This window comes from Mongoliitalea lutea, from assembly GCF_014652135.1.
Taxonomy (GTDB): domain Bacteria; phylum Bacteroidota; class Bacteroidia; order Cytophagales; family Cyclobacteriaceae; genus Mongoliitalea; species Mongoliitalea lutea.
On record NZ_BMYF01000016.1, the window covers coordinates 1 to 57,671 of the forward strand.

The 57,671-nt window shown below is 39.2% G+C and carries 53 protein-coding genes and 1 other RNA gene (1 of these 54 running past the window's edge); 35 read left to right on the forward strand and 19 right to left on the reverse strand.

Annotation, left to right across the window (positions count from 1 at the left end; all coding sequences use genetic code 11):
• Nucleotides 1–212, forward strand: a 212-nt coding sequence (locus IE080_RS19510) for a hypothetical protein (RefSeq protein WP_229800626.1), incomplete at its 5' end; no start/stop codon positions are given.
• Here the strand turns inward: IE080_RS19510 and IE080_RS12770 are convergent.
• Nucleotides 205–513: a hypothetical protein gene (locus IE080_RS12770; RefSeq protein WP_229800627.1), complete on the reverse strand. Its 309-nt coding sequence runs from the start codon at nt 511–513 to the stop codon at nt 205–207. The genes IE080_RS19510 and IE080_RS12770 overlap by 8 nt on opposite strands.
• A 667-nt stretch (nt 514–1,180) precedes the next feature.
• Here IE080_RS12770 and IE080_RS12775 point away from each other — a divergent pair.
• The 7 genes from IE080_RS12775 (at nt 1,181) to IE080_RS12805 (ending at nt 5,988) form a co-directional block, all read left to right on the forward strand.
• Nucleotides 1,181–1,351 (forward strand): hypothetical protein, encoded by a 171-nt coding sequence (locus tag IE080_RS12775; protein WP_189583127.1) that lies wholly within the window; start codon nt 1,181–1,183, stop codon nt 1,349–1,351.
• A 173-nt stretch (nt 1,352–1,524) separates the two neighbouring features.
• On the forward strand, nt 1,525–1,860 hold the full coding sequence (locus IE080_RS12780) for a hypothetical protein (protein ID WP_229800628.1): 336 nt from the start codon (nt 1,525–1,527) through the stop codon (nt 1,858–1,860).
• Nucleotides 1,861–2,035: 175 nt separating this feature from the next.
• Complete coding sequence (locus IE080_RS12785) at nt 2,036–2,308, forward strand: hypothetical protein (protein WP_189583133.1); 273 nt, start codon at nt 2,036–2,038, stop codon at nt 2,306–2,308.
• A 182-nt stretch (nt 2,309–2,490) separates the two neighbouring features.
• Complete coding sequence (locus IE080_RS12790) at nt 2,491–2,937, forward strand: hypothetical protein (protein WP_189583137.1); 447 nt, start codon at nt 2,491–2,493, stop codon at nt 2,935–2,937.
• A 161-nt stretch (nt 2,938–3,098) separates the two neighbouring features.
• On the forward strand, nt 3,099–4,115 hold the full coding sequence (locus IE080_RS12795) for a DUF4934 domain-containing protein (protein ID WP_229800629.1): 1,017 nt from the start codon (nt 3,099–3,101) through the stop codon (nt 4,113–4,115).
• A gap of 465 nt (nt 4,116–4,580) precedes the next feature.
• Nucleotides 4,581–4,802, forward strand: a complete 222-nt coding sequence (locus IE080_RS12800) for a hypothetical protein (RefSeq protein ID WP_189583143.1) — start codon at nt 4,581–4,583, stop codon at nt 4,800–4,802.
• Between the two features lie 25 nt (nt 4,803–4,827).
• Nucleotides 4,828–5,988, forward strand: a complete 1,161-nt coding sequence (locus IE080_RS12805; RefSeq protein WP_189583146.1) for a 6-bladed beta-propeller — start codon at nt 4,828–4,830, stop codon at nt 5,986–5,988.
• A gap of 95 nt (nt 5,989–6,083) precedes the next feature.
• Here IE080_RS12805 and hutH read toward each other — a convergent pair whose 3' ends face one another.
• The gene (hutH, locus tag IE080_RS12810; RefSeq protein ID WP_189583149.1) at nt 6,084–7,655 is read right to left on the reverse strand and encodes a histidine ammonia-lyase; all 1,572 of its coding nucleotides are present in this window, start codon (nt 7,653–7,655) and stop codon (nt 6,084–6,086) included.
• A 329-nt stretch (nt 7,656–7,984) separates the two neighbouring features.
• Between hutH and IE080_RS12815 the strand changes: the two genes are divergently transcribed.
• The 8 genes from IE080_RS12815 (at nt 7,985) to IE080_RS12850 (ending at nt 15,166) form a co-directional block, all read left to right on the forward strand.
• The gene (locus IE080_RS12815; RefSeq protein WP_189583152.1) at nt 7,985–8,554 is read left to right on the forward strand and encodes an ORF6N domain-containing protein; all 570 of its coding nucleotides are present in this window, start codon (nt 7,985–7,987) and stop codon (nt 8,552–8,554) included.
• Nucleotides 8,555–8,645: 91 nt separating this feature from the next.
• Nucleotides 8,646–9,527 (forward strand): LysR family transcriptional regulator, encoded by an 882-nt coding sequence (locus tag IE080_RS12820; RefSeq protein ID WP_189583155.1) that lies wholly within the window; start codon nt 8,646–8,648, stop codon nt 9,525–9,527.
• 283 nt (nt 9,528–9,810) lie between these two features.
• Entirely contained in the window at nt 9,811–10,098 is a 288-nt protein-coding gene (locus IE080_RS12825; RefSeq protein ID WP_189583158.1) for an AbrB/MazE/SpoVT family DNA-binding domain-containing protein, read from the forward strand.
• Entirely contained in the window at nt 10,098–10,433 is a 336-nt protein-coding gene (locus IE080_RS12830; RefSeq protein WP_189583161.1) for a type II toxin-antitoxin system PemK/MazF family toxin, read from the forward strand. Before IE080_RS12825 ends, IE080_RS12830 begins: the two co-directional genes overlap by 1 nt.
• A gap of 110 nt (nt 10,434–10,543) precedes the next feature.
• On the forward strand, nt 10,544–11,656 hold the full coding sequence (locus IE080_RS12835) for a 6-bladed beta-propeller (protein ID WP_189583164.1): 1,113 nt from the start codon (nt 10,544–10,546) through the stop codon (nt 11,654–11,656).
• Nucleotides 11,657–11,757: 101 nt separating this feature from the next.
• Entirely contained in the window at nt 11,758–11,964 is a 207-nt protein-coding gene (locus IE080_RS12840; RefSeq protein ID WP_189583167.1) for a type II toxin-antitoxin system VapB family antitoxin, read from the forward strand.
• An 871-nt stretch (nt 11,965–12,835) separates the two neighbouring features.
• Nucleotides 12,836–13,648 (forward strand): helix-turn-helix domain-containing protein, encoded by an 813-nt coding sequence (locus tag IE080_RS12845; protein ID WP_229800630.1) that lies wholly within the window; start codon nt 12,836–12,838, stop codon nt 13,646–13,648.
• Nucleotides 13,649–14,239: 591 nt separating this feature from the next.
• The gene (locus IE080_RS12850; protein ID WP_189583170.1) at nt 14,240–15,166 is read left to right on the forward strand and encodes a ribose-phosphate pyrophosphokinase; all 927 of its coding nucleotides are present in this window, start codon (nt 14,240–14,242) and stop codon (nt 15,164–15,166) included.
• Nucleotides 15,167–15,229: 63 nt separating this feature from the next.
• On the opposite strand, the gene IE080_RS12855 is transcribed toward IE080_RS12850, so the two are convergent.
• The 3 genes from IE080_RS12855 to IE080_RS12865 all read right to left on the reverse strand — a co-directional run bounded on the left by IE080_RS12855 (nt 15,230) and on the right by IE080_RS12865 (nt 20,287).
• On the reverse strand, nt 15,230–16,576 hold the full coding sequence (locus tag IE080_RS12855) for a RagB/SusD family nutrient uptake outer membrane protein (RefSeq protein WP_189583173.1): 1,347 nt from the start codon (nt 16,574–16,576) through the stop codon (nt 15,230–15,232).
• Between the two features lie 11 nt (nt 16,577–16,587).
• Nucleotides 16,588–19,635, reverse strand: coding sequence for a SusC/RagA family TonB-linked outer membrane protein (locus tag IE080_RS12860; RefSeq protein ID WP_189583175.1), 3,048 nt, complete (start codon nt 19,633–19,635; stop codon nt 16,588–16,590).
• A gap of 325 nt (nt 19,636–19,960) precedes the next feature.
• Nucleotides 19,961–20,287, reverse strand: coding sequence for a HesB/IscA family protein (locus IE080_RS12865; RefSeq protein ID WP_189583178.1), 327 nt, complete (start codon nt 20,285–20,287; stop codon nt 19,961–19,963).
• A gap of 82 nt (nt 20,288–20,369) precedes the next feature.
• Between IE080_RS12865 and mce the strand changes: the two genes are divergently transcribed.
• The 3 genes from mce (at nt 20,370) to IE080_RS12880 (ending at nt 22,291) form a co-directional block, all read left to right on the forward strand.
• Complete coding sequence (gene mce, locus IE080_RS12870; protein WP_189583182.1) at nt 20,370–20,774, forward strand: methylmalonyl-CoA epimerase; 405 nt, start codon at nt 20,370–20,372, stop codon at nt 20,772–20,774.
• Nucleotides 20,774–21,808: a thiamine-phosphate kinase gene (gene thiL / locus IE080_RS12875; RefSeq protein ID WP_189583184.1), complete on the forward strand. Its 1,035-nt coding sequence runs from the start codon at nt 20,774–20,776 to the stop codon at nt 21,806–21,808. Before mce ends, thiL begins: the two co-directional genes overlap by 1 nt.
• A gap of 168 nt (nt 21,809–21,976) precedes the next feature.
• Nucleotides 21,977–22,291 (forward strand): hypothetical protein, encoded by a 315-nt coding sequence (locus IE080_RS12880; protein WP_189583187.1) that lies wholly within the window; start codon nt 21,977–21,979, stop codon nt 22,289–22,291.
• A gap of 102 nt (nt 22,292–22,393) precedes the next feature.
• Here the strand turns inward: IE080_RS12880 and IE080_RS12885 are convergent, their stop codons facing one another.
• From IE080_RS12885 to rlmD, 4 genes are all read right to left on the reverse strand, one after another.
• The gene (locus tag IE080_RS12885) at nt 22,394–23,134 is read right to left on the reverse strand and encodes a LytR/AlgR family response regulator transcription factor (RefSeq protein WP_189583189.1); all 741 of its coding nucleotides are present in this window, start codon (nt 23,132–23,134) and stop codon (nt 22,394–22,396) included.
• The gene (locus tag IE080_RS12890) at nt 23,112–25,397 is read right to left on the reverse strand and encodes a sensor histidine kinase (RefSeq protein WP_189583193.1); all 2,286 of its coding nucleotides are present in this window, start codon (nt 25,395–25,397) and stop codon (nt 23,112–23,114) included. The genes IE080_RS12885 and IE080_RS12890 overlap by 23 nt, the downstream gene beginning before the upstream one ends.
• 709 nt (nt 25,398–26,106) lie before the next feature.
• Nucleotides 26,107–26,484 carry a hypothetical protein gene (locus IE080_RS12895; protein WP_189583196.1) on the reverse strand — a complete coding sequence of 126 codons (378 nt, stop codon included), beginning with the start codon at nt 26,482–26,484 and terminating at the stop codon, nt 26,107–26,109.
• Entirely contained in the window at nt 26,481–27,887 is a 1,407-nt protein-coding gene (gene rlmD, locus IE080_RS12900) for a 23S rRNA (uracil(1939)-C(5))-methyltransferase RlmD (protein WP_189583199.1), read from the reverse strand. The genes IE080_RS12895 and rlmD overlap by 4 nt, the downstream gene beginning before the upstream one ends.
• An 88-nt stretch (nt 27,888–27,975) precedes the next feature.
• Here rlmD and IE080_RS12905 point away from each other — a divergent pair, with 88 nt between their 5' ends.
• Both IE080_RS12905 and IE080_RS12910 read left to right on the forward strand, forming a co-directional pair.
• On the forward strand, nt 27,976–28,788 hold the full coding sequence (locus IE080_RS12905) for an SDR family oxidoreductase (protein ID WP_189583399.1): 813 nt from the start codon (nt 27,976–27,978) through the stop codon (nt 28,786–28,788).
• A 5-nt stretch (nt 28,789–28,793) separates the two neighbouring features.
• On the forward strand, nt 28,794–32,729 hold the full coding sequence (locus tag IE080_RS12910) for an AAA domain-containing protein (RefSeq protein WP_189583202.1): 3,936 nt from the start codon (nt 28,794–28,796) through the stop codon (nt 32,727–32,729).
• Nucleotides 32,730–32,830: 101 nt separating this feature from the next.
• On the opposite strand, the gene IE080_RS12915 is transcribed toward IE080_RS12910, so the two are convergent.
• The 4 genes from IE080_RS12915 to recQ all read right to left on the reverse strand — a co-directional run bounded on the left by IE080_RS12915 (nt 32,831) and on the right by recQ (nt 38,263).
• Nucleotides 32,831–33,307, reverse strand: coding sequence for a gliding motility lipoprotein GldH (locus IE080_RS12915; protein ID WP_189583205.1), 477 nt, complete (start codon nt 33,305–33,307; stop codon nt 32,831–32,833).
• Nucleotides 33,294–34,643 carry a PSP1 domain-containing protein gene (locus IE080_RS12920; RefSeq protein ID WP_229800631.1) on the reverse strand — a complete coding sequence of 450 codons (1,350 nt, stop codon included), beginning with the start codon at nt 34,641–34,643 and terminating at the stop codon, nt 33,294–33,296. Before IE080_RS12920 ends, IE080_RS12915 begins: the two co-directional genes overlap by 14 nt.
• A gap of 132 nt (nt 34,644–34,775) precedes the next feature.
• Nucleotides 34,776–36,071: a phosphoribosylamine--glycine ligase gene (gene purD, locus IE080_RS12925; protein ID WP_189583212.1), complete on the reverse strand. Its 1,296-nt coding sequence runs from the start codon at nt 36,069–36,071 to the stop codon at nt 34,776–34,778.
• Between the two features lie 14 nt (nt 36,072–36,085).
• Nucleotides 36,086–38,263, reverse strand: a complete 2,178-nt coding sequence (gene recQ / locus IE080_RS12930) for a DNA helicase RecQ (protein ID WP_189583214.1) — start codon at nt 38,261–38,263, stop codon at nt 36,086–36,088.
• 308 nt (nt 38,264–38,571) lie between these two features.
• On the opposite strand from recQ, the gene IE080_RS12935 reads away from it, so the two are divergent.
• The 5 genes from IE080_RS12935 to IE080_RS12955 all read left to right on the forward strand — a co-directional run bounded on the left by IE080_RS12935 (nt 38,572) and on the right by IE080_RS12955 (nt 42,051).
• Nucleotides 38,572–39,645 carry a mannose-1-phosphate guanylyltransferase gene (locus IE080_RS12935; protein WP_189583217.1) on the forward strand — a complete coding sequence of 358 codons (1,074 nt, stop codon included), beginning with the start codon at nt 38,572–38,574 and terminating at the stop codon, nt 39,643–39,645.
• A complete protein-coding gene (locus IE080_RS12940) occupies nt 39,614–39,988 on the forward strand; it encodes a nucleotide pyrophosphohydrolase (RefSeq protein ID WP_229800632.1) in 375 nt (124 codons plus the stop codon). Before IE080_RS12935 ends, IE080_RS12940 begins: the two co-directional genes overlap by 32 nt.
• 47 nt (nt 39,989–40,035) lie before the next feature.
• Nucleotides 40,036–40,584: a hypothetical protein gene (locus tag IE080_RS12945; protein ID WP_189583220.1), complete on the forward strand. Its 549-nt coding sequence runs from the start codon at nt 40,036–40,038 to the stop codon at nt 40,582–40,584.
• Nucleotides 40,581–40,724 (forward strand): DUF2256 domain-containing protein, encoded by a 144-nt coding sequence (locus IE080_RS12950; RefSeq protein WP_189583223.1) that lies wholly within the window; start codon nt 40,581–40,583, stop codon nt 40,722–40,724. The genes IE080_RS12945 and IE080_RS12950 overlap by 4 nt, the downstream gene beginning before the upstream one ends.
• Before the next feature lie 172 nt (nt 40,725–40,896).
• Nucleotides 40,897–42,051 carry a methionine aminotransferase gene (locus tag IE080_RS12955; RefSeq protein ID WP_189583225.1) on the forward strand — a complete coding sequence of 385 codons (1,155 nt, stop codon included), beginning with the start codon at nt 40,897–40,899 and terminating at the stop codon, nt 42,049–42,051.
• A gap of 7 nt (nt 42,052–42,058) precedes the next feature.
• On the opposite strand, the gene IE080_RS12960 is transcribed toward IE080_RS12955, so the two are convergent.
• A complete protein-coding gene (locus IE080_RS12960) occupies nt 42,059–42,733 on the reverse strand; it encodes a hypothetical protein (RefSeq protein ID WP_189583228.1) in 675 nt (224 codons plus the stop codon).
• A gap of 70 nt (nt 42,734–42,803) precedes the next feature.
• Here IE080_RS12960 and IE080_RS12965 point away from each other — a divergent pair, with 70 nt between their 5' ends.
• Nucleotides 42,804–43,799 carry a long-chain-fatty-acid--protein ligase gene (locus IE080_RS12965; RefSeq protein WP_189583231.1) on the forward strand — a complete coding sequence of 332 codons (996 nt, stop codon included), beginning with the start codon at nt 42,804–42,806 and terminating at the stop codon, nt 43,797–43,799.
• 188 nt (nt 43,800–43,987) lie between these two features.
• Here IE080_RS12965 and IE080_RS12970 read toward each other — a convergent pair whose 3' ends face one another.
• Together IE080_RS12970 and rnpB are read right to left on the reverse strand one after the other, a co-directional pair.
• A complete protein-coding gene (locus IE080_RS12970; RefSeq protein ID WP_189583234.1) occupies nt 43,988–45,145 on the reverse strand; it encodes a sigma-54-dependent transcriptional regulator in 1,158 nt (385 codons plus the stop codon).
• Between the two features lie 23 nt (nt 45,146–45,168).
• Nucleotides 45,169–45,558, reverse strand: an RNA gene (rnpB, locus tag IE080_RS12975) — RNase P RNA component class A.
• A gap of 343 nt (nt 45,559–45,901) precedes the next feature.
• Here rnpB and IE080_RS12980 point away from each other — a divergent pair.
• The 3 genes from IE080_RS12980 (at nt 45,902) to IE080_RS12990 (ending at nt 49,595) form a co-directional block, all read left to right on the forward strand.
• On the forward strand, nt 45,902–48,325 hold the full coding sequence (locus IE080_RS12980; protein ID WP_189583237.1) for a TonB-dependent receptor: 2,424 nt from the start codon (nt 45,902–45,904) through the stop codon (nt 48,323–48,325).
• Between the two features lie 186 nt (nt 48,326–48,511).
• The gene (locus tag IE080_RS12985; RefSeq protein WP_189583240.1) at nt 48,512–48,970 is read left to right on the forward strand and encodes a DUF4442 domain-containing protein; all 459 of its coding nucleotides are present in this window, start codon (nt 48,512–48,514) and stop codon (nt 48,968–48,970) included.
• 61 nt (nt 48,971–49,031) lie between these two features.
• Nucleotides 49,032–49,595, forward strand: coding sequence for a DUF3109 family protein (locus IE080_RS12990; protein ID WP_189583243.1), 564 nt, complete (start codon nt 49,032–49,034; stop codon nt 49,593–49,595).
• Nucleotides 49,596–49,662: 67 nt separating this feature from the next.
• Here IE080_RS12990 and IE080_RS12995 read toward each other — a convergent pair whose 3' ends face one another.
• On the reverse strand, nt 49,663–49,950 hold the full coding sequence (locus IE080_RS12995; RefSeq protein WP_189583254.1) for a TIGR03643 family protein: 288 nt from the start codon (nt 49,948–49,950) through the stop codon (nt 49,663–49,665).
• A gap of 40 nt (nt 49,951–49,990) precedes the next feature.
• On the opposite strand from IE080_RS12995, the gene IE080_RS13000 reads away from it, so the two are divergent.
• Together IE080_RS13000 and IE080_RS13005 are read left to right on the forward strand one after the other, a co-directional pair.
• A complete protein-coding gene (locus IE080_RS13000) occupies nt 49,991–51,460 on the forward strand; it encodes an FAD-binding domain-containing protein (protein ID WP_189583257.1) in 1,470 nt (489 codons plus the stop codon).
• Nucleotides 51,461–51,812: 352 nt separating this feature from the next.
• Nucleotides 51,813–52,028 (forward strand): AAA family ATPase, encoded by a 216-nt coding sequence (locus IE080_RS13005; RefSeq protein WP_229800633.1) that lies wholly within the window; start codon nt 51,813–51,815, stop codon nt 52,026–52,028.
• A gap of 145 nt (nt 52,029–52,173) precedes the next feature.
• On the opposite strand, the gene IE080_RS13010 is transcribed toward IE080_RS13005, so the two are convergent.
• Nucleotides 52,174–54,078 (reverse strand): M14 family metallopeptidase, encoded by a 1,905-nt coding sequence (locus IE080_RS13010; protein ID WP_189583260.1) that lies wholly within the window; start codon nt 54,076–54,078, stop codon nt 52,174–52,176.
• A gap of 111 nt (nt 54,079–54,189) precedes the next feature.
• Complete coding sequence (locus tag IE080_RS13015; protein WP_189583262.1) at nt 54,190–54,630, reverse strand: hypothetical protein; 441 nt, start codon at nt 54,628–54,630, stop codon at nt 54,190–54,192.
• 382 nt (nt 54,631–55,012) lie between these two features.
• Between IE080_RS13015 and IE080_RS13020 the strand changes: the two genes are divergently transcribed.
• From IE080_RS13020 to sufC, 3 genes are all read left to right on the forward strand, one after another.
• A complete protein-coding gene (locus tag IE080_RS13020) occupies nt 55,013–55,480 on the forward strand; it encodes an Lrp/AsnC ligand binding domain-containing protein (protein ID WP_189583264.1) in 468 nt (155 codons plus the stop codon).
• A gap of 249 nt (nt 55,481–55,729) precedes the next feature.
• Nucleotides 55,730–57,175: a Fe-S cluster assembly protein SufB gene (sufB, locus tag IE080_RS13025; protein WP_189583266.1), complete on the forward strand. Its 1,446-nt coding sequence runs from the start codon at nt 55,730–55,732 to the stop codon at nt 57,173–57,175.
• A 31-nt stretch (nt 57,176–57,206) separates the two neighbouring features.
• Nucleotides 57,207–57,671, forward strand: the 5' portion of a protein-coding gene (gene sufC / locus IE080_RS13030) for a Fe-S cluster assembly ATPase SufC (RefSeq protein ID WP_189583268.1). The gene runs 297 nt beyond the window's last position; 465 of the gene's 762 nt are visible here — the first part of the coding sequence; the start codon lies at nt 57,207–57,209; its stop codon lies beyond the right edge, outside the window.

Sequence of the window (57,671 nt, forward strand, 5' to 3'; positions counted from 1 at the left end):
CCAACATAGGGGCTTACTTTTCATTCATAACAGAAAGAGTAGCTATATTTATTCCTTTCAAACAATTTTCACTAATGGCCGACTTTAGTCGGACACTAGTGATTTATATTTTGAAAGATGGAAAAATAATAGAAAAAGGAACCCCAATGGATCTTTTAAAGTCAGAAAATTTGTTATCCAATTCTGTAAAGGAAATTTCAGGTTTTAGTTGAGATTAATGGCATAGTCTTGGGCACGGCTACCGCCGAAACAGATATGCGTATGGCAATCAATGAGGCCGGGCAATGCGACAAAGTCCCCTTTTAAACTAACCATTTCAGCCCCTATAGACTGTGCTTCGGGATATAATTCCCAATAGTTACCGACCTGATGGATGCGGTCATTTTTGATCAGGATGCCTGCTTCGCTGATGACTTCCAGCTGTTCATCTTTAAGCGCTCCTTTCAAGGGAAGTCCTGTCATAGTAACTGCTTGGCGAATGGGTCCGATAAGGGTATGTTTGATGGTTTGCATATTCATATGTTAAATTGCCACAAACCTGCCTGTCAGCAGACAGGGGCACGAAGACACAAAGGTTTGGTTTTTGGCTCGCAAACCTGCCTGTCGGCAGACAGGGGCGCAAAGGCTTTTATAAGGTAACGAAAACAGTCTTGTCTCTTGCCTCTTTGTTCTTGTTTCTCGTCTTTCGCATCTTACTTCAATGTAATATTTCCTTGGTTTCTTAGCGTCTTTGTGTCTTTATTACAAAAGTACCCAAATCCCTTTATAATTTTCCATACCAATTTATTCAATAAGTAATAGCCTGAAGTAATTTTTAGAAATCAGTGACAGCAAGTAAATGGTTATTTTGATTTGGAATTTTACGCTATCGGATAATTGGGATGGATGTCGGGGTTTTTGAAAAAAATATAGTTTAGCCGAATTGCACGCTAATTTTTTTTCAAAAACTATAAAAAAAGTTTATTCTTTTGGAAAATCAATGTATAATTACTAATTATTTGGTTTTTCGGGGGGGGAGGTAAACTAATTTTTAAAAGATTATTCTGAAATTGACTATTAGAATAGTACAAAATTATCTAAGTGTTTGTTATTCAGCTGTTAGGTAATTTGGGAAAGTGGTATGTATAATGTAGTTTCAATCATTGTAAATTATTTCTAACAGTTTTAACCATTATAAATTATGGAACAACTTAATATGGATCAGATGGAAAATCTGGTCGGAGGATCTGATTATTGTGACCATGCTTGGCTGTTGCTAAGTGGCGGTGGATTTCAAGGTGATAGTGAATTGTATTTACTTCTCGTGAGGTCCTATGAAGCTAACTGTTCTGGTCACGATCAACAGTTATAAATTATGATTAGGCTGACCTATGAGTCAGCCAATCTGATACTTCTACAAATAATTATACTATTCTCAATTTAAGATTTCTTATGTTTATTCTTCAACTAGTCTATATATTAAATTTAATCAATTGTAATGATAACCTTCTAATTGGTCGATGGGAAATGTCTAGAGATGAGTCCATGGAAAATATTTTAACTTCTCAAAGATTTCAAATGGAAGATGAAGAAACAAAAAACGCACTTGCTGAAACCTTTTCTAAAGTTCTTAATGGTTCATTTTATCATTTTGAAAAAGATACTGTAACCTTTACTGATTATAAAAATAATGAGATTATTGAATTAAAAGGCTTATGGTGGACTAAAGGAGATACCTTAGTCATTGGTCAATTACAAAAAATGAGTGTTCAAAAATATTTAATTACTAATTTGGACGAATCTGAACTCCATATGAAAATGATTAATCCTCGTGATGGAGTTCCCTTCAAAAGTAGGATGATTTTTAAAAGGGAAGAATAACTTGGTTTTGATATATACAAATGTTACAATGAGTTGAATTTGTAAATGGTTTTTTCTGTATTCTCAGATTCGATTCAGGAGGGGCGTTGGGTAATTAAAAGTTTTGCTTCTTTTGAGAGGGTTCTCGATTCACAGGTTTTTCAATCATTGGATACTAATGAACAATTAAGAGTCTATGATGTATAGCTTGGCAATGAAAGAATTTGAGCTCGTTTTTAAAGGAGATACTATTTTCTTTAAAGATTTAAGAAATGAAGCAATTATTGATAAAAAAGGAATTTGGCATCTTGATAAAGACACATTGATTATCAATGACCTAGAAATTATGGCTTCGTACAAATATTTTATTGACCAGTCAGATAGCTGTAGATTAATTTTAAAGCCAATCTTTCCTGGAGGAAAGGCTGCAAAATATGGGAGTACCTACAAGTTCATTGATTGTTATTAGAATTAGTTCTAAATAGAAGTATTCATAAAATTTTTAAATAATGTTTTGGAAAAATGAATAAATTACTGTTTTTAATTATAATTATTATTGTTATATCTATTTATATTGACTTTATAATTCTCACAGATGATGTTTTTTATTCACACTTTTCAGAGCAATATTCTTATACCAGAATAGGACAGATGCTTGAGTTTCGAGGAAGATGGCTTTGGTTGACTTACCTGATTGCTCCTATTATAACTTTCTTTAAGATTCTGATCCCTGCCAGTTTGGTATATATGGGGCTTTACCTTTCTAATTTGAAGTATCCCTTTTCTGACGTTTTTAAGGCATGTGTTATTGTAGAGTTTGTATTTTTGCTTCCTGTTTTATCCAAGATCTTATGGTTTGAATTTGTAGAGCCAAGCTTCACTTTGGAGGAGTTTAATTCGTTCTATCCTTTATCTCTTTTCAGTCTTTTTGATTCAAGTTTGTTAGAGAAATGGTTTCATTACCCATTCAAGGCACTAAATGTTTTTGAAATAGGGTATTGGTTTGCATTGGCAGGAAGTCTGGCTTTTGGGCTAGGTCAAGAATTCAAGCAAATGCTTGATTGGTCCGGGGATTTAGATGCCATGAGGACTGATTAATAACCTTAGGGTAACGTTCGGATTCATTTAAAGTCATAATTATCATGCGTAAGGGTTTATTTATTTCCATAATTTTCATTTTGACCTATTGTTCCCAGAAAAATAATGATCAAAAATATTTATCGGTAAATCTCGATCAAATAAGGTTTTCAACTTTTGAAATGGAGGAGTTTAGTGGCTTGCTGCCGGATGAATTGGTTGAAGAGAGAAGCTTTGTACTATTGGAAAATGACCAAGCTGGAAGTGAAATTTTCAATCTTGATAAATTGATCAAAAGGAATGGTAATTACTATGTGTTGGATTGGGCTTACAAAAGTATCCTAATATTTGATGATTCTGGAAAATTCATCAAACGATTTAATTTGAGCGGAGAGGGACCGGGGAAATATAGTAGGATAAGTGATTTTGATGTGGATATTTCCGGTAAGCTATATGTTTTGGATGCTACTTTGAAGAAACTGTTTGTGTACGATGGGGATTTTAGGTTCCAAAAAGACTTTAGATTAGGTTTTGACGCAGAAAAAATCATACACTTGGAAGAAGGAGGATTTCTTTTTGCTTTGTCTCCTTGGAATGGTTTGGGTTATGAAGGGTATAGATTTGTTAAAACTGACCTTGAACTGAAAGTACAAGAGACACGAATGAAATTTGATGATCATGTGGATCAGAATTTTGTTTTTGATTTTGGATTTACCCTATCTGATATCATCGTATTTAATAGACCTATAGAAAATGACATCTTTATTTTTTCCCGTGATGGAAACTTTCAGCGAATAGTTAAGATGGATTTTGAGCAATTTAATGTACCCGATAATGTCAGGAGAGATTTGGAAACGTTTATGCCAAAGCTTTCGGATTTTCGTTTCCTCAATAAGTTTGCTGCAAAGACACAAAACAATTTTATTCTTACCGTTGGGTATGGCCTTACATCCAATAGAATCCTTATCTTGGATACCCAATCCAACAAGGGATTTATAGAAAAACCACTAGCACTGTCAGATGACATTGGTAACTTAAGGAGTATGTTTCTTACATTTTCATTTATAGACAACAATGATCTTGTGAGTTATATCCACCCCGACCGAGTAGATGCAGCGGAGAACATTGGTCTGCCTGATCACGTTATAGCGCATTTGAAGAAGGAAGGTTATGTGCTTTGCGTGGATAGGTTGCGATGAACGGCTGGATTTAATAAGTTGATTCGAAATGGGAAATCATATAAAACCTTTCGAGGGTGTAAATCGATTCGCTGATTTCTGCTTAAAGAAAGGAACATAGTGAGTAGTTATAAGCAAAAATGATAGGGGTTTTTTACGTCCTTTGTTTAGGTTGTCTAAACATCCCTTGTTCATTGTGAAATTTGAGCTTTACGCTTTTTTCACAAATTGCACGCTAATTTTTTTTTCAAAAACTATAAAAAAAGTTTATTCTTTTGGAAAATCAATGTATAATTACTAATTATTTGGTTTTTAGGAGGGGGGGTAAACTAATTTTTAAAAGATTATTCTGAAATTGACTATTGGAATAGTATAAATTTATCTAAGTGTTTGTTCATCAAAGGGTATTGGATTTGGCAAGGTTATATCAATCATTTAGATTCGGGTGTATTTAGTTTATTTTAATAATTTAAACCATTTTCAATTATGAGAAAATCGATTCTGATTTGTATTGCTTTAATTGCTTCACTTTTTTTTACAAGCCCATTTACAGGGGCACAAAATGTTGCGTCAGGATATTATGAAAAGCCTGAGAACTGTGATTCTCCGGCAGGTGTAGTTGTCATGAAATGTCGATTAGCTGTTGATAGCAGTTGCAATGTAAGTGGACAAGTACCATGTTCGCTTTGGGCAGAAATTCTTGATTAGTCTTCTTTTAAAAACTCTTCTAAAAGTGAAAAAAAGTTTTCTTTCTATACTTTTCCTTTTTCCGTTGCTTTTTAGTTGTCTATCGGAGCCAAAAGAAAATCATTCCAATACAGTTTTTCTTGATTTTGACAAAAACTCCCCGGTGAAGGCCTTAGAGATATTTTCTGAGGCTCATTATGTATTTTTAGAAGAAGACCTATCGCTTCCGCTTGTTCGACCCTACAAAACTGTGGTTCAGGATTCTTTAATTTTTGTAGAGGACAAAGAACTCAATAATTTATTTGTTTTCGATATTTCAGGAAAAATAAAAGCTATCATCAAGTCGTCAGGAGTAGGTCCTTATGAGTTTGTCCAAATTGATGAGTTTTCAGTAAGTGAGAATAAAATTTATATTCAGGATGATTATTTGAAAAAGACTTTGGTATTCGACTATGAGGGGCGATTTATCTTGGAAAAAAAGCATACTTATTTTGGGTTTAATAAATTTTATTGGCTAGGGTATGAACTGACCTATTTTGATGACTATAATTTACATGGTACAGATTTTCATTTTTCAAAAAATGATCAGGTTTTACATACTTTCAATATCGATAGGTTGGATAAAAGTCTTCCTCCAGTAAGTCATATGTATGGATTCGTACCTGATTTTTCCAAAAGGTTGGTTTCGTTTGTAGTTCCCTTTTCTTACAAGGCCGCATTTTTTGACTTAGATGGTTTTAATAAGTATTATGTTAGTTTTGATTTTGGTAAGTTTAATTTTCCCAAAGATCAACATATCAATTTCATTAAAGATCAATGGAATAATAAGGAGGCTTTTATCGAAAATAAGTATGTTTCCATGCTTGGATATTATGGCCCATTGAAAAATGGGTCTATTTTATCTGTATCTCATGGACTTGGAGATCCGCATTGGTTTATTTTTGATGGGGATTTGAATGTTGAAAAACAATTTAGATTACGGGATATTGAGAATGACTTGGATAGTTGGAATTTGAACCTCCCAATTGCTTGGTCTATGGAGGATTTTGTAATAATGAAAATCAATTCCAACGAATTTTATAACCGTATAGTGAAAGTCAAAGAATCTGGAAAATCAATCGAAGGGAATTTGGAGGAATTTTGGATTAAACACCAAGAGGAATTGTTGGACGATAGGCTAGTTTTGGTGTTTTTGAAAGTAAGATAGTATTAGAAAAATTGAACTTTTAATGAATTCAAACAAGAAACCTTTGAGGTCTGGAAGCCCTCAAAGGTCTTTAGAACATATAAAATTCATTTGACCTAAAATCTATCAAAATCCTCTGACCATTGCGTCTCCAATTCTAATCCTTCTTTTTCTGCCACTTCTCTTGCCAAGCTAAGTAATTCTCCGCTCTGAATGATAGAGATAGCAGTTTCCATGTCTTCATACATGAGCTGATCTTCGGTGACATGTTTGATTTTGGTGCGGACATGTTCGTAAAGTGCAGTCATGATCTTTCCTGATTTCAAAGGAGCATGGAAATCCACCGCTTGGGCTGCACAGAAGAGTTCTACTCCTAGGATTTTCTCAACGTTTTCAATGACTTGCAATGCTTTTCTGGCACCAATACTTCCCATGCTCACATGGTCTTCCTGACCCAGGGAGGTAGGAATACTATCAGCAGAGGAAGGGAAGCAAAGGCCTTTGTTTTCGCTAGCCAAAGCTGCCGTAGTGTATTGGGGGATCATAAAACCAGAGTTCAAGCCGGTTTCTTTGAGAAGCAATTTGGGCACTCCAGGCGTGTCGCCTTCCAAGGAAAGGTAAATCCTACGGTCGGAGATATTTCCGATTTCAGATGCGGCCAAACAAGCATAATCCAATGGCATAGCAATGGGTTGACCATGGAAGTTGCCTCCGCTGATGGTATGGGTTTCATCAAAGACCACTGGGTTGTCGGTAACAGAGTTGATTTCGGTCTCCAGCATGTGCTTCAAATGCAGCCATGCATTGCGGGAGGCTCCATGGACTTGGGGCATGCAGCGCAAGGAATAAGGATCCTGCACCCGTGCACAGGTCGCATGGGAATGTACAATCTCAGATTCATGTAAGAGGTTGAGGATGGTCTGCGCTACGTGTTGATTACCTGCATAGGGTCGGAGTTGATGGAGTTCGGTAGAAAATGGCTTGATAGAGCCCAATAGCCCTTCTAGCATCATGGCCCCTGTAATGTCTGCATGGGCGAGGATATTGTGAAAACCCTCTATAACTTTCACTCCAAAGGCTGCAATAAACTGCGTGCCGTTGATCAATCCTAGTCCTTCTTTGGGGCCAAGGTGGATGGGGGACAGCTGATGCTCTTCGAGGACTTCGGCTGCCGATAATATTTTCCCACCTACATGCACTTTTCCCAATCCGATCAGCGGTAAAAATAAGTGGGAGAGGGGAGCGAGGTCACCCGATGCGCCTACCGAACCTTGTTTGGGCACTACAGGAATGACATCATTTTCAATATGCCAAAGTATCCTATCCAAGGTTTGTTCTTGTATGCCCGAGAAGCCCTTGGCTAGCGCATGAAGCTTCAGGATCAGCATCAGTTTGGAAATTTCCACAGGAATAGGCTCACCTACACCTACAGCATGACTTTTGAGCAGGTTTTCTTGGAGTTTACGGGTCTGATCTGGAGAGATCAGCGTAGTGCACAATGGCCCAAAGCCTGTATTGATACCATAGACCGGTAGGCCATTGGCTACGATTTTTTCGACTGCAGCAGCACTGTCCCTGACTTTTTCTCTGGTTTCAGGGCTGAGGATGCCTTTTATGTTTCTATTGGCGATGCCGAGGGTGATGGAGGCGGTGAGGTGGTCTTGACCATATTCAAATATCTCTAACATAACTTTTGTATCAATTGCTATTTTACATCAAAAATGAACCAATAACGTTGTTAGCGTTCAACTTTGCAGCCGTTGCATGAACTCTTTTTTCACGCCACGATCGCAACGGCTTAACGAAATGCTCACAACGAGGATAAGTCAATTCAAAATTACAAAACTATTATGATAATTATAAATACCAATATTTTCAATTATTGATTACTTAAAGTTATTAAAATAAACGTTTATTTTGATAAGTCTAATTGGCTGGTATTCTTCTTAAGATTAAATTGCAGTGTCATTTTTTGTAAATGATACTGAATGTTTTTCTATCCTAATCCTGTATCTATATGAACAAATCAAAAGATTTAATCATTCAAGAGAGAATTGCTCAAGCAATCTATGTAGTCAGAAATCAAAAAGTGATGATGGATAGTGATCTTGCTGAGATGTACGGAGTTGAAACTAAGGTGCTTAATCAAGCTGTTAAAAGAAATTTGGATCGCTTTCCGGAAGATTTCATGTTTCAAATTTCCAATGAGGAGTGGGAGGATTTAAGGGCAGTAATAGAGGAAGGAAAAGAAGGTGATTCTTTAAGGTCACAATTTGTGACCTTAAAGAATGATCGTGGACGGCATAGAAAATACCTTCCATATGTATTTACCGAACAGGGGGTAGCTATGTTATCTTCTGTACTCAACAGTAAAACAGCCATTCAAGTAAATATTTCCATTATGAGGGTTTTTGTGAAAATGCGTGAATGGGCTGCGAATTATGAAGGACTAATCAGAAAAATTGATGAACTCAGTCAAAACCAAAGAGATCATAGTGAGCATATTAGGAATATTTATCAGATTATTGAAGAGCTAGTTAGGCCATCTATGACAGAACGAAAAACAATCGGTTTTAAGAAACCTTAGTTTATTCAAATCTAAATATCTGTCAATATCATACTATCTATCAATAGCTATTGAAATTTACTAGGCATCAAAGATTAATAGGTGCAAAAATATGAACATAGAATTCCGTCACCTCGAATACTTCCGTGCCGTTGCCGAAGAACTCAACTTCGGCCGGGCAGCAGAGCGATTATTTATCTCCCAACCGGGGCTTAGCCGTCAGGTCAAGCAGATGGAGGAGATCCTTGAAGTTCAGTTGTTTGAGCGGACGAAGCGGAAGGTAGTCCTTACACCTGCGGGTCATTTCCTCAAAGCTGAGGTAGATTATATCTTCAATCACCTGGAACTCACCAAAACCCAACTCAAGGAAATAGCTTCGGGTAACATCGGGGAATTGAGGGTTGGATTTCTAGGCTCTGCGGCCCATACAGTAATTCCCGAACTTTTGGTCAAAATTTCCCAAACCTTTCCCGGTATCAAAACTTCCCTGGAGGAACTCAGCAATGCCATACAAATCGAAATGTTGGAAAAAGATAAATTAGACTTGGGATTTGTACGATTGGCGCGGGTTCCGGAGTCCTTGGAGATGAAGATGGTCCATCAGGATACTTTTTCGGTGGTTTTGCCGATTGGACATCCTTTGATAGAGGAAGGTTTTAAGCATGTAGGGCAATTGAAGGAAGAAAATTTCATCCTCTTTTCTCAGGACTATTCCTCCATTTACTATGATAAGATTATGTCTATCTGTGAGGATAAGGGATTTTCACCACGTATCACCCATAAGTCTGTGCATGCCCTGACCATTTTCAAACTGGTAGAGGCGGGATTGGGTGTGGCCATAGTGCCCACATCCTTGAAACAAGGGTATGATTTAAAGGTGAAGTTTATCGAATTGGATAAGATCAAGCAAAAAACGGAGCTATATGCCGTTTGGAAAAAGGGGAATAGGAATGCGGCTTTATCAAAGGTTCTCCAATTGATTCAAGACTCTTGATAAATTTAGCTTTCCCTTATGCTATGAAAGTATCATAGAAATATAATTGAAATAAGGTGGAAATAGAGTTGGGCGGGAAAACAATTCAAATCGAAACGTCTCGAAGTTAACTTATAAGATAGAAAAGGGATAGAAGTATGAGCTTTTGCAGGGATATGTAAGAAAAAGTTATTAATAAAGAATAGAGAGTTGGTTGAACTAGTTACTTAAAGCGAAAAGTTAAACTTTTGAAAAACAGGAACTTTTGTTATAACATGTTATTACTTTTTTTGTAAATTTGGGTATGGAAACCAAAATTCGAAAAATAGGCAATAGTAGTGGGGTTATTTTGCCTAAAGCATTGATTGACAAATATGAGCTTGCCGAGGTGGTAATTGAAGATCATGGAGATGGTATCATGATCAGACCTGCTACTAAATCCATATTTCAATTGAAAATGGAGGAAGCCCGAAAAAACAAAAAGACAATCTACACAACCATGGAAAAAGAGGCCTCTGATCCTGAGACTAGATCATATTATGAGCAAGAAGTTGAGGATTGGGGTGATATTGATACTGAAATCATTGAATGATGAAAAATGGAGAAGTGTGGCTGGTGAATTTTGAACCGCAAGTCGGTCAAGAAATAAAAAAAACTAGGCCAGCAATCATCGTTAATGCTGATTCCCTTGGGATATTGCCTTTGAAGATTGTTGTTCCGTTGACAGATGGGACTAAGGAACCAAAAAGTTGGATGGTTCTCCTAAAGCCTAATCATCTCAATGGATTATCAAAAGCCTCTTTTGCTGATTGTTTTCAAGTAAAGAGCTTGTCTGAAAAAAGGTTTGTGAAGAAAATTGGAGTACTTACAGAACTTGAATTAGCCGAAGTCAAGGTTTGTTTGGCGAAAGTGTTGGGGTTGATTTAGATTAATGAGGATTTTGGTTGTGAAAAACTAAATTATTCCATAGTTAAGATTAGGAAAGTAGGCAGAATATTGTTTTTTTTATTACTGAGTAAATTATTACCTCTTGAATTATGAAAAATGGCCAGATGAAATTTAATGCTTTTCTATGGATTATGTGTTTTTTTTACTCTTGTAGTTCAGGATTAAATTCTTCTGATACGATTATCAATATTTTCAAGACAAATGAACCCTTGTTGTTCTCTTCCTATTTTAGTGATATTCATCCTATTATTTTGGTGGAGAATAGACCACTTGGTACGCTAGGTAAAGTTAATTTTGCTGATGATTTTATTGTGATTTCTTCATTTGATCTACTGCAACAATTGGCTGTATATGATTTCCAAGGGCATCTAATGGCGATGAGAGACGATATTGGAGAGGGGCCAGAAGGATTTGGAGAAATAAGTGATTTTGCTGTTTATGATAATAAAATTTATGTGCTTCAAGGTTATCATAGAAAAATTTCAGTCTTCGATAGTTCATTGAGATTACTAGAAGAAATTAAGATAAGTTATTCTGCCAGTGGTATCTATGTGAATGATGTTGGTATATATTTGTATCATTTAGAATCTAATCCGGATTTCCCATTTAGGCTTTCTTTTTTTGAGGCGGGTAACATGAATGGGTTGATTCAATTTGATGAAACCTTGATTTCAGCACCTCTTACGGGTAATTTTTTTATAGGGTTAGACTCAAAAAGTTTTATTCATTATCATCCTGCATCTGATTCAATTTATTTAGTCAATGAAACAAATGTCAATGGATTTCATTTAAATTTTGGAAGCAGTTTCATAGATATCAGCAAATTTAAAGATTTACATCCTTTAGAAAGGCTGAAGGCATACAATGAGTTTGAAGGGTATAAAGATTTATCCAATGGGGTGAGATTAAGCGCATCAGAACTATTATTCTCCATTTCTCACGAAAAGAAAAAAAAATATCTGAAAGTTGATTTATCTTCAAGACAAGCCCAGTTAATTCAAACGATAAAAAATGATTTATTGCCCTTACCATCCAATGTGTTTTTTGAACAAAATCATTTGAATGCTGCATGGTATTGGCAGAATTCCGAAACTCTTTCTAAGTTTTATCAATTGAACGGTTCTAAAATTGTGGATACTCAAAAAATCAATTTACCAAACGATCCAGAAAGTAAAGTGGTTTTTAACTTGCCGTATAAGTAATAATTGGATAGAATAACAACCAAATTTAAAGTGTACTTTAAAAGGCTTTATTATTTTTTAATATACGATACGTTATCGTAAATATGTAAAAAAATGATACTATGAAAGTTACAGCAATAATTTCTCAGGAATTGATTGAAGAAGCCATGGAGCTTTCTAAAGCTGATACGATTACGGAGGCTTTGAAGGTAGCCTTAGTTTCTTACATCCGCTCTCAAAAAGTCAAGCAAATAGGAGCTTCCATTGTGAGTGAGCCCTTAGAGTTTAAATACTCTGCTCAGGAATTAAGAGATTTGAATCGCCGATGAGAGGTGTTGTTTTTAAATGAGTTAAAGCTTTGGACCTTGGATAAAAAGCTAAGACGGATGGTAGGGTATGAGCTATTATTTCAAGTGGGGTAGGATTTTTCGCTACTTACGATAGTATGGATACTGTATTTTCTGTCCACTAATGACACGAATGTCACGAAAGATTTTTTTATCGTTCATCATTATCAGGTTGTCCACAGATTTCGCAGATTAGCACAGATTTTTATCTTTTTTCTTTCATTTCCAATTCCTCATTCCAACTGCTTTCCAAAAAGAGCGAGTGCCCGTTTGCCCTTCAACATTCGAAATTCAGCGTTCATCATTCGACATTAGTTTGGCTGTCCACTAATGATACGAATGTCACGAAAGATTTTTTTCCTCCTTCATCCTTTAAACCTTCTAGCTCCACCCTTTCGGCAAAATTCATTATTTTGGCTATCCACAGATTTAGTAGATTAGTACTGATTTTTTTTCTCCAATGCTATTGCGTCTTTTTAGATGGATAAATCCCAATCCTTATAGTTTAAAATATCTATTACTTTGATTTGGTGTTTTTGCTGACGTTCCATGGTAGTGGGGTAAAGCCCACTTATATAAATCCAGGAAATACTCTTATTTTCCTGAGTTAAAACCCGGTGGAAATTGATGGAGTTTATTGGTTGATTCTTAATCCATCTCTTAAGGTACAAATTTTTCAATGCAAGTTTTTCTGTGTTTTCCGTTAATTCTGCGAGCTTTCATTTCTCATTCTACATTCCCAACTGCCCACTGTTCCCTGTTAATTGTTCACTTCCCTCATAATGTCGTCCAAATGTCGGGTGAAATCCTCCTATTTTTCGGGCTATATTTGTAAGAAACCAACCAACTTGCCATGGTCAAACAAGCTATACACAACATGCAACAACCACAGCTAGGGCTCAAGATCCAAGAATGGAGAAAGGCCAAAGGAATGACTCAGGAAGAGTTGGTAGAAAAATGTAATATCAATGTGCGTACGATCCAACGGATAGAAGCAGGGGAGGTGACTCCACGATCCTACACGGTCAAGGCCATATTGGAAGCTTTGGGAGTTGAGAAAGAATTACCCATGCCTGCTATTGCTTCCAATGAACCACTTATTTTCTCCAAACAGTCTAAGCAAACCTTCCTGGCTGCCGCTATTGCAGGAGTTATTTACTTCTTGGTTTCAATGCTTGAAATCTATTGGGATGGCGTATTGTTTTTTGACTCTGCATTGAAAATCCCGGACTATTATGTTCTGATTAAAGTGATAATCTTGATTAGCTTTTCCCTGTATTTTTTTGGTTGGAGTAAGTTGGGTGAAGCTTTAGATTCCAAACTCATTCGATGGGGAGCTTTTATGCTAATTACCGTCAACCTTGTAATTATTATATCAGATATAACCTTTGCAGGAAGTCTGGAGACAGATTATAAATTGTATGGATTCGTCAAATTAGTTGGTTTTGGAGTTTCATTGATACCTTTTTCAATTGGGCTCATCCTCCAAAAAGGATATATGGGTAATCTGTTTTTAGTGACTGGTATTGTGGGGATATTAACAGCGATTTTATTGATGACGGTTTTATTTGTAATGGTCGGATTGGCGGTTTTGAGTGTATTTGATATCTTACTCATCTACATCCTTACCTCAATTGCTTTCCAAAAAGAGCGAGTGCCCGTCTGACCTTCATCATTCGAAATTCAGCGTTCATCATTCGTCATTAGTTGGTTGTCTACAGATTTCGCAGATTGGCACAGATTTTTTTCTTTAGTATTCCATTTCTAATTCTTCAGTGCTCATGTTTAGTTCTGAGATTAACTGACATTTTTTTATAATAATTGTCTTATCTACACGCTACAATTATATCACCGATCCTGTCTACCATAGGTAGGAGGCATATTTCAATTTATTTCGCGCAAGCAAATTTCAAGGATGTCTGCCTTCATTCCAAATTTCTCATTCTTCATTCCAAATTTTCAATTCTTCCTCCAATGCCGGGGATTAAAATCCACGGCAATTGATTGGTGTGTTCCTAGAATATTGGCTTAATTTCATTTCAAAATTCTAATTCAAATCGTGGGTTAAAACCCACAGGTGAAGGTTACACTCCTCCTCTCATTTACAAACTGTTCATTGCTCACTGTTCACTGCCTTCATCCCTCACCCTTCATCCTTTAATCCCAATTTCCTTTCCGCTCCGTAACAGATTCATTTTTTTACTGTACCTTTGTTTTATCCTAAACAAATCATTTCACCGCCAAATCAAACATACCAATGACTGAGGTCAAACTATTCTCTGGGACCAATAGTAAAGTTTTAGCCGAACAAATTGCCAAGCATTATGGTAAAAAATTAGGCGATCTGACGATCTCCAAATTCAGCGATGGTGAACTCTCACCAAGCTTCAATGAATCCGTTAGAGGTTGCACTGTTTTCTTAGTGCAATCAACCAATCCTTCCACAGATAACCTGATGGAATTATGCCTGATGATCGATGCAGCCAAGCGGGCAAGTGCCTATAAAGTCTGTGCCGTAATTCCATATTATGGCTATGCACGTCAGGATAGGAAAGATAGACCAAGGGTTTCCATAGCAGCAAAATTAATTGCCAATATGTTGACTTCCGCTGGCGCTGACCGTATCATGACATGCGATTTGCATGCGGGTCAGATTCAAGGCTTTTTTGATATTCCTTTAGATCACCTGAATGGTTCAGCGATTTTTGTTCCTTACTTGGAGCGAATCAGAACAGAGAACATGATTTTCGCAGCACCGGATGTAGGGGGAGTAGCAAGAGCAAGATCTTATGCCAAGCATTTCGAAGTAGAAATGGTGGTCTGTGATAAGCATAGAAAAAGAGCCAACGAGGTGGCTTCCATGCAAGTCATTGGTGATGTGGAAGGTAAGGATGTGATCCTTGTGGATGACTTGGTAGATACTGCTGGGACTCTTTGCAAAGCAGCTCAAATCATTATGGATAAAGGAGCTAATTCTGTTAGAGCTATTGCAACTCACGGGGTGCTTTCAGGAAATGCATACGCCAATATCGAAAATTCCGTGTTGACAGAACTAGTGATTACGGATACAATCCCAGGAAAACAAACTTCTTCCAAAATCCGCGTGCTTAGTGTCGCAGATCTTTTTGCCAAAGCAATTCATGCTGTAACAGGACATACTTCGATTAGTTCCTTGTTTATCTAATCAAAAATAAGCTATAAAAAAAAGCCCCAAATCATCTGATTGGGGCTTTTTTGATGGTGTCAATTATAAGGTTTCATACCCAGGGTTTTGAACTAATACTCCTTGGGAAACCAATAACTCGTCTCTTGGGATTGGCCATACTTTTCTGAAATCAGGCATTCCCAAAACAGTTCCAATTCTATTGTATCGAACCAGATCAAAGAAGCGGTGTCCTTCGTAATTGAGTTCAACGCGTCTTTCCTGAAGTAGGGCATCCACAAATGCATCTGTACTAGCAAAACCTGAAAGTGGCTCTAATCCTGCACGGGTACGGACAGTGTTCAAATCAGCTAAACCAGCATTTGGGTCATTATTGGTAAATACGGCTGCTTCTGCTCGTATAAAATAGATCTCTGCCAAGCGGAATACTTTTGTGTTGTTTCCGTTGTTGTTGTCAGGGTATTTATCCGAACGGAAAGAGTTTCTGCTGAAAGTAAATAAATCAGCACGCGCATCTCCATCTTCAAATGCTTCCAATAATGAAGGATCTACATTGTATTCATCTCTTCTGACAATGTAGGTATTGAAACTACTTTGATCCTGATCGTTGAATTCCACATCAAAGATGGATTCAGCCGTAGGAGTCAAGGTAGCATAAATATCACGCACATTATCCAATAATTGGAATGGACCCTCACTGATGACTCTGTTTGCATCCTGAAAAGCCTCAGTATAATTCCCTCTGTAGAGTTGAATACGGGCTCTTAAGCTCAACGCAGCCCAGAAATTCATCCGTCCTCTGTCATTGAATCCAGGAAGTAAATCTACGGCAGCATCCACATCAGACATCACCTGCGCATACACCTGCGCAACTGTGCTTCTACTCAGATTTGGGATTCTATTGAAATCATTATTTTCAATAGGCTCAATTAAAAGCGGCATTCCAAATGAGGAGCTTTCATTGAAAAACTCTCCGTAAATTCTCAATAAATCAAAGTAAGCCAGTGCACGGATAGCGTGTGCTTCACCCAAGACTCTGTTTCTTGCAGCTTGGGAGAAAGTTCCGTCCTCCAAATCAGGTACGCCAGTAATTAATAGATTTGTAATATTGATCACTCGGTAGATATTTGGCCAAGCCTGTGTAATCCACAAATTGGTAAATGGGACCGCTCGTTGATCAATTTCTAACTGGGAATCGAAGAACCCTTGATAGCGTGCATTATCTGCGATCAAGTCATTGTTGAGTACATATTCCAGGCCATAATAATTGATGTTCTGCATTCTAGAATATGCACCTAAGAGTATTGCATTGGCAGATGTACCATCCACCAAAGCAGCATTTGCATCCAAAGCAGTCAATGGATCCGGCTCCAAAATATCACAAGATTGGATCGTAAAGACTGCGAGTAATATAAAGAGTAATTTTTTCATGTTCGCTAGCATTAAAGACCGATGTTAAAACCAAGTGATACACTTCTCGTTTGTGGGAAAGTACCGAAATCAGAACCTGCCAATCGAGGGTCTCTCGCATTTTGGCTAACTTCTGGATCCAGACCGGTGTATCGTGTCCAAGTCAATAAGTTTTGAGCTTGTACAAATACTCTCAAACTTCTTACACCGATACGCTCTACCCGCTGAGGAGTAAAGTTGTATCCCAAATTGATCATCCGTAAACGTAAGAATGAACCATCTTCCAACCATCTGCTGGAATATTCTCTCCAATTGACATTGGTTAGGGAAGCTCTAGGGATATCCGTGACATCACCAGGCTCCATCCAGCGGTTATCAGCTAATCGGTGGTTGTTGCCATCTGGAAGTGGGAATCCTAGTCCTAATCTGCTCCAACCTAAGTTCTCATAGGTTGCTCTGGAATGATTGAAAATTTGATTTCCAACGATAAAATTGAATAATACATTTAAATCAAACCCCTTGTATCGGAAGTTATTATCCCATCCGCCAAAGAAATCAGGCTGGGAATTACCCACGATTCTACGATCTCCGGAATTGATTACTCCATCTCCATTTAAATCAACCCAGCGCATATTTCCTGTTTCAGGATCTACACCCTCTTGGTCAATTAGGAAGAAAGTTCCGATAGGATGGCCTACAGCCAAAATATGCGAATCACTCAATACCTGCTCGTCGATTACCAGTTCAAGTACCTTATTTCTGATCCAAGAAATGTTGAATGCAGAACTCCAGGTAAATGGACCAGAAGCTAAAATTGCTCCTCGGATACCTAATTCAAGTCCTCTGTTTTCTACTTTACCGATATTGTCAATCACACTGGAGAAGCCTGAGATTCCTGGAATAGGCCTGTTTAGAAGTAAGTCAGTAGTAGTCTTAACGAAGTAATCCCCTGTGAAAGTGATCCGGTCATTAAGTACACCAAAGTCAATACCCATGTTCCACTGCTCGGTGCTTTCCCATGTAAGGTTCGCATTGCTCAATTGTGCAGGAGTAAGAGTAGGGGCTAATCTATAAGCAGAAACACCAAATAAACCTCTGGAAGCAAAGTTTCCAATACCATCTTGGTTACCTACTACCCCATATGAAGCTCTGAATTTTAAATCAGATACAGCCGTATTGCGTAAAAATTCTTCTTCACTTAATCGGTAGGCAACAGAACCTGATGGGAAAATACCAAAACGGAAATTATCACCAAATCTTGAAGAACCATCTGCACGGACAGTGAAGGTAGCTAAGAATTTGTCTGCATAGTTGTAATTACCTCGGAAGAAGTAAGATGCCAACCCCCAATCTGTACCGGAAGTCGATGCTGAAGTTACTCTACCTGCAACAGACAATTTAGTGAACTGATCACTTGGAAAATTTTGTGCAGAAATGGACGAGAACGTCCTAGAAGATGCCTGATAAGAAGTACCTAGCAAAGCACTGATATTATGACGATTGTCAGCACCAAAGCTTTTGGTGTAATTCAAGTAATTTTCAGCGATCCAAGTAAAGTCCTGAGTCGAGCCAAAGGTTCCAAATCCGTTAAAATTACCATTAACTGATTCACGGGAAATGATAGGCGTATATGATTCGTCTTCCAAATAGGTGTAATCTATACCCAGTGTAGAACGTAAGGTCAAACCAGGTGCGAGAGTCGCCTCTGCATAGGTATTAGCTAAACCTCTGACAGTTCGGGTGAATCTATGATAATTTTCTGCAATCAACACAGGATTGTCCAACATCCACCATCCAAAATAATCAAAAGGATCAGCATAAGAGCCATCCGCTTCACGTACTGGCATTAGTGGATCACCTGCTAATGTATTGATAACAACCCCATACAAAGAGTTGTCATTGATGGTACGGTCTTGTACAGTACGGCTAAGGTTCATGCTTGTACCGACTTTCAACCATTTTTTTGCTTGGGTATCCACATTTAACCGGGCAGAAACCCGCTCAAAACCAGTACCTATTTGCACCCCATCCTGGTTGAAATAAGCAAGGGAAGTGTAGTACTGGGTTTTTTCATTACCTCCGGAGATGGCTACATCATAACTTTGAATTGGTGCGTCTCTGAAAATTTCTCTAAACCAACGGGTATTTTGCAAATCAGGATCATCAGGTGAAAAACCCCACACATCCGTAATGTTATCATAAGGTAATTGCACACCTGCTCTAAGATCTTGACGGATAGCATCATTCATTAGGCTCAAAAACTCGCTTGAGCTATGCATGTCAATTTCGTTGGTAATTCGCTGGAAGCCATAAAATCCATTGATATCAATTTTGGCATCTCCGGATTTTCCACGCTTAGTCGTAATCAATACAACACCGTTTGCACCTCTCGATCCGTAAATGGCCGCAGCAGAGGCATCTTTTAAGATTTCAATGGACTCAATATCCGCTGGGTTGATATCCGCAAGGGAGTTGGTAGCCTGACCTCCGGAGAATAAACCCGAAAGATCCTCCGATATCATCGGAATCCCATCGATGACATACAAAGGTTGACTACTTGCAGAAAGGGAAGTGTTCCCTCGGATCTGCATGGTGATACCCGCACCAGGTGTTCCGGATGGAGACTGCACAAATACACCTGCAGCCCTACCTTGAAGCGCGTTGTCCACACTGGCTACAGGCATGCGGTTGATGTCTTCCCCTCTGACGGAACCAACCGAACCCGTCAAATCTCTACGCGACTGAGTACCGTAACCAACGACTACGACTTCATTCATGGTTCTGGCATCAATCATCAATAACACATTGAGGTTAGTTTGATTGCCCACTAAGATTTCTTGGGTGTCATACCCCACAAAAGAAAAAACCAAGGTTTGACCTTGGGCCACTTGAATGGAGAAGTTTCCATCAAGATCAGTTACCGTTCCGGAAGTGGTTCCTTTGACCAAGACATTCACACCCGGCAAGGGCAGATTGTCTTCGGAGGAGGTGACCACACCCCGTACGTTTGTTGTTTGGGACATGGCAACACTGATAGAGATCATCAATATCACACATGTAACTAGTAAACGTTTCATCATACAAAATGAATTAAGTTGAAAGATGTATTTCGTATTCTTGTGTAAAGAGTTCTTCAAAATAGACTATTTATGCTCTAAAAATCAAATTATTTACACTTTTAAATAGTTGAAAAAATAAAATAAATGTAGTTTAAGAAATTATATTTTGTATTTAGGTGTATGTGTAAAATTATCCTTGGTATTTTGGTTTTTGATTAGAGGCTTTTTAGTGGGAGTTTAGGTGAAAAAAATTATTTCTTCAAATCGTTTTTTCAAACATCTTTATATAAAAAAAACCTTTCCAATAGCTGGAAAGGTTGAGAGTCTTTTGTGGTGTATGGGGTCCTTACACGGAGAAACTTTCTCCGCAACCACAGGTTCTTGATGCATTCGGATTGACAAATTGGAATCCTTTCCCATTCAACCCATCGGAAAATTCTAGGACGGTACCGGCTAAGTACAATATACTTTTTTTGTCCACTAAGATTTTGATGCCTTTATCTTCAAACACCTGATCTGTTTCAACTACTTGAGCGTCAAAATTCAGGTCATACATCAATCCGGAACAACCTCCACCTTTGACGGATACGCGTATATTGTCATTTTCTTCACGGCCTTCTTCCTTTTTCAATTGAAGTATTCTTTCTTTGGCCTTTTCGGAAACTGTAATCATATTTTCACTAGGTTTAGCATGTGAAATTAGTAACATTATTGCATTTGAAAAAATTCATGAATAAAGATATAAAATTTCAACCATGAGAAAAATTGAACATCTAGGTATCGCGGTCTCTGATTTGGAAGCATCCAATAATCTTTTTGAAAAACTCTTAGGGAAAGCACATTATAAAGAAGAAACGGTAGAAGGAGAGGGAGTAAGCACCTCATTCTTTATGATAGGAGAGACAAAAATTGAATTACTGGAAGCTACTAGGGATACTAGTGCTATCGCCAAGTTTATCGGTAAAAAAGGAGAGGGGATTCATCATATCGCATTTGATGTGGAGGACATTGAAGCAGAAGTGGCACGTTTAAAAGGAGAAGGCTTTGAAATCTTAAATGAAACGCCCAAAGAAGGTGCGGATAATAAATTAGTGGTATTTTTGCATCCGAAAAGCACCAATGGAGTATTGGTGGAGTTATGTCAGGAAAAGAAAGCCTAATGGAAAATCAAAAAAGAACCGAAATCAGTGAAGTAGGAGAGTTTGGATTAATCGATCGCTTGAGTCAGCAATTTACCAATAGACATGCATCTACACTCAAAGGTATAGGAGATGATGCTGCGGTCATTGATTTGGGAGATGGCACAGTGCAAGTTGTCACGACCGACTTGTTGATAGAAGGGGTTCATTTTGATTTGTCTTATTGCCCTTTACAACATTTAGGATTCAAAGCCATTGCTGTAAATGTATCGGATGTGGCAGCCATGAATGCTATTCCGCAACAAGTGACCGTAAGTATAGCGCTCTCCAACAGATTCTCCGTGGAAGCGGTGGAGGCCTTATACGAGGGTATTCGGATGGCTGCGGAACACTATGCAGTGGATGTTATTGGTGGGGATACTACAGCTTCCCGTTCAGGATTGGTGATTTCTGTGACAGCTATGGGTGTTGCCAAAAAAGAAGAAATTAGCTACCGGTCAGGTGCTCAATTGAACGATATTGTTTGCGTTACAGGTGACCTAGGGGGAGCCTTGATCGGTTTACAGATTCTGGAGCGTGAAAAGCAGGTGTATCTTGCGGATCCAAACATGAAGCCTGACTTGGAGAAATATGCCTATGTAACCGGTAGACAACTTCGTCCACAAGCCCGTATGGATATTATTCATGAACTGAAAGAAATGGGAGTAGTCCCAACCAGTATGTTGGATGTGTCTGATGGACTGGCATCTGAGCTCTTTCATATCTGCAAGCAATCAGCCTGCGGGGTGACTATTTATGAGGATAAACTACCGATTGACAAACAAACCTTTGACACAGCAGTAGAGTTGGGTCTAGATCCTATTACTTGCGTCTTAAACGGAGGTGAGGATTATGAATTGCTCTTTACTATACAGCAAAAAGATTTCAAAACATTGGAAAAACATCCTGATATCCATTTCATCGGCCATATTTCTCCAGCTTCTGAAGGAAAATCCTTGGTTACTAAAAGTGGAACAGTTGTCAATTTGAAGGCTCAAGGTTGGAAGCATTTTTAAGTGCTTAGTAACTTTTTTAGACTGTTTTGTGTCCAAGGACTGTTTTTTTATTCAATTTTCATTGAGTACGATTTTCTTTCATGAAGTTTTTCAAGGCTTTCGTGTAGTATTCTTAGACTTTCATGAAGTTGGTGAACATCAAGTACAGCAATCGATATATTTTTGAAAATGGAAAATATAAAAGAAACAGTTCCTTTTTTAATATTTCTAGCCGCTATTTTAAGTGTTGATATTGATGAGCCGAACTTAGAATGTGAGGAAAGAAATGGAAATTTAAATAAAAATGGGACATTAAAGTCAGGTAAAAGCTCAATTCAGTGCGTAAACCGAATAGATGCAGATGGTAATTTCTATAAATCTTTGCAGTTAAGAAACTTCGTTACGCATAAACATAGTGTTGGTCTTTTGTCCATGTTAACTTCTAAGCATTTCAAAGAGGGAAATATATCCTTGATTTTAAACCAATTGAATAACAAAAACTAAAAAAAATGGTAATTATTTTATAAATAATGACGGCCTTTAAACAAATGTGTTAGTTTTTGGAATCATGGAAGCTTGTTGAAGTGATTCTCTTAAGATCTAGGATCATAGTTTATTATCTCCAAATAATGCGAGTAAATCAGCTTTTTTATCTTGTGTGATGGACAACAACTCACCATTACTCATGACTACTCCGCCACCATCTTCCTTGGTGATTTTTTTAATGTGATCTAAGTTAATAATATGACTACGATGGATTCGCATAAAGCTGCCTAGTTCTAACAATTTTTCATATTCCTGAAGCCGTTTGGATACGATGATTTTTTCTTTGTTGCTTAAATGAAAGTGGGTGTAAGATCCATCCGCTTTTAAATAAAGGATCTCGTCAAGCTTTAAAAAAATCAAACCTTCTCCAGTTTGCAAGGCGATTTTTTGAGGTTTATGGGTTTTGAGATTTTCATGCAAAATCTCTAGATTTTCTATTTGAGAACCAGTAGCTTTAGATAATGCCCGTTCGAGAGCTTCTTTTTGGATTGGCTTCAATAAATAGTCAACTGCTGATAGTTCAAACGCTTTCAATGCAAACTCCTCGTATGCTGTTACAAAAATTATCTTACAATGTAGCTGGTGTCCATTAAAAAAATCTAGTATCTCCAAACCTGAGTAGCCTGGCATTTCAATATCTAAAAATATAATGTCCGGTTTTTGCTGATGAATCAACTTGATTGCATCAGGAAGATTTTTTGCTTCTCCTGTGATTTGGATGTTAGGGAAATAAGTTTCCAACATGCCTCTAAGAGATAATCGGGCATTTGGTTCATCATCAACTATTATGGCTGTATTCATAGGTGAAAGGTAATCGAATGGTGACTCTTGTCCCAATCCCTTCTTCTTTGTGATTGATTAAGTCCTCAACAAAGTATGTTATTGGTTTTGTTAAGCTTTGGTTTAATAAGTTTACTCGAGTTTCTATTGCTTTTGTAGCGAATGCTTGGTGACCTTTTCGCTTAGCATTGATGATCTCTGAGGCTTTTCTTCCTACGCCGTTATCTTCGATAACGACAAGTATACTTTTTTCATCTGAGTCCAAAGTGAATTTCACACATAATCTTTTTGAATTGGATTGATGTAAAAGACCATGTTTAACTGCATTCTCAACAAATGGCTGGATTATTAACGAAGGGATTTGGATAAGATTTTTTTCTATTTGGTGATCGACGTCCAAAAGATATTCAAAATCTTCCTCAAATCTTCTTTTTTCTAAGGAAATATACAAATCAATTAGCTGAATCTCTTCTTCCAATCGTACAAATTGCTTGTCAGATTGTTGTAATACTTTTCTCATTAAATCAGAAAACTTCCCCAAATACTGAGCAGCATCCTGTTTTTGATTGGAGAAAATTAATCCTTGAACAGCATTCACAACATTGAAAAGAAAGTGTGGATTCATTTGACTTCTTAAAGCTTTCAATTGTGAGTCTAATAATTTGGCTTTGAGTGTTTCTTTTTCTTTAAGTTTCTTACCGTAATCCCTTACATAAAGAGCTACACTTGTAAATATCATTCCAATTGTCAGGAAAATAAACCACCATGTTTTCCAAAATGGAGTTTCTACTTCAAAATTTACAAAAATAGGCTCTGATACATTTTCCGCAATTAAAGCTCTAACTTCTAATTGGTAAGTTCCTGAACTCAACTTGGCAAAAATAATCGTGTTTTGACCTCTAGGAAGTGTTTGCCAGTTATCTTGATTTGGACTTGTTCTGAATTGAAGATTATAGGCCCCCATGCTTCGATAGTGAATGATATCGAATTGAAATTCAAGATTTTCTAATCCATAAGGTAATTTTTCTTCTAAAGAGATGGCTTGATTATTAGAGCTTACTTTACGAAGATGTATCTTCGGATGTACAATTGGAATAGCTATTGGTAAGAAAGTCCAAAGTAATCCTTCGGATGTAGCCAACCAAATTTTATCGTTCCAAACCCTTAAATCATTTATGTTTATTCCTTTGAAAATACTTGAAATGGGTAATAATTGAAGGTTTTTCGATGGGATATGATATTGGTAAAGCTGATTGCCTCCAATTAGGTAAATATAGTCTCCATTCGATATAACTTTTTTGACAGGTACAATAGTCTTATCTTCTAAAATAGGTATTTCAGTAATTATTTTATCTCCTTTAATGGCTAACAGGCCTTTTTGTTGCGACCCTATCCAAAGGGTTCCCGAAAAATCTTCTACAATACTATTGACAATCAATGGAGAGGAATCATCTGAAAAAAAATTATACTCTTGACCGTCTTTGTCAAATGCAACTAATCCTTCTGAACTACCAAAATAATAAAGCTGGTATTTCTTTGAATAAAACACCGTCTTAGTACGTTTGTCTAATATGTAATAAATTGGAATTGCCGTGGTTGAAAAGCTCGTTAATGGGAATTTACTTCCGAATAGAATACTTGGATGGCTAGTTAGATCTTGTGCAATCAACCCAGCACCTACTGAAGTAGCAATTAAGTAGTTCCCTTCACCATCAGGTGTGATTTTTTTCGAAAAGTAGATCTCTTCACGATTACGGGCTTGTGGATAATCAAAATATCCTTGCGTATAAAAAACAGTACTCGTTAAACTATCAAAATGAATAAACTCTACTTCATTTTGAAGTTGTGACTCTATGGTTTTGAGTATTTCACCAGCTGAGTTTACAGTGAAAATCGTTCCTTTATTATTTCCAGCTAGTAAAGTGTTATTATTACTGAATGTCAATGATAATATATTGTTTCTACTATCTGTTCTGAAATTAATTAGCTCTGTTGTATACAACGGCGCATTTGCAATAAAAAACAATCCGTCATCGAGTGTGCTAATCCAGAGATTACCCTCACGATCTTGGATGAAGTCAGATACACGCATTCCATCTAAGAGACTGCTACCGACTCTCAGGTTTTTTGTATCAATCAGGAACAAACCTTTATTGGTGCAAACATATAAGTTGTTTTCTATCTCTCTGAAAAAATAGAGATAAGTTCCTTTGGGGAACTTTTCGTTATTAATCAATTGACCTGTACTTATGTTGAAAATTTCACCTTCTAAAGAGCGGTTCAAACCAAATAGTTCATCATTAAAAAAGGTAAACTCTAAAACTTTCGATCCTTTTGGACTTTGGGATTGAATAGCCCCTTCTTGATTGATAATTCTTTGGTTATCATTGAAAAATACTTGGCTTTGATATTCATGGAGTGAATAAAATGTGTTTTCCTGACCCTTACTTGAAAGAATGGTTGTGGCAAATTCAGTAGTCAGGTCAATTTTCAATAAGTTATTATCCATGGCTGCATACAGCCAATTGCCTTGAACAGTGAATTTCTTTAACCCTCCATAGTTCTTTAATGTCTTTTGAACAACTGGTACGGAGTGGAGCGTTCCATTCGTAACTTTGAAAATCTGATTAGCGAAGTTTTTTGCCCATAAATTGCCCGCTTCATCGTGTAGGAGGTTATCAAAATTATTGTCCCAAGATTCAGGAGCGGGTAATTTTAGGAAGTTTTGCCCGTTATACTGAAACACCCCAACATCCGTCCCTAAGTAAAGATATCCTTTAGGGCCCTGATGGATATCGTAGATTGTCTGAGTGGGAAGTCCTTCCAAGAAACTAATCGGACGAATAAACCTATCCTGCCCCCAAGCCATCGGGCTTGCCAGCAAAAGAAAAAAACACAAAAGCAGTAAATTACTTACTGCTCTCTTGAGAATGATCAAAGATAGTGGCATGAAGAAGCATCATACAGATTTCTATGCCCAAGATAATCAGAAATTAATCTTCAGGGAAAGGAATAAAAACAAAAGATGTAAACTCTCCATCCATTACAAACAAACAACAGAATTCATCCGGATTTTTGTAATTGGATTTGAAGTCCTCCAGTAATTCTTCTGCGATCAGTTTTCGTTGGATAAACTCATCCACATAAGTGATGTAGTAATTCCAATCCAGTCCTTTTTCTTGTTTGCCAAGAAAGAGTTGTCCGATGGGCTGCTCTTCTTTGGAAATGGGGAAAATGGGGTATTCTGAAAATTTCCTGCTTCGGACTTGGTAAGAGGCTTCTTTCAGAATCTCTGAAACTTTTACAAAGTCTTTGGTAATCGTGCCTAAATACTTACCGCTTAATTCCGGGTCATTGAAATCTGAAATCATGGTTTTAAGGTTAAGCGTACAACATTTTCAACATGATAGGTTTGTGGAAACATGTCCACAGGTTGGATTTTATCTACAGTGTATTTTTCTGCCAATAAGGCCACGTCACGGGCCTGAGTGGCAGGATTACAAGAAACATATACAATTTTAGGAGCCTCTAATTTCAAAAGCATATTCACCACATCCTCATGCATGCCTGCACGTGGAGGGTCAGTAATGATGACATCAGGCTTGGCATGTCTGGCGATGAAATCATCTGTCAACATATCCTTCATATCACCTGCATAAAACAAGGTGTTGTCCAGGCCATTCACTTGTGCATTTAATTTGGCATCCGCTATCGCTGCTTCCACATACTCGATTCCGATCACTTGCTTTGCTTGCTTGGCTACAAAGTTTGCAATAGTACCCGTGCCGGTGTACAGGTCATAGACAACTTCATCTCCCGTAAGCTCAGCAAACTCCCGGGCTACCTTATACAGTTCATAGGCCTGTGCGGAGTTGGTTTGGTAAAAAGACTTTGGACCGATTCTGAATCTTAATCCTTCCATCTCTTCCTCTATATAACTTTTACCCGCAAAAGTCACTACTTCCAAATCATGGAAAGTTTCATTTTTCTTGAGATTGACGATGTAAAGCAGGGAAGTGATTTCTGGGAATCGCTTGTGGAGAAAATTCATCACCAAGGCAATTTCAGCGGGTTCATCTGCTCCAAACTGCACAATTACCATGCTTTCTCCTGTCGAACTTGTGCGGATGATCAAATTCCGCAATAAGCCTACCTGATTTCGGATGTCATAAAAGGAAAGATTATTCTCCAAAGCAAATACTCTCAGTTCATTGCGGACATCATTAGAAATGTTTCCCTGAAGGTAGCAATGCTCAATGTCGATGATTTTATCAAACATTTTCGGGATATGAAATCCCACCGCATTTCGTTCAAAACTCTCGCCCGAATTGATTTCCTCCCGTGTCAACCAACGGTTGTTGGAAAAGGTGAAATCAAGTTTGTTACGGTAATATTGGGTTTGTTGGGAACCCAAAATCGGTAATACTTCGGGGATCTCAACTTTTGCAATTCGAGTAAATTGATCAAGAACTTGCTGACGCTTGTAGGTTTGCTGCAAATCGTAATTGATATGTTGCCACTTGCAGCCGCCACATGTTCCAAAATGACTGCAAAAGGGCTCAACCCGGTCTTTGGAGTACTCATGAAAATGAATGGCTTCTCCTTCTAAAAATGAACTTTTGCCTCGGGTGACACGCACATCCACCACATCTCCGGGAGCTACATTTTGTACAAAAACCACCTTGCCCTCATGATGCGCCACACATTTGCCCTCGGCAGCTATCCGCTCAATCAATAGGTTGCTGACAACCTTATTTTTCATTTTTCTTGACATGGCCGCAAAATTAATGAAAAAAACGAGGCTAACCTTGTACTGCGATGGTTGTGTAGATTTTTCTATCTTTGAAGCTAAAATGAATGCTATGCAGTGGAATAGTAAAGTGGTGGTGATAACCGGTGCCACCTCAGGAATAGGAGAGGCCTGTGCTTTTAGATTTGGTCAAGAAGGAGCGAAAATTGTGATTACAGGCCGCTCTCAAGAACGACTGAATGCCAGCGTGGAAAAATTGAAAGCAAAAAATATAGACGTCCTAGGAGTCTTGGCAGATGCTGGAAGCAAAACTGATAATGAGCGCATGGTGCAGGAAGCCTTGCAAGCATTTGGTAGAATCGATGTGCTGATTGCCAATGCGGGGATTTCCATGCGGGCTTTATTTGAGGAAATGGACTTGGAAGTTTTTGAAAAAGTCATGGACACCAATTTCTGGGGGACGATATATGCTACGAAGTACTGCTTACCCGAAATATTGAAAAATAAGGGGAGCATTATCGGAATTTCTTCGATCAACGGTTACAGAGGAACACCTGCCCGAACGGCATATACAGCTAGTAAGTATGCCATGAATGGTTTTTTTGAATCGTTGCGTACCGAAGTCATGAAAAAAGGCGTTCATGTGTTGGTGGCTTGTCCCGGCTTTACAGCATCCAATATCCGTAATAACGCCTTGACAGCGGATGGGTCCATGCAAGGAGAGTCTCCACGGGATGAAGGCAGCATGATGACTTCAGAAGAAGTGGCAGATGCGATATTCAAGGCGACTGTTCGTAAAAAAAGAGACTTGGTATTGACGGGAGAAGGAAAATTAGCTGTATTTTTAAACAAATGGATTCCAGGCATCATGGATGGAATCGTGTATAATAAAATGGCCAAGGAGAAAGATTCTCCCTTTAAATAGCAGGTATGCTACAAGAGATTTTTCAGGTATATGCGGATCGTTTATTGGATCTTTCCAGTCGGAACCGGTTGATTTATCAATCCCAATTGCTGGAAAATCAACAGGTAGATGTACATGCTCTGGATTTTTTGAATGGAGAACCGTCCTTTACTATCGTATCCCATTTGCTTGGAAAGCGAAAGAAAGTGTCGCTTGTCCAACAGTTAGACGCCCGAAATCAGGCTAATAATCAGCAGTCCTTGAAATTGAAGCGGCTGGCTCAAGCTACTGACTTCACAGAAAAAGAAAGTGGGGAAAAAAGCTTATACCTGGCTTGGCCTTATGTAGAAGGGAAATTGTTGAATGGTCAATTGGTGCGGGCTCCTTTGTTACTCCTTCCGGTAGAGTTGAATGCTGAAAACAAGCAATGGGTCTTGCAGGTGTCTGGAGATGCTGAACTCATGTTTAATTCTGCTTTTTTTCTAGCCTATCAGCAAGCCTCGGGATTAGTGCTGAATTTGGATTGGATCAAGCAGCTCGAACTCCCGGAATCCTACACAGACTTCCAGGATTTCATCAATCAGCTCTATGCAACGCTCAAGGATAGGATAGAAATCCAGTTCACTAGCGGTATTTACGAGCAACGTATTCAAACCTTTCCTACTTCGGGGAAGACCTTGGATCAGGAACGCTTTCAATTGGGTAAGCTGAGTATCAAGCCCTACGCTGTATTGTCACAGTTCCAGACCAAGACTAGTGCCATGCTTGCAGACTATCAGCTGTTGATGCAAGAGCAGCAAGCGGGAAGCTTGGACGATTTTTTTGCCAATCGCTTTTTTCCTTCCAAGCAGGTAACCACACCTCGGGAGGAAAATCTGTATACCATATTTCCACTAGATGGATCCCAGGAAAAAGTCATTCAAGCTGTCAGGCAGGGGAGGAGCTGTGTAGTAGAAGGACCTCCAGGCTCTGGTAAATCACAATTAATTAGTAACCTCGCCATGGATTTCATGGCAAGAGGGAAGCGGGTGTTGATAGTTTCCCAAAAACGTACTGCCTTGGATGTAGTCGCACAGCGCTTGGCATCGAAAGGTTTTGGAGAATTTCTGGCCCTAGTTCATGATTATCGGACAGATAGAAAACATCTTTATAAGCAACTCTTCCAACAGGTCGAAAAACTCGACGAATTCAAGAAGGAAAACAGTAGTTTGGATGCCATTCAGTTGGAGCGAACCTATGCGCAGATTTGCAGAAAAATCGATGTGTTGAATGAGTTTTTTGAATCTTATAAAAAGGCGCTATTTAACTCAGAAGAATGTGGGCTTCCTATCAAAGAACTCTACCTTTCCTCTTCTTTGAAGCGTTCATATATACCGCTGACAAATTATTTCCGGAAAATTGAATATGCCCGATTAGATGGATTTCTACGGGACTTTAAGCAGTATTGGTATTTTGCACAAAAGTTTGGGAAGACAGATTCTTTTTGGCTACACCGGGTGGATTTTTCCAGTTTTTCCGTATTGGTCCAGCAGCGGATGCAAGATGCTTTGAAAGAAATGCGTCAGGTAAAACTCGGTTTTCAAGAGTTATTTGGCTATTCCTCTGTTTTTCGCATTACCCACTTATTCGCATTGGTCCACCAAAAAGAGGCCATGCAACTAGTGAATAAGCATTTGAATCATGAAGGAGTAGATTCATTTCTACATGCTTTTAAGGATGTCAATTCCGAAGAAGTTGATTTTCCATGGTTGGAGCAAAAACTCGAGATAGTCAAAGGTTTATTCAGTGATGAGGGTATAGAATGGGCCGTGACAGACGAAGAATTACCGGACTTGATGCAATTGGCCATAGACTTTGCCGATACCACCCAAGCTTGGTGGACCTCGCATAAACTTCCTTGGAATCAAAAGAGGTACAAAAAGATTCTAGCATTGATGGAGCTGAATCAGCTTCCTATAAATGAGCAAGGAGTAGCAACACTGATCAAAAGACTAGAAAACCGACTCAACCTGAATCATCAATTTACCTTACTGTCCGGTAAAGCGTGGTTGTTGCTTCCTGATAAGCCCTTTGATTTTGCTGAGTTTAATCACTTTGCTAGCATGACCATCCAAGCCTTGCGAGGTAAAATACAGCTGGAGCAAATGGGGGAACTAGGTGTTTTCATCCAATCGCTTGCTACCAATGAAAAGCCCTTGCCATCGGTCGTTCAATCCCTCATGCGGGAACTTGAGACTTTGGAGCAACAACTCCTTTCTTGGAGTCATTATTTCAGCACTGTTCAAATCAATCATTTAATGGATTACCCTATCGGGGAAGGATTGCTCCAAGTGGCGGAGGAGTTGCCCTTAATTTTTGATGAACTGATCAGTTTTGATAAGTTGCTGCATAGCTTGGATTCCGATGAGATTCACTTGATGGAGTGGATGCTAGATACTTTTGGAGAGCAGCCCTTAGAAGAATTACAAGAAGCCTTTTTGAATGGATGGAAGTTGGCTTGGATCGAGCACATTGAACAGAAATATCCTGTTCTGCAAACATCCGCTACGTCTCACATGCATCATCAACAGCAGGAATTGATGGAGGCTGTGCTGGAAAAATGGGCCTTAGCTTCCTCTATCGCACAGGTGAGGCTAAAGGAGCAGGTCTATCAAGGACTTGAGTTTAATCGATTAGGCAACCTTTTGACCTATCGGGATTTGAGGCATCAGGTTAGTAAGCAAAAGAGAATATGGCCTATCAAACAAGTGATTGATAGCTTTGAGTCAGAAATTTTTCGCTTGGTTCCATGTTGGTTGGCCTCTCCAGAGACAGTTTCTGCGATTTTTCCATGTCGAGATTATTTTGATTTGGTGATTTTTGATGAAGCCTCCCAATGTTTTGCAGAAAAAGGGATTCCAGCCATGCTTCGCGGTAAACAGGTAGTGGTGGCGGGAGACAGTCAGCAGCTAAGACCTACGGATTTGTACCAAGCACGTTTGACGGTAGAAGAGGAGGACATAGCCTTGGAAGTGGAGTCCTTATTGGATTTGGTAAGTCTGTATTTTGAGAAATATTGGCTACAGGGACATTATCGAAGTGAGCATCTATCATTGATACACTTTTCCAATCAGCATTTTTATGATAACAAGTTGGAAATGCTTCCAACACTTAGGTCCGTTAATCATCCTTCACAAGTGATTTTTTACCACTTTGTGGATGGTGTTTGGGAAAAGCAGACCAATCGACTAGAGGCGGAGAAAGTAATTGCCCTGCTCCAAGAGATTCAAAAAAAAGATGGGGATTCCAATAGCATTGGGATTATCGTTTTCAATGTGTTTCAATTGGAATTAGTGGAAGAGTTATTGGCGAAAGCAGAAGGGGTTTCCTTAGCCCGCGTGGTAGTCAAAACTATTGAACATGTGCAAGGAGATGAGTATGATTATGTAATTTTAGCTTTGGGCTATGCCCGAAATCCACAAGGAAAATTGATTGCTAATTTTGGTCTGCTTTCCAAGCAGGGGGGGAGGCAGCGCTTGAATGTGGCCATCAGTCGTGCCCGCAAACAACTCCATTTGATCAGTAGTATCAGCAGCAAGGATTTTTCTAAGAAGCAGCTGGAAAACGAGGGGATAGCTTTGCTTCAAAAGTATCTAGCATATGTGGAGGCTCAACATAAGGGAGAGACATTGGTTAGAGAGCAACCTACTATACGAGGCTATGCCGCAAATTGGCAGTTACGGCATCGATTATTGAAGCAAGATTCTGTCCAATCTTTCGATGACTTTTCTTGGGTTGATTTGGTTGAAATAGAAGATGGTATCATCACGGGTGCAATTCTGACAGATGATGAGCGTTTGTTTGGGGCAAGTTCGGGTAAGGAACCCATGGTGTATCATCCCTTGGCCTTACAGTATAAAGGCTGGCCCTATGTGTTTTCGTTCTCTCGTAATTACTGGCTAAATAATCAGGAGTTGGGTTAATTCAATGTTGGCTAAAAATAAAACCTGCCAAAACTTTTCAGAAGAGTATTCATTTCTCTCCAAAAAATTTCTGGCAGGTATGATGCTGAAATTATCTTAGATCAGTTAGCCGCGTGTTTAACCACTTTTAGTCCAATGGCCTCAATTCCATTTAAGGTTTCAGTCCGCATGTATTGGATAAACTGTACGGTAGCAATTTTTGAGTCCACAGAAACAGGCAAGGTGTCATACTTGGTAAACGTTCCACCGAATCCTTTTCCCAAAGGGCTACCTGAGGTGCGTTCAAACAGAGGAATATTCACTAAGGTGTTTTCAAGAATTTGATTGCTACTATCGCGGAGTATGTAGCGCACATAGAGATTTCTAAACTCGTATGCATCCGTATGCTTGACTGCAATCAACATTTTTCCGTGATGGGCTGCCGGGTTCAGCTCAAAACGCACGGTGTCTTCAATGCTCCATTTTAGACTGGGCATTCCCTGATAATCCTCAAATAGCCTATCCGTACCGCAAGCACTCAGTACTAGGATACTTACGATAATACCAATGAGACTATAGGCTAATCTATTCCCCGCCATTTTGATCCCCTCGTTTTCTTGGTGGAAAGCGTCTTTTACCAGGTGTTTTTGGATTCTGCCCATCAGAAGCAGGTTTTGCTTTTTGTTGAGGATTGGCAGCTGCTTGATTTGGGTTAGCAGTAGGCTTCTGCTCATCTTTGTTGCCTCTGTTACGGAAGTTTCTTCTAGGCTTGCCTTGCCGCTGTTCTCCCGAGCTTGCATTTTCCCTTCTTGGTTGGTTGTTGCCACCTGCTCTTGTGGGTTTTTTATCCTCACCTTTTGCTTCTCTCACAGGTGTGGAAGTAGCGCCAGTTTGCTGCTCGCGAACTTCTCCGCCTTTTCTCTTTTTCTTCTTTTTCTTTTTGGTGGTCGTGCTGAATTTTTTATCCAGACGCTCCAATTCCATATTGGATTTCTGAATTTGCTCTTCCAATTCCTTGGCATGATTGGATTGCAGGTTGAAAGGACTTTCCCCACGTGCATTCATCTCCTGAATTTCCTGTACCCGCTCACAAGTAATGGAATGCCAGTTATTTTCATCGTTGTAGCTGAACCACATCAGCTTGCGGAAAATATCTGTCTTTTGAAGTTTAGCAATTCCCGCTTCTGTTTTCAATGGCTTCTCTACCGAAGGAATATCCTCTAGAGCAGACATATAGGTGTCCAACTCATAGTTAAGACAGCACTTCAATCGTCCACATTGACCGGATAATTTGGTCGGGTTGAGGGAGAGATTCTGATAACGGGCCGCAGCCGTACTCACACTTTTGAAATCGTGAATCCATGTGGAGCAACATAATTCCCTTCCGCAAATTCCAATACCCCCCAATCTGCCTGCCTCTTGACGCAAACTGATTTGGCGCATTTCTACGCGGACTTTAAACTCAGAAGCCAACAATTTGATCAACTCACGGAAATCCACTCGATCATCTGCGGAATAATAAAAGGTCGCTTTGGTGTTATCCGCTTGGAATTCTACATCTGAAAGTTTCATCTTCAGACCTAATTCATCGATGATCTGCTTGGAGCGATACAGGGTCGGGATTTCTCTGTTTTTAGTCTCTTCCCATTTATCCAAATCCTTCTGCGTGGCTAAGCGATAGATTTTGGTGATGTTGTCATCATCCCTGATTTTACGTTTTTGCATTTGCAGACGCACCAGTTCCCCTTGCAAGGAAACCCAGCCAATATGATAGCCACTAGTGACATCTACCACTACGGCATCGCCTGTGGTCAAATGCAGCAAATTCACGTTTCGGTAATATTCTTTTCTACCGCCTTTGAACTTTACTTCAACTATGTCAAATTTATCTACAGTTGGGATTCCCATGTGGGAAAGCCAATCGAAAGAATTCATTTTATTACAATCGCTCGTACCGCAAGTACCGTTATTCTGGCAACCTCCTACGCTAGAGGTTCCGGTCGAGCAGCTACTACATCCTGCCATACTCGTGTTATACTAAGGGAGGGATTCCTCCTCGTTGGGTTGTTAATGATATATTTTCAAGTCCTGACCAATGTCTCTTCTATGGTATTGGTCTTTCCAGTTGATGTGATTGACTGCCTCGTAGGCATGATTTAAAGCTTCTTCCATGCTTTCTCCTAGTCCTGTCACCGCAATGACTCTACCGCCATTGGTAAGTACCTCACCTTTGGTTCCAGTAGTCGTACCTGCATGGAAGGCAATGGCCTTAGCTGGATCTGCTATACTTGTTAATCCTGTAATCTCATGGCCCTTTTCATAAGCGCCCGGATATCCTCCAGCGACCATTACCACCGTAGTGGCAGTATGTGAATGAATCTCCAATTGGTATTCATCCAAATGCAAGGTGCCCATTGAGAAGAGTAAATCTACAAAATCACTTTTGATTCTTGGTAATACTGCCTCAGTTTCCGGATCTCCCATGCGGACATTGTACTCAATGACATAAGGATCCCCGTTCATATTCATCAATCCTATGAATAAAAAGCCAGTGTAAGGAATGTTTTCCATTTCCAAACCTTTGATGGTTGGAATCACCACTCGTTCCGCTACTTTTTTCAGAAAACTTCCATCTGCAAAAGGTACAGGACTGACGGCACCCATACCACCAGTATTCAGGCCTGTATCTTGCTCGCCAATACGCTTGTAGTCTTTCGCTTCGGGAAGAATTCGGTAACTTGTAGCATCAGTGGCCACAAAAACGGAAAGTTCTATCCCTTGCAAAAACTGTTCGATCACTACTTTGGAAGACGCATCTCCAAACTTGGCATCCACCAACATCTCTTTCAATGACTCAGTGGCTTCCTCATAAGTTTGGCAGATAAGCACTCCTTTGCCGGCAGCTAACCCATCTGCTTTTAGCACGATTGGTAAGCCTTGGGATTGTAGATAAGCAATACCTTCTTCTAAACTGTCTTTGGTAAAGGTTTTCGATGCGGCGGTAGGAATCCCGTGGCGCTGCATAAATTGTTTGGAAAAATCTTTGGATCCTTCTAGTTGAGCACCTTTTTGACTTGGTCCTACTACTGGAATATGAGCTACTGCTGGGTTATTTTTGAAGTAATCCACAATGCCTTTGACCAAAGGTTCTTCCGGGCCCACTACCATCATATCTACACTTTGATCCGTGCAGAATTGGGCTAGTTTCTCAAAGTCTGTAACTGCAATGGCTACATTTTCTGCAATTGCGGCAGTTCCTGCATTTCCAGGAGCTACGAAAAGCTTTCCGCATTTTGGACTGCTTGCAATCTTCCAAGCGAAGGCATGTTCTCTTCCTCCGCTACCTAAAAGCAATATATTCATGAATAAACTTCGGTTTAGTTGGCGTGGTCCGAAATGAACTTGATTCTGTAGACCCTGATTTCTTCCTCGTCAATGTCTTCTTCTTCAAGCTCTTCTAAAGCCACCCGTATATTGTCAGATTCGGCAGTCATGAAATAGTCTTGGAGAATATCCTCCTTTTCCTCATCCATGATATGCTCGATGTAATAATTGATATTCAACTTGGTACCACTGTAGATGATTTGCTCAATCTCCTGGAGTAACTCAGCCATGGATATATTGAGGTTGCTGGCGATTTCATCCAGATCGATTTTGCGGTCAATCTGTTGGATAATTGAAATCTTTACTTTAGACCTGCTACCTGAAGTCTTAACCACCACATCAGAAGCTGTGATGATATCGTTTTCTTCCACGTAACTTGAAATTAATTTTAAGAATGTCGCTCCAAATTTAGCGACTTTCCCCATTCCTACACCATTAATTTGAGCAAGTTCTTCTTTGGTAGTCGGGTATACTGTGGCCATTTCTTCCAAAGAAGGATCTTGGAAGATCACATATGGAGGAAGGCCTTTAGCTTTGGCCACTTTTTTACGCTCCGCCTTAAGAAGTTCAAATAGATTCTCATCGTAGGATTTTCCAGTTGTTGGAACATCCTCCGGTGCTTCGTTATTGATTTCGTCTTCGTAATTATGGTCTTTGCTGAGGGTTACAGCGTAAGGGTCCTCCAAAAACTTCAAACCCTTGCTGGTGACTTTAATCAGTCCATAGTTTTCTATGTCCTTTTCCAAGAAGTTGAAATACATAGCCTGACGGACGATTGACTTCCAAAGACGATCATCATCCTCTTTACCTTTCCCAAAAACGGCTAATTGATCATGGCCATAGCTGACCATGTAGTCATTGTGCTCCCCTCTGATAATGTCGACAATATGCTTGAGATTGAATCGGCCGTTAATGTCTTTGACAGTTTGAATTGCGGTGAGTAAATGTTCCATCCCTTCAAACTTCTCCTTGCTTTTCTTACAGTTATCGCAGAATCCGCAGTCCTCTTCCATGATTTCACCAAAGTAGTGGAGGAGTACTCTTCTTCTACAGACCGAACTCTCCGCATAGGCAGCCATCTCATCCAATAGGATTTTGGCATTTTCGCGCTCAGTTACAGGTTTATCTTTATTGAATTTTTCTAGCTTGATGATGTCATCATACCTGTAAAACATCAGGCAATGACCTTCCAAACCATCTCTACCGGCCCGACCTGTTTCTTGATAGTAACCTTCCAATGATTTTGGTACATCGTAGTGGATCACATATCTCACATCCGGCTTATCAATACCCATCCCAAAAGCGATGGTTGCTACAATAACATCCAATTCTTCATTTAGAAAATCATCTTGGTTTTTGATACGTACGGCTTGGTCTAATCCAGCATGATAAGGTGCTGCATTGATGCCATTAACCTTCAAAAGCTCAGCAATCTCCTCAACTTTTTTTCTGCTAAGGCAGTAGATGATACCTGATTTGCCTTTGTGGGATTTGATGTATTTGATGATGTGTTTTTTGGTGTCATTCTTCATCTTTGGACGAATCTCATAATAAAGATTGGTCCTGTTAAAGGATGACTTAAACAAATCTGCTTCTTCCATATGCAGGTTCCGCTGAATGTCCTGCTGCACTTTAGGTGTTGCAGTAGCAGTCAGGGCGATAATGGGAAGATTAGCACCTACTTGCGCTATAATGGATTTGATTTTTCGGTATTCCGGTCTGAAATCATGACCCCATTCAGATATACAGTGAGCTTCATCAATAGCTACAAAACTTATATTCGCTTCTTTAAGAAATTCGATGTTCTCCTCTTTAGTCAAGGATTCTGGAGCAACGTAAAGTAATTTGGTTTTGCCGGACAAAACCTCTTTTTTAACCTTTGTTGTCTCTGATTTATTGAGCGTTGAATTTAAAAAGTGGGCATTGATACCAAAAGCAGTCAACTGGTCCACCTGATTTTTCATCAGAGCAATAAGTGGAGAAATAACGATAGCCGTCCCTTCTTTGGAAACTGCCGGCAGTTGATAGCACAGGGACTTCCCTGCACCCGTTGGCATGATGACAAAAGTGTTGTTTTTATTGAGGATGTTAGTTACGATTCCTTCTTGATTTCCCCTGAACTGGCTGAAACCAAATATCTTTTTTAAGTTGTCTTTTACGATTTGATCCACAGTTGATTGAGAATTTTAAGATTCAATTATACAGCAAACGGGTATTTCCTAGGTGGAGTGATCAGGAAAATTGTCTTTAAGTTATCCGTTGCGAATATGAAGTTAAGAAAAAAATCTAACATACAGATGATAATTGGTAACAAAGAAAATTGATTATTTCTATACCTTTCGACAGGTATGGGGATTCCAACAAAAAAGATACACTGATCTGTTGACCGTTGGTAAATTAAATCGTTAAAATTAAGGGATTTGTGTCGTTTATTTGTAAATTCTACCCAAATCCAACCACTTTAATCAAATGAAAGTACATGCTTGAAAAGCCCTACATAGTAATTTTGGCCGGAGGAATAGGTTCGCGATTTTGGCCCTATAGCAGAAAAAAAAGACCCAAACAGTTTTTGGATCTTTTCGGCACGGGTAGAACCTTACTCCAAATGACCTTTGATCGCTTTTTGGGAATTTCCCAGGCAGATCATTTTTTCGTAGTCGCCAATCAACAGCATTACGAGTTGGTCAAAGAACAACTTCCTGAAATTCCTGAATCAAATATTCTCACAGAACCTTTACGGAGAAATACGGCTACTTCCGTCGCCTATGCCTGCTATCGAATTGGTGTACATCATCCAACTGCCAAGATTATCGTCACACCATCAGATCACTTGATTTTGCATCAGGATAAGTTTTTGGCTAAAATTCAATTGGCACTTACGGCTAGCGAAATAGATCATCGATTATTGACTGTCGGTATACGACCTAATCGACCCGAGACTGGTTATGGCTATATTCAATATCATTTAGAACCTGCCTCCAAAGTAAAAAAGGTCAAAACCTTTACGGAAAAGCCAAATACAAAGCTTGCACAAACATTTTTTGAAAGTGGGGATTTTGTATGGAATTCCGGTATTTTTATCTGGCAGGCCAAAAGTATTATTCATGCCTTTGAAAAATACATGCCCGATGTGGCAGAGGTGTTTGAAGAAGGTAAAGAATTTTACAAGCGGGAGGAGGAAATTGCCTTTACAAAAAAGGCCTATACGCTCGTGAAAAACATTTCCATAGATCATGGTATCCTAGAAAAATCAGATCAGGTGTACACCGTTTTGGGTGATTTTGGTTGGTCGGATTTAGGGTCTTGGATGAGCCTATACGAGCATCATGACTTGGATAATGCCAATAATCTGGTGGAAGCCAATGCCTTATTGTATGATACCAAAAACTCCTTTATCAAGGTTAGTCCCGAAAAATTGGTAGTGGTGCAAGGATTGGAAAATTATTTGGTAACAGAATCCGATAATGTATTGTTGATATGCCAACTGGATCAAGAGAAAAAATTCCGGGAGTTTATCAACGATGCCAAAAACAAAGGAGAAGACTATGTCTGAATTGGAAAAACAAGAAATTACCATCTCAGAAGCCCAACAGTTAGTGGATGAGTGGATTCGAACAGTCGGTGTACGTTATTTCAATGAACTGACGAATACGGCGATTTTAATGGAAGAAGTAGGGGAGTTGGCGCGTATTATGGCCCGAAAATATGGAGAGCAATCCTTCAAAGAATCAGATAAAAACAAAGATTTGGCCGATGAAATGGCGGATGTCTTGTGGGTATTGATTTGCTTGGCTAATCAGACTGGTGTGGACTTAACTGATGCCTTGAAGAAAAATTTTGAGAAAAAGAACATCCGCGATAAGGATAGACACATCCAAAACAAAAAGTTACAGTAGACCGTAACTTAACTTGGTTTACTAAAGTTTATTGAAATTTTAAGCAAATGAAAAATTACCTTCACCGCAACTACTTTCTGATATTTTTGATGCTTGGCGTCCTTTCATGCGAAACAAACAGGGAAGAACCTCCACGCTTTTTCTATGGGAATTACAATCTCCAGTCTATTATTATGAATCTGTCGGTTGATTTGAATAATAACGGGGTAAGCTCCAACAATTTTCTTGAGGGAATAGAAGGAGTTTCCCAGGTGATAAATACCCGGATGACCTTGGTAGAGGAGGAAATAGATGAAATGGTATTCTCTCTTTTCATTTCCAACATTCTTACGACGACTAACAATATTCCAATCATTCGATTTGGAGCGGAGAATGTACGCTTGCTCGTGGAATTCGGTGAGCTTTCGGATACTTTTCAACTCGTCAATGATTCCAATCGCCCCACAAACTCCAGTGGAGTCATCCTTGGCATCACCCTTATTGATCAGTTGACTGTGGAGATTGAAGTGGAGAAGTCGGTATACGATTACGCAATCAATGATTGGGTGGAAATCTTGGCCACATACCGATTTGTCAGGGGAGGTTTCATGTCATGAAAAAACAGCATCTGCCCACCAAAATGTGTCCCGTCTGCAACCGTCCCTTCACCTGGCGCAAGAAGTGGGAGAAGAATTGGGAGAATGTTAAATATTGCTCCAAGAAATGTGCTGGAAATAAAGTGAAAATTGAAAATTAAAACAAATAAGATATTTGTATGAGCCTTCAATAATTTTTTTAGCATTTTGGGTTTAGTAGTATTCTAAATTGTTTAACTGTAGAAAAAAAAATAAGCGTTTAAGATTTTTGAGTTTGTTTTTAAAGAGCAACTCATTTTATAAATTTAAGGGAATAAAAACCCAAATACATTCATGCTCTTTTCTAAATTACCCCAAACAGAAATAAGTATATTTACATTGATGACTGATTTGGCAAATTCCTATAACGCCATTAATCTAGCCCAGGGATTTCCAGGCTTTGATTGTTATCCATATTTGCAGGATCTCGTGACTGAGTATATGCAAAAGGGCTTTAATCAATACGCTCCTTCTCATGGAGTTGGACTTTTGAGGCAGCGAATTGAAGAAAAGTCGAGGCTGCTCTATGGTGTTCAATTTGATGTTGATACTGAAATTACGGTGACCTCTGGTGCAACGGAAGCATTGTATGTTGCAATTACTTCTGTGGTGAAAGTGGATGATGAAGTGATTATTTTGGAGCCTGCTTATGATTGCTATGTACCAGCTATTCAGTTGAATGGTGGTTTGCCTGTATTTGTGCAGTTAGATTCGGAAAATTTTAGTGTGCCATGGGAAAAGGTTAAAGACGCTTTTTCAGAAAAAACTAAGGCTATCATTATAAATAATCCTCATAATCCAGGCGGCTATGTGTGGAAAAAGTCAGATTTTGAAACACTCAGTCAGCTAACAGGTGATAGGGAAATATACATCATAAGTGATGAGGTATATGATCATATTCTGTTTGATGAGCGCAAACACCTCTCTCCTTGTATGGTTGATTCGCTGAAATCCAAGACTTTTGTATGTGGCTCTTTGGGAAAAACCTTTCATGTGACAGGATGGAAAATTGGATATTGCTTAGCGCCAGTGAAATTGACAAAAGAGTTTAGGAAAATTCATCAATATGTTACCTTCAGTACAGCAACTCCATTTCAATTTGCCTTGGCAGATTTTATGATAGATCCTACACGTTATTTTCATCTAGGTGAATTTTATGAGTCCAAGAGGAATTTATTTCTTAATGGACTGAAAGAAACACTATTTGAATTCACACCTACGGAAGGGAGTTTCTTTCAAACAGTTTCCTACAAGCATTTAAGTAAAGAAGCAGACTATGAATTAGCAAAAAAAATGACTGTCAGGGCCAGAGTTGCGGCTATCCCAATTTCTTATTTCTACCATGATAAAAAAGATGAGAAAGTTCTTCGCTTTTGTTTTGCCAAAGAAGATGATGTGCTAGAAGAGGCTATATATCGTTTAATCGAATTTTGTAAAGAATTACATTGAAAATCAGTTACCTCCTCCGGATTTGATTTAAGGTTAATTCGGGCGACGATGCTGTGTTACTTCGATTAAGGGCGCGATCCTGTATTTGTACATCTATTCTAATAGTGTCATTTCTGAATATTGATTCCCAACCCGAAGAAATCATTGCATAACGGATACTTCCTTCTACAGCTCTTTCGGCATTGCTATTGAGGATTCTGGGAAATCGCCCGTTGAATGTGGTGAAAAATGGAGGATCTTGCCAACGGAACTCATTAAATTGACCATTCCTTTTAATAAAAAAACGAACAAAAATATTGAAATGATTTTCATTGGGTTCTACCCATACCGTATCACGGACAATAACATTATTAACAGTAGGGTTAATTGCCCAGTCAATAGGGTTGAAATTTGGTGCTTCGGGTGGTCTATTGCTGAAGAAAATTAGCGCTCCTTGTGGTGTTCTCCTGAAGTTTTGTGAGTTAAATGGAGGGTCAATATCTGTGGGATTTAATCCTAAATCACCTTCAGCATCCTTAAAGCCTACTATTACTACAAGTGAATCTCCACCAGCGCTAGATACAAACTCCATTCGTTCAAAATTTATTTCAGGAATTGATGGAAAGTTCTCAGGTGCATTGATACAGCCTGTCCAAAGGAGTGCGAAAGTGAATATCAATAGATAATTTTTGAGGCTACGCATGCGCTAGTATCTTTACTTTGTCAAGTTAAACGTAAATTTGCTGAAATTTCTGCGGACAAATTAAAAAACGATGAATTATTTCAAAAGTTTTGAGGCTGATTTAATTAATCTTACATCAGAAAATTTTGAAAAACTGGCCTTAAAGGTGTTTCAGTTTCAGGCTATACATAATCCTATATATCGGAGCTATCTCCATTATCGGAATATTCAGCCCCAATCTGTCCAATCATTGCAATCTATTCCGTTTTTACCCATTCGGTTTTTTAAAGATTATGAGGTCTATTGTGAAGGCGACTTTCCATCTGAGGGCTTTTTTTCAAGTTCGGGAACTACAGGGATGATTACGAGCAAGCACTTATATTGGTCCAAGGACTTTTACCTGCAACATGCTCGTCGCATTTTTGAACAAGTGTATGGTAAGCTAAAAGAATATCATGTATTAGCCTTGCTGCCTGCTTATTTAGAGCGGGAGGGTAGTTCATTGGTGGCGATGGCGGAAGATTTTATCCAACATTCGCAGAGTCCGTACTCAGGCTTTTACTTATATAATCATGAGCAGTTGTTGGCCCAATTGCATGAGTTGAGAAAGGATAATAGGCGAGTGCTTTTGTTGGGGGTTACCTTTGCCTTATTGGATCTAGCAGAAAAGTCATCTCAATTTCCCAGTATGAATAACCTAATTGTTATGGAGACAGGTGGTATGAAAGGGCGAAGAAAAGAAATGATCAGAGAAGAAGTACATGATATTTTGAAAAAGGCTTTTCAAGTTTCATCTATTCATTCTGAATACGGCATGACTGAATTATTGTCTCAAGCTTACTCTAAAGGGGAAGGGAAATACACTTTACCTACAAGTATGCGTGTTTTTTTAAGAGATATTAATGACCCGTTATCCTTCAGTATTCGCGCTACAGGGGGAATAAATATAATCGATTTAGCAAATTTTCATTCCTGTTCTTTTATTGAAACCCAGGATTTAGGTAGGTTTGATTTAGAAGGGAATTTGGAAGTTTTGGGAAGATTTGATAACAGTGAAACCAGAGGTTGTAACTTAATGGTCAATTAATTCTTGTATTTCTAGATGTAAATAAACATCTTTGAATATAAATATATATCAAATGAAAAGATTAGGAATCGTCGTTGCAGCGCTAGCTATTTTGATGCTTTCTTCATGTGCTGCAAGTAAACCTTGTCCAGCATATGCTAAAGCTGTTGATAACCAAGAAGTAAAAGGGTGAAAAAATATGCTGACCGTTAATAGTCAGCATATTTTTTGACATCTTCTAAGGAAATTGTTTTATCTCCAAGAATAACCAAACGTTCTACCACGTTCCTCAATTCTCTAATATTTCCAGTCCAAGAAAATTTCTGTAGTTCTTTTAGTGCATCTTCACTAATGCCTTTTTTAGCTGTACCATATTCTGCTGCAATATCTGCTAAAAACTTGTTTACTAACTCAGGAATATCTCCCACACGGTCCTTCAATGCAGGTACTTGAATCAATATAACGCTTAAGCGATGGTAGAGGTCTTCTCTGAATCTACCTTCTTCAATTTCCTTTTTTAGGTCTTTGTTAGTTGCCGCCAAGACTCTCACATCTACCTTGATATCTTTATCCCCGCCCACTCGAGTAACCTTGTGCTCTTGTAAAGCCCGCAATACTTTAGATTGAGCGGATAAACTCATATCTCCAATTTCATCCAGGAAAAGCGTACCACCATTGGCTTGTTCAAATTTCCCTACCCGTTGTTTCACAGCAGAGGTAAAGGCTCCTTTTTCATGTCCAAATAATTCACTTTCAATCAACTCAGCTGGAATAGCGGCACAGTTGACAGCGATAAAGGATGCCTGTGCACGATTACTTTTGGTGTGCAGCCAATGAGCTACCAATTCTTTACCCGTTCCGTTAGGTCCTGTAATCAATACACGTGCATCGGTAGGGGCTACCTTTTCAATGGTGTTTTTGACATCTTGGATGGCAGGAGAGTTTCCTACCATATCCAATTTTTGGGATAATTTTTTTTTCAATACCTTAGTCTCCGAGACGAGGTTCTTTTTATCCAAGGCATTGCGTACGGTAAGTAATAGACGGTTCAGGTCTGGGGGTTTAGGTACAAAATCAAAGGCTCCTTTTTTAGTGGCTTCTACCGCAGTTTCAATACTGCCGTGAGCAGAAATCATGATGAATTGAGGGTTTTTCTCCAGTTCTTTCGCTTTTTCCAATACCTCCAAACCATCCATTTTCGGCATTTTGATATCACAGAGTACGAGGTCATAGTCCTCTTCCATGATCTTCTTCAATCCAGCTTCGCCATCTGGTGCTTCGTCCACCTGATACTTTTCGTATTCTAATATTTCTTTTAATGTAGCTCTAATGACGCGCTCGTCATCTATGATCAAGATTTTTGACATATAGTTGTGTATGGTAAGAATAAAGAATATGCAAGCCTGTAAGCCGGGTTCTGTTCCTCTCGCGAGGCATCTGTCATTTATCTAGGCCTTGATTCACACCAAGGCTCCATCGACCTACCCATCCTGCACAAAGACGAGCCGCCTTTTCTGGAACTGAATCCAGCGCAGGACCTATTTGGTCTTTCAACCCATAAGGTTTACCATGCAATCCTTGTCACCAAGGACCCGGTGGGCTCTTACCCCACCTTTTCACCCTTATCCCGATAGCTATCGGGACGGTATATTTTCTGTGGCACTTTCTGTGAACTTACCGTCTCCAGTAAGCCCCCTTCCCGTTAGGAAGTATGGCGCTCTATGTTGCCCGGACTTTCCTCTCTCCCGTCAGACGGGACAGCGACAGATCGGCTTGCATCTTGCAAATTAAGGTAAATATTTCTGTTTACTAAATATGTATCATGACATAAGCACTAAATGTCTGCATTCAATGATAAACTTGGAAGTGATTAAAATCTGGATTGTCAAAGAAGAGCATTTATTCATTGAGCTTTTTTCTAATTTCATTGGCTGCTGTTCTTGCCATTGAAACTTAATTTGGGCTAAGTACCTCAATTTTATTTATCAAATCCATTAAATATTTTAATATATAGATATAATCAATGATATTGCGTGACTTCTTATTTGGATTAAGTTTAAATAGACTCTACTTTTGTGACGTTATTTGAAATAAGTCTTAATAAAGCGAGTCCCAAGCCATATATGTTTACGAGAGTAGTAATTGTTTCCTTTTTCCTGAGTTTGCTTATACTAACTGAAGCAAATGCATGGAATGACACCGATAATCGCACGCTTGCGATTTCAGGAACCGTAGCCACCTTAGAAGGAGAAACTGTTCCATTTGCCAATATCTATGTAGAAGGGACCGTGAAAGGAGCCTACACGAATTTGGATGGTTCTTTTCAGATTTATGATTTGCCTGATGGTGAATATACTATTAAAGTTTCAGCTGTAGGCTATAAATCATTTACTACAAAAGTTGTTGTATCTGGCGGAAAAACTGCCCCTTTGAATTTGATTTTTGAAGAAATTGGAGTAAAAATGCCTCAGTTTACAGTAATTGCCAGCAAGGATAGGGTATTTAGTAGGGTTCCAGGTTCGGTAACCTATGTGGATGCCAAAGAAATCCAAACGGTTAATCCTCTGAGCGGTAATGAGGTGCTGAGAAGATCTCCTGGTGTACATGTGGTTGACGAAGAAGGTATTGGCATGCGTGTCAATATCGGTATCAGAGGTTTGGACCCGGATAGGAGTAGAAGTGTGCTCGTTTTGGAGGATGGTATTCCAGTAGCCTTATCGCCTTACGGAGAACCTGAAATGTATTATACTCCTGCTATGGATAGAATGGCTGGAGTAGAAATTCTAAAAGGTTCGGGGCAGATTTTGTTTGGTCCTCAGACTATTGGCGGTGTAGTTAATTACATTACGGCTAATCCTCCTCAAGAGGAAGAAGGCTCTGTTTACATTCAGGGTGGCCAAGGTGGCTTTTTCTCTGGCTTAGTCAATTATGGTAATACCTTCGGTAATACAGGTATGCATGTGAGTCTATTGAAAAAACGTGCGGATAATGTTGGTGCTACGGAATTTGATATCACAGATTTTAATACCAAGTTTCTATTCAATATCAATGAAAAGTCCGAATTAGGATTGAAACTAGGGATATATAATGAAGTATCCAATGCTACGTACATTGGAATTAACCAGGTAATGTTTGATCGGGGAGGAGAGGACTTTGTTAGAATGGCTCCGGATGATTTATTAGAAGTAAGAAGATTGTCTATGAGTTTTAGCCATAAATACAGATTTAATAAAAATGTACGCCTCAACACGATTGCATATGGTTATACGACCACAAGAAATTGGAGTAGACAAGATTTCACGATCAATGCTACCAACACACCACCAGCTAACTGGACTGGGGTAGTTTGGGGAGACCGTGAAGTACCCGGTGGAGCAATTTTTATGCGTAATAGTACAGGTAACAGAAACCGTCAGTTTGAAGTTGCGGGAGTGGAACCTAGATTGGAAGTAGATCATCAGCTATTTAGTTTGAAAAATGAATTAATCGTAGGTACACGATTTCTTTACGAAAGAGCATTTGAACAAAGAGTAAATGGCACGCGTGCAGGGGTAAAAAGCGGGAATTTGGTAGAAGATGAGGTGAGAACAGGCTACGCCTTTAGTGCCTATGCTCAAAATAAGATCGCTATCTCCAATAAATTTGACGTTAGTGGTGGCGTTCGTTTGGAATCATTCGATTTTGAGCGGGATATTCGCAGAAGGAGTTTTGCAGGTCTTGGGGTCAGAGATACTGTTTTGGTAGCGGGAAATATCGTCCACGAAATCATTCCAGGGCTTGGGTTTAATTACAGACCTTTGAATCAATTAAACGTATTTGGAGGTGTTCATAAAGGTTTTGCTCCACCACGTACCAAGGATGCTATCACTGCATTGGGAGATGCCTTGGATTTGGAAGCTGAGAGAAGTGTGAACTATGAATTAGGATTCCGCACAGAGCCTGCCAATTGGTTCTTTATGGAAGCTACGGCTTTTGTTATGAATTTCTCGAACCAGATCATTCCGGTTTCTGAGTCATCCGGAGGTGTAGGCTTTGGTTTAATCAATGGTGGCGCTACGTTGAATAGAGGGGTGGAAACCGCCATGGTAGTAGATGTGAGTAATTTACTTGGTTTTAGCCGTACCAAATTAACCTATGATGTGAATGCAACCTTTGTCAAGGCGACTTTCAATGAGGATAGATTTGTGGAAGGTGTGAATATCAACGGCAATAGAACACCTTATGCTCCGGATAGATTTGTCAATACAGCACTTACACTAGAAACTAATTCCGGATTTGGTTTGCGTTTAGCCGCTAATTTTGTTTCCCAGCAATTTGGTGATAACCTCAACACACTAGAGCCAAGTGTGGATGGTAGAAATGGTGTGATTCCTGCTTATCAAGTATTTGATGCTGTGTTTTCTTATAATTTGAGTAAGTGGAATTCGCGATTTAATTTAAGCATCAAAAATCTTACAGACGAGCGATTTATTGCCTCCAGAAGGCCTCAGGGCATTCGCGTAGGGATTCCAAGATTCATTACAGCAGGGTATCAATTCAAGTTTTAAAAAAAAGAATTTTTTTTGTAAACTAGTTGAAACAAAAATATCAGATTCATGTTTATACATATATAAAGGCTTTAAAAGCTTTTCTTCATAGTGCTGGGTTGAACCGTTCCATTCATTTGGAGCGGTTCTTTTCGTTTCAGACTAGCTGTTTTTTTGTATGTTCGCATCTTGATTTCATCTCATATCATGAATCCCAACGCCAAGAAAAAATACATCCGACTAATCAAATTACTGAATTTCTATCCTCCTTATTTATGCTCAGGTATTCGAGTGGTCGATTATAATGAGTCATTTACCTATTTTAAGGTGAGATTGAAGTTGACATGGTATAACCGCAATTTGGTAGGTACAGCTTTTGGGGGATCCCTCTATTCCATGTGTGATCCTTTTTTCATGTTTATCCTAATCATCAATTTAGGGAAAGATTACATCGTATGGGATAAAGCAGCAAGTATTGATTTTATAAAGCCTGGAAAAGGGACGGTTTACGCTGAATTTTCTTTGGAACCTGATGCAATTGAGGAGATGAAACAGGAAGTTGATTCTTTAGGGAAAAAGGTGTTTACCTTTCCCTGTCAGGTGGTGGATGCTGATGGGAATACCATTGCTCGATTGACAAAGGATGTGTATGTTCGGAAAAAGTAACAAGAGATTCACTATAGAACAGGTGTTGGTTTTCTTCTTACCTTTGCAAAAAGTTTGATTTATGATATTGGTTGGTAACGCTGTGATAAGCGATGATATAAAGGAGCAGTTTTTTGTCTGTGATTTGGAAAAGTGTAAGGGCGCTTGCTGCGTAGAAGGTGATGCCGGGGCGCCCTTAGAAGATCATGAGACGGAGATTTTGGAAAAAATCTATCCTGCCATCAAAGATTACATTACTCCTGAAGGAAGGGCAGTAATCGAGCAGCAAGGTACTTGGGTCATTGATAAGGATGGAGACAAGGGTACGCCAACTATTGGAGATAATCGCGAATGCGCTTATGCCTTGTACGATGAAAAAGGTGTGCTCAAATGTGGTATTGAGCAAGCCTATTTCGATGGTAAAACAGATTTTCAAAAACCTATCAGTTGCCACCTTTATCCGATTCGAATCAAAAAATACGATGAGTTTGAGGCCTTGAACTACGATCGTTGGGATATATGTAGTGCTGCCTGTGTGTTGGGTAAAAAGCTAGGAGTGCCCTTGTATATTTTCCTAAAGGATGCATTGATCCGTCATTTTGGACCTGATTGGTATGCGGAGTTGGTGAAAGAGATTGAGGGGTAAATATAGCGTAAGACTTAGTAATGTGACCAGGCAGGTTTTCAAAACCTGCCTGGTTTTTCTTTAAGAACTATCTTCTCTTGCTGATTTTATTGAAAGTAATCTTTCGCTGCTGATTGGATTTGAAGCGAAGCAAGTTATCAGGGGCCTTAGCAATATGTTTCGTTTTACGGCCTTGTACACGCTCACGCCACATTTTGAAGGAACTGGCTTTCATTTCCCTACGCATCAATTCTATGACTTCTTGCTCGCGTACGCCAAACTGATTTTCTATGGCATCGAAAGGTGTTCTATCTTCCCATGCCATTTCTACAATTCTATCGATGTCCTCTGGGCTGAGTTCCTTCATTTTTTCCATACTCGCAAAACTTTGAAATCATTTTTTTGTTTCGTATTCGATGCAAAAAGTTTCCATTGTTTGGTTTAAAAGGGATTTGCGCCTGCAAGATCATGAGGCTTTAGCGGCAGCTTGTGAGGCGGGACTTCCGCTGATTTTATTGTATATTTTCGAACCAGCACTTGTGCAGGCGCCCCAAAGTGATGAGCGTCATTGGCGTTTTGTATGGGAGAGTTTGCAGGATATCAATCAAACATTGGCAGCGTTTGATGCCCGCGTTCACATTTTATATGCAGACCCTCTTCGGGTTTTTGAATCATTGGCCAAATCTTACCAATTAACACAAGTATTTTCTCATCTGGAAACTGGTCTTCGGGTAACCTTTGATCGGGATAAACGAGTGAAGAAATATTTTGCAGCACATGGCATTGTTTGGAAAGAATACAGACATCAAGGGGTCAAGCGAGGAAGAAAAGACAGGTCAAAATGGTCACAGGAATGGTATGCACAAATGGCCTCTCCACAAGTTCATCCCAACTTGAAAAAGGCTACCATTTATACGCTGCCGAAAGCAGTTACGGAGAGTATTGATAGTTTGCCGATTCCTGACGCTTGGGAAATTCCTGTTTCTCTGATGCAAAAAGGAGGACCAAGTACTGCTAAGCGCTATTTTGATTCTTTTTTTGCAGAGCGGGCGGCTAATTACAACCGGCATATTTCTAAACCCGAATTAAGCAGGAGGGGCTGTAGCCGACTATCGCCTTATTTGGCTTGGGGAAATCTGTCTATCCGTCAGGTGTATCAAGAAGCAGAGCGGGTAAAGAAAAGCAAGAAGTTTGTCCGAAACCTAACCAATTTCCAATCTAGACTACGTTGGCATTGTCATTTTATTCAGAAGTTTGAGTCCGAGTGTCGCATGGAGTTTGAGCATGTCAATCGTGGTTTTGACGCGCTGATCAAGCCTTTGGATGAGAAAAAGGTAGAGGCATGGAAGCAGGGGAGAACAGGGATTCCCATGGTAGATGCCTGTATGCGTTGTGTAGTGGAGACAGGATATCTCAATTTTCGTATGCGAGCCATGTTGGTTTCTTTTTTGACTCATCATTTGTGGCAGGATTGGAGGGTTGGAGAGGTGCATTTGGCGAGGCAGTTCTTGGATTTTGAGCCCGGGATTCATTTCCCACAATTTCAGATGCAAGCAGGGGTGACGGGAATCAATACCGTTAGGATCTATAATCCAATCAAGCAATCCCAAGACCATGATCCTGATGGAACTTTTATTAAAAAGTGGGTTCCTGAATTGGCAAGTCTCCAAGCACCTTACATTCATGAACCCTGGAAATTGACGGTTATGGAACAGCAGATGATGGGATTTACCCTAGGGGTGGATTATCCTCACCCTATTGTTGATGTGGAGGAAGCTGGGAGGTTTGCCCGGGATACGATCTGGAAGGCCCAGAAAATGCAATCAGTGCAAGAAGATGCTGTGAGGATTTTGGAAAAGCATACGGTGCCGAACCGTTGGCCATGAGTGGGTTACTTGCGATGGGCTAATTGAGTTGCGTCACTACAACGAAAGATTTTATACATGATATTTTGAAGTTGTACTTCAATTTATCATGTATATTTGAAGTTGTACTTCAGTTTATCATGTACATTTTGAAGTAAAACTTCAAAATGTTATCTATATTTGAGTCTGACATTCAAAAAATTTTTACAACTATGTTTAAAAGATTTCAAGATTTCCTGGATTCCGATAATGAAAGCCTTTAGGGAGGAATATTCTGTTAAAAGAGCAATCGTTGTTTGTACTGAACCGAGGGCAAGGTTAATGGATGGGATTATGGTTTTGCCTTGGCAGAATTTTTTGCAACAATTGTGGAATGGTGAGATTGTACATGGGGAACCTTAGGTTTTCATTAACTTTACCAAGATTTGGAGATTTTATGGTGGACGAAACTTATGTTTTTGAGGTTGGAGGGCCTTCTAAGACTTCCGAACAAATCCAAGGAGTTCCCAATGCCTACCTCGTCGAAGATGATATCAAATTTGGTAACGGCAAAAAGATTCCGCTCTGGCTTTTTGGCTTTCTTTTTTGAGGATTATTTATCGTAGCGGCAGTAAAGAGTGCACTAAAAATGGAGGCGATGGTAAGTGTTTAATTAAAAAACTTTGAAACCCCAAAGGTCTGGGAAGGAGCTAACCTTTGAGGTCTCCAAGACCTCAAAGGTTTTTCCATTTAAATTATTGAAGCGTGACTTCCTGCTCTAAGTAACCACCTCTGGTAGAAAGTAATTTTACTTTCGCTTTTACTGGATCTTTTTGGTTCACTTTAACACGGAACTTTACCTCTTTTTCTTCACCTGCCTCGGTATAGCCGGCATAGATGGTTTTATCATATAAGCTTGGTTCGCTGATTTGCACGATTGCTTTTTCATGTCCTTTGGTGAGCTCTTTGTCAAATTCTAACATCACTCTATCCTCCTGAACGATTTTCACACGTTTCGCTTGATCCAAGGCGACAGGTAATTTCCCGACATTTTTCCATTTGATGGTAATCTCGTATTCATTACCGATTTTTTGGACAATTGGATCTTCCATGATGAGTTCAGGCAAATCCATAGCCATGGCGACATTGAATAGGGACTGTTTTTTAATCCAGCCTTCCAATTGCCAAGGTGGACCATTTTGGGAGAAGAATTTAGGGTGGAAACCACCAATTTCAACTTCGCCTAATTGCGGGTGCATAAATTTTTCCCATACTTTGAAGCCTTTACTGCCATTTTCCTCATCATCCCAACGGAGCGCATCGTAATCATCCAATACCCCATCGCCATCATAGTCCTTCATGGCGCCATTATTCCAAAGCTCATCTCCATACCAAACAGCACCATAATAGAAGTACCCAAAATCAGGTCCATGACCAAATAAGGGGTTCGGTTTAAGCGGGTCTCCTGTCAATCTATTGGTGCCACCTCTTGTACTGTAGGTTTCATAAACATCACCTGCCCAAGGGTAACCGGTAATGCTCATGCCCAAACTGTCATAATATTCGTAGATCTTGCGATCTTTCTCAAACATGGATTCCGCACTGCTGGAAGTGGATGGTGGCCTTAGGTGCATGGGAACACGAGTATCCAAGGAGTTGACTACCGAAATATTTGGATGCTTGATAAGCCACAAGAAAGTAGCACGGGTTTCAATTTCGCTTAATGGATATTCTCCGGCACCAAATTGGGTATAGCCTCTGCCAGTGGCGTCTTCTCTAGTATTCGGCCTCCAGTTTTCTGGATAGTTACGATGTAAATCTAAGCCTCCAATTCCATCTTCATTGAATCTACCGTCTCCGTCATTGTCAATGCCTTCGGTGTACATCAAGTAATCACCTTTACCATCTAGCACCCGTTTCATCAACCGCTTTTTCGGGTCGCGAGGGTCAATGATGTAATTAGCTTTCTCTTTCTCTTCTGGAGTAAGGGCTTTCTTGCGCATCATGTGAATGATACCATCTCCATTCAAATCTTCTTCAGGATCTTCGTCATAGAGTCCGTCTCCATCTACATCAAATGGACGAACCGTACTTCTATTGCGCTGCTCCGAGAAAAGATACATATTGGTGCCATCAGGATTATTTTGCGGGCGAACATAGATGGTCTTAGTGTCAATTAGGTGAGTGATTTCTGGGTCTTTACCATAGTTATCTAATAAATACTTGGTCAACCATAAGACTGCCTCACTCGCGGTGACTTCTCCTCCATGTCGACCTCCTTCAAAGAATGCAGCAGGTTTGTTGGTGTGTTTACCTGTTTTTTTGTTGGTGATGGTCATCTGTAAGATGGGTCTGCCTTCGAATGAGCGGGCCACTTCATATAATTCTGTGATATCCGGATACTGCTCCGCCCAAAGGCGGTACCAATGATACATTACATCAGGTGAGTGGTAAATATCGAAGGTCAAGGTTTCACCTGCTGTGTATTCCACTTCGGGAAATTCGTGTTTTTTGAAAAAGGATTGTCCATGCCGCTCACCGGAAACGGTATAGAATTTGGATTGCGTATTTTGTTCGGGGAATGTCTTTCCAAACTCCTGTGCTTGGGCGGATCCGATACCTATAAGTGAGGCAAGCAGTGTACAGTAAATTTTGTTCATCATAGAATAGGTTTACATATCCCCTAAAAATAAGGCGAGGACAAAAGCTTTCATAACCATTCAAAAAAAAATCCCCAACTTTCGCTGGGGATTAATTGATGAGTTGAACTCTTAGTAATTGATGAGCAATTCAAAAGATGTATCGCTGTAGCTTGTAAATCCAGGTACCGGCTGAGCATTAGGTAATTTTCTCAACACATGAGCAACTCGTTCTTTAGTCCCTTTGTCAACATTTTCTGTTAAAACATCAAAACCCACGATCTTACCTTTTCCGTTGATGTTCACTAATACTTTTAATTCATCTAAATCAGCAGCTTTTTTTGTTCTAAAGATAAATGGAAGATGACTGTCAATCACATCCAAAGTAAATTCAGGCCAAGCCCATTCACAGATATAGGTATCTATATTACTCGAATTCATCGTAGCAACCGGTTTCAAAACAATCATTGCTTCTTTCTCAGAAACGCTTGAATTTATATCGGATGCAAGCACACTTAACGAAGTTAATATGGCTAATAATCCTGCGGTCAATATTTTGATGAAGAGTGTCATGGATTTTTCTGCTCTTTTATATTGTAATTATACAACAAAAAACTTTTCAAACAAATAAATTTGCATTTTATATTTAGAAATAAGCAACAAAAAAGTCTTGCCAACGACAAGACTCTTTTCAGAATATAAACCCAAATATAACTTTAGAGATTAAAAGTTTCGATCATGAATTTTGCTCCGTTAAGAAGCAATTTGCTTTTTGACAATACTAAATTTGGTCAACCATTTTGATGTTCAAATTAAATATTTTATTCTAAAGCAACATCAAAATAAATAGGTTTTGATTTAATTTGCAAATTGAAAAATAAATTTTGTTAATTTTTAACTGTTTTATAATTTACGCATGGTTTTATTAACATGACTTCAAAATCACCTAAAAAAAATGGATAAAATTTTAGATATTGACAATGTAGATCTCAAGATCATCTCATTGTTGAATCAGGATGCAAAGACTCCTTACACTGAGATTGCCAAAAAAGTATTTGTTTCCTCGGGTACGGTTCACGTGCGTATGCGCAAGCTAGAAGACATGGGAGTGGTCAAAAGTGCAACCCTGAATATAGACTTCTCCAAACTTGGTTATGATATTTCAGCCTTCTTGGGGATTTATTTAGAGAAAAGCAGCTTGTATGACAATGTCATCGAAATGTTAAAGCAAATTCCCGAGGTGATTAATGCGTATTACACTACCGGTAATTACTCCATTTTCGCTAAGATCATTTGTAAAGACACAAACCATCTAAGGACTGTTTTGGATAATATTCAAAAGGTGGATGGGATAGACCGTACGGAAACATTGATCGTGTTGGAAGAAAGTATCAATCGACCAATACAGTTTTTTGACAAGTAAAAATCAGTTATTTGGATTAAATCTAAATAAAATATTTTTAGGATTATTCCTATAATTCGTATCATTCTAATTTAGGAGTCAATTTGTATCAAATTGGCTCTTTTGTTTTTTAAATCATTGATAGTAATTGACTTGTGTAACATTAATCACTTTTTTTTAAGAATTTTTTAGCAGTAGTGAACAATAAATTTTCCATTTGTGTTGTATCTTCACACCATAAAATGTAATTAGTCTAAATAATTCAGCCCAATGAGCAAGGATAATCAAATACTGGAAGAATTAACCTCTAAGGAATACGAGCATGGCTGGTCTGTTGCATTAGAAGCAGATGAAGCACCGCTCGGCCTCAACGAAGATATCGTCCGATGGATTTCTGCAAAGAAAGAAGAACCGGAATGGATGTTGGAGTGGAGATTGAAAGCTTTTGAAGTGTGGAAATCCATGAAGGAACCTGAATGGGCAAATGTACATTATCCTAAAGTAGACTTTCAAGCTATCAGGTATTACTCTGCTCCGAAGCAGGCGAAAAAGCCAAAAAGTTTGGATGAAATTGATCCAGAATTATTACAGATTTATGAGCGATTGGGGATCAACCTGAATGAGCAGAAGCGATTGCAAGGTATTGCCGTAGATGCAGTATTGGACTCTGTTTCTGTAGGTACTACTTTTAAAGATACCTTATCTAAACTTGGAATTGTGTTTTGTTCCTTCTCAGAGGCCGTTCAAGAGCATCCTGATTTAGTAAAAAAATATTTGGGATCAGTAGTGCCTGTTGGTGACAATTATTATGCCGCCCTCAATTCAGCCGTATTCTCTGATGGTTCGTTCTGCTACATTCCAAAAGGTGTTCGCTGCCCGATGGAATTATCTACTTATTTCAGAATTAATGCTGCCAATACCGGTCAATTTGAACGTACACTTATTGTAGCTGAAGAAAATTCTTATGTTTCTTACTTAGAAGGTTGTACTGCTCCGCAAAGAGATGAAAATCAGTTGCACGCAGCCGTAGTTGAAATCTACGCAGACAAGCATGCTGAAGTAAAATATTCTACGGTTCAAAACTGGTTCCCGGGTGATAAAGAAGGGAAAGGAGGTATTTATAATTTCGTAACCAAGCGTGGTATCTGTGCTGGAGATTACTCCAAAATTTCATGGACACAGGTAGAAACCGGTTCAGCAGTTACTTGGAAATATCCTTCCTGTATTCTGAAAGGCGATCACTCGGTAGGGGAATTCTACTCTGTAGCTGTTACCAATAACTATCAGCAAGCAGATACGGGTACTAAAATGATCCACATTGGAAAGAATACCCGTTCGAGAATTGTTTCCAAAGGGATATCTGCCGGCAAATCCCAAAACTCCTACAGAGGCCAGGTTCAGGTGATGAAGCGTGCTGACAATGCTCGTAACTTCTCCCAGTGCGACTCCTTATTAATGGGAGACAAGTGCGGGGCCCACACTTTCCCGTACATCGATATTCAAAACTCAACCGCCAAAGTAGAGCATGAGGCTACTACTTCCAAAATCGGCGAAGATCAATTATTCTACTGCAATCAGCGAGGTATTTCTACTGAGGATGCTGTAGCCTTGATCGTCAATGGTTATGCCAAAGAAGTATTGAATCAGCTTCCAATGGAATTTGCGGTGGAGGCACAAAAATTACTTGCCTTGACTTTAGAAGGCTCAGTCGGTTAATCTAAACTACATATTTGAAAACTACATACCTATGTTATCTATAAAGAATCTTCATGCCTCTATCGATGGAAATGAAATATTGAGAGGTATCAATTTGGAAGTAAAAGCAGGAGAAGTTCATGCGATCATGGGCCCAAATGGCTCTGGCAAATCTACCTTGGCCTCTGTTTTGGCAGGTAGAGAAGAATATGAAATCACCGAGGGTGAAGTTGTGTTCCAGGATAAAGATTTGCTGGACATGGCACCAGAGGATAGAGCAAGAGAAGGTGTTTTCTTGGCTTTCCAATATCCAGTTGAGATTCCAGGCGTATCTACTACCAATTTCTTGAGAACTGCCGTCAACCAGGTAAGAGAATATAGAGGGTTAGAGCCTTTGGATGCAGTGAAGTTTTTGGCATTGATGAAGGAGAAGATGAAGTTGGTGGAGATTGACCAAAAATTATTAAGCAGATCATTGAATGAAGGTTTCTCCGGTGGTGAGAAAAAAAGAAATGAA

Coding starts and splice junctions, on each gene's coding strand:
- IE080_RS12880 (WP_189583187.1), top strand. CDS start 21,977: ATGGAAAATATAAAAGAAACAGTTCCTTTTTTAATATTTCTAGCCGCT.
- IE080_RS12990 (WP_189583243.1), top strand. CDS start 49,032: ATGATATTGGTTGGTAACGCTGTGATAAGCGATGATATAAAGGAGCAG.
- sufB (WP_189583266.1), top strand. CDS start 55,730: ATGAGCAAGGATAATCAAATACTGGAAGAATTAACCTCTAAGGAATAC.
- IE080_RS12815 (WP_189583152.1), top strand. CDS start 7,985: ATGAACAAATCAAAAGATTTAATCATTCAAGAGAGAATTGCTCAAGCA.
- IE080_RS12795 (WP_229800629.1), top strand. CDS start 3,099: ATGGAGGAGTTTAGTGGCTTGCTGCCGGATGAATTGGTTGAAGAGAGA.
- IE080_RS12985 (WP_189583240.1), top strand. CDS start 48,512: ATGAATCCCAACGCCAAGAAAAAATACATCCGACTAATCAAATTACTG.
- IE080_RS12770 (WP_229800627.1), bottom strand. CDS start 513: ATGCAAACCATCAAACATACCCTTATCGGACCCATTCGCCAAGCAGTT.
- purD (WP_189583212.1), bottom strand. CDS start 36,071: ATGAATATATTGCTTTTAGGTAGCGGAGGAAGAGAACATGCCTTCGCT.
- IE080_RS12865 (WP_189583178.1), bottom strand. CDS start 20,287: ATGATTACAGTTTCCGAAAAGGCCAAAGAAAGAATACTTCAATTGAAA.
- IE080_RS12885 (WP_189583189.1), bottom strand. CDS start 23,134: ATGAATACAGCCATAATAGTTGATGATGAACCAAATGCCCGATTATCT.
- IE080_RS13005 (WP_229800633.1), top strand. CDS start 51,813: ATGGTGAGATTGTACATGGGGAACCTTAGGTTTTCATTAACTTTACCA.
- thiL (WP_189583184.1), top strand. CDS start 20,774: ATGGAAAATCAAAAAAGAACCGAAATCAGTGAAGTAGGAGAGTTTGGA.
- IE080_RS12905 (WP_189583399.1), top strand. CDS start 27,976: ATGCAGTGGAATAGTAAAGTGGTGGTGATAACCGGTGCCACCTCAGGA.
- IE080_RS12785 (WP_189583133.1), top strand. CDS start 2,036: ATGATGTATAGCTTGGCAATGAAAGAATTTGAGCTCGTTTTTAAAGGA.
- rlmD (WP_189583199.1), bottom strand. CDS start 27,887: ATGTCAAGAAAAATGAAAAATAAGGTTGTCAGCAACCTATTGATTGAG.
- IE080_RS12840 (WP_189583167.1), top strand. CDS start 11,758: ATGAAAGTTACAGCAATAATTTCTCAGGAATTGATTGAAGAAGCCATG.
- IE080_RS12965 (WP_189583231.1), top strand. CDS start 42,804: ATGAATTATTTCAAAAGTTTTGAGGCTGATTTAATTAATCTTACATCA.
- IE080_RS12960 (WP_189583228.1), bottom strand. CDS start 42,733: ATGCGTAGCCTCAAAAATTATCTATTGATATTCACTTTCGCACTCCTT.
- IE080_RS13020 (WP_189583264.1), top strand. CDS start 55,013: ATGGATAAAATTTTAGATATTGACAATGTAGATCTCAAGATCATCTCA.
- IE080_RS12995 (WP_189583254.1), bottom strand. CDS start 49,950: ATGGAAAAAATGAAGGAACTCAGCCCAGAGGACATCGATAGAATTGTA.
- IE080_RS12855 (WP_189583173.1), bottom strand. CDS start 16,576: ATGAAAAAATTACTCTTTATATTACTCGCAGTCTTTACGATCCAATCT.
- IE080_RS13010 (WP_189583260.1), bottom strand. CDS start 54,078: ATGAACAAAATTTACTGTACACTGCTTGCCTCACTTATAGGTATCGGA.
- IE080_RS12850 (WP_189583170.1), top strand. CDS start 14,240: ATGACTGAGGTCAAACTATTCTCTGGGACCAATAGTAAAGTTTTAGCC.
- mce (WP_189583182.1), top strand. CDS start 20,370: ATGAGAAAAATTGAACATCTAGGTATCGCGGTCTCTGATTTGGAAGCA.
- IE080_RS12820 (WP_189583155.1), top strand. CDS start 8,646: ATGAACATAGAATTCCGTCACCTCGAATACTTCCGTGCCGTTGCCGAA.
- IE080_RS12825 (WP_189583158.1), top strand. CDS start 9,811: ATGGAAACCAAAATTCGAAAAATAGGCAATAGTAGTGGGGTTATTTTG.
- IE080_RS12940 (WP_229800632.1), top strand. CDS start 39,614: ATGCCAAAAACAAAGGAGAAGACTATGTCTGAATTGGAAAAACAAGAA.
- IE080_RS12980 (WP_189583237.1), top strand. CDS start 45,902: ATGTTTACGAGAGTAGTAATTGTTTCCTTTTTCCTGAGTTTGCTTATA.
- IE080_RS13000 (WP_189583257.1), top strand. CDS start 49,991: ATGCAAAAAGTTTCCATTGTTTGGTTTAAAAGGGATTTGCGCCTGCAA.
- IE080_RS12920 (WP_229800631.1), bottom strand. CDS start 34,643: ATGAATTCTTTCGATTGGCTTTCCCACATGGGAATCCCAACTGTAGAT.
- IE080_RS12780 (WP_229800628.1), top strand. CDS start 1,525: ATGGAAAATATTTTAACTTCTCAAAGATTTCAAATGGAAGATGAAGAA.
- IE080_RS12955 (WP_189583225.1), top strand. CDS start 40,897: ATGCTCTTTTCTAAATTACCCCAAACAGAAATAAGTATATTTACATTG.
- IE080_RS13015 (WP_189583262.1), bottom strand. CDS start 54,630: ATGACACTCTTCATCAAAATATTGACCGCAGGATTATTAGCCATATTA.
- IE080_RS12950 (WP_189583223.1), top strand. CDS start 40,581: ATGAAAAAACAGCATCTGCCCACCAAAATGTGTCCCGTCTGCAACCGT.
- hutH (WP_189583149.1), bottom strand. CDS start 7,655: ATGTTAGAGATATTTGAATATGGTCAAGACCACCTCACCGCCTCCATC.
- IE080_RS12775 (WP_189583127.1), top strand. CDS start 1,181: ATGGAACAACTTAATATGGATCAGATGGAAAATCTGGTCGGAGGATCT.
- IE080_RS12860 (WP_189583175.1), bottom strand. CDS start 19,635: ATGATGAAACGTTTACTAGTTACATGTGTGATATTGATGATCTCTATC.
- IE080_RS12910 (WP_189583202.1), top strand. CDS start 28,794: ATGCTACAAGAGATTTTTCAGGTATATGCGGATCGTTTATTGGATCTT.
- IE080_RS12790 (WP_189583137.1), top strand. CDS start 2,491: ATGCTTGAGTTTCGAGGAAGATGGCTTTGGTTGACTTACCTGATTGCT.
- IE080_RS12895 (WP_189583196.1), bottom strand. CDS start 26,484: ATGATTTCAGATTTCAATGACCCGGAATTAAGCGGTAAGTATTTAGGC.
- IE080_RS12845 (WP_229800630.1), top strand. CDS start 12,836: ATGGTCAAACAAGCTATACACAACATGCAACAACCACAGCTAGGGCTC.
- IE080_RS12830 (WP_189583161.1), top strand. CDS start 10,098: ATGAAAAATGGAGAAGTGTGGCTGGTGAATTTTGAACCGCAAGTCGGT.
- IE080_RS12835 (WP_189583164.1), top strand. CDS start 10,544: ATGAAAAATGGCCAGATGAAATTTAATGCTTTTCTATGGATTATGTGT.
- IE080_RS12800 (WP_189583143.1), top strand. CDS start 4,581: ATGAGAAAATCGATTCTGATTTGTATTGCTTTAATTGCTTCACTTTTT.
- IE080_RS12970 (WP_189583234.1), bottom strand. CDS start 45,145: ATGTCAAAAATCTTGATCATAGATGACGAGCGCGTCATTAGAGCTACA.
- IE080_RS12915 (WP_189583205.1), bottom strand. CDS start 33,307: ATGGCGGGGAATAGATTAGCCTATAGTCTCATTGGTATTATCGTAAGT.
- IE080_RS12935 (WP_189583217.1), top strand. CDS start 38,572: ATGCTTGAAAAGCCCTACATAGTAATTTTGGCCGGAGGAATAGGTTCG.
- IE080_RS12945 (WP_189583220.1), top strand. CDS start 40,036: ATGAAAAATTACCTTCACCGCAACTACTTTCTGATATTTTTGATGCTT.